This window comes from uncultured Massilia sp. (assembly GCF_913773735.1).
In the GTDB taxonomy this organism is placed as follows: Bacteria; Pseudomonadota; Gammaproteobacteria; order Burkholderiales; family Burkholderiaceae_D; genus Telluria.
This window is the reverse complement of record NZ_CAJYEB010000010.1, coordinates 1-57,671: the sequence shown is the minus strand read 5'-3', so window position 1 is coordinate 57,671 and position 57,671 is coordinate 1. Positions and strand designations below refer to the sequence as shown.

At 65.4% G+C, this 57,671-nt stretch carries 47 protein-coding genes, 1 other RNA gene and 1 pseudogene (1 of these 49 running past the window's edge); 21 read left to right on the top strand and 28 right to left on the bottom strand.

Translation table 11 applies throughout. The features are described 5' to 3' along the window. On the bottom strand, positions 1-98 hold the start of the coding sequence (locus tag QZ749_RS03720; RefSeq protein ID WP_296943389.1) for a hypothetical protein. Its footprint begins 775 nt before the window's first position; only the first 98 of its 873 coding nucleotides appear in the window; its start codon is at positions 96-98; its stop codon lies beyond the left edge, outside the window. 145 nt (positions 99-243) lie between these two features. After that, positions 244-1,176, bottom strand: coding sequence for a histone deacetylase family protein (locus tag QZ749_RS03715; RefSeq protein ID WP_296943387.1), 933 nt, complete (start codon positions 1,174-1,176; stop codon positions 244-246). A gap of 173 nt (positions 1,177-1,349) precedes the next feature. Here QZ749_RS03715 and QZ749_RS03710 point away from each other — a divergent pair, with 173 nt between their 5' ends. From QZ749_RS03710 to QZ749_RS03690, 5 genes are all read left to right on the top strand, one after another. Continuing rightward, positions 1,350-2,267, top strand: coding sequence for a MoxR family ATPase (locus QZ749_RS03710; protein WP_296943384.1), 918 nt, complete (start codon positions 1,350-1,352; stop codon positions 2,265-2,267). A 2-nt stretch (positions 2,268-2,269) separates the two neighbouring features. Continuing rightward, positions 2,270-3,307: a DUF58 domain-containing protein gene (locus QZ749_RS03705; RefSeq protein ID WP_296943383.1), complete on the top strand. Its 1,038-nt coding sequence runs from the start codon at positions 2,270-2,272 to the stop codon at positions 3,305-3,307. Further along, positions 3,304-5,370, top strand: a complete 2,067-nt coding sequence (locus QZ749_RS03700) for a DUF3488 and transglutaminase-like domain-containing protein (RefSeq protein ID WP_296943381.1) — start codon at positions 3,304-3,306, stop codon at positions 5,368-5,370. Before QZ749_RS03705 ends, QZ749_RS03700 begins: the two co-directional genes overlap by 4 nt. Next, on the top strand, positions 5,367-6,581 hold the full coding sequence (gene mltB / locus QZ749_RS03695; protein WP_296943379.1) for a lytic murein transglycosylase B: 1,215 nt from the start codon (positions 5,367-5,369) through the stop codon (positions 6,579-6,581). The genes QZ749_RS03700 and mltB overlap by 4 nt, the downstream gene beginning before the upstream one ends. 439 nt (positions 6,582-7,020) lie before the next feature. Further along, complete coding sequence (locus QZ749_RS03690; RefSeq protein ID WP_296943377.1) at positions 7,021-7,365, top strand: hypothetical protein; 345 nt, start codon at positions 7,021-7,023, stop codon at positions 7,363-7,365. Between the two features lie 168 nt (positions 7,366-7,533). On the opposite strand, the gene cysM is transcribed toward QZ749_RS03690, so the two are convergent. The 17 genes from cysM to gyrA all read right to left on the bottom strand — a co-directional run bounded on the left by cysM (position 7,534) and on the right by gyrA (position 27,069). Then, positions 7,534-8,436, bottom strand: coding sequence for a cysteine synthase CysM (gene cysM, locus QZ749_RS03685; RefSeq protein WP_296943374.1), 903 nt, complete (start codon positions 8,434-8,436; stop codon positions 7,534-7,536). A 229-nt stretch (positions 8,437-8,665) separates the two neighbouring features. Further along, complete coding sequence (locus QZ749_RS03680) at positions 8,666-10,057, bottom strand: M28 family metallopeptidase (RefSeq protein WP_296943372.1); 1,392 nt, start codon at positions 10,055-10,057, stop codon at positions 8,666-8,668. A 137-nt stretch (positions 10,058-10,194) separates the two neighbouring features. Continuing rightward, entirely contained in the window at positions 10,195-10,554 is a 360-nt protein-coding gene (locus QZ749_RS03675; RefSeq protein ID WP_296943369.1) for a helix-hairpin-helix domain-containing protein, read from the bottom strand. Between the two features lie 80 nt (positions 10,555-10,634). Continuing rightward, on the bottom strand, positions 10,635-11,648 hold the full coding sequence (gene rfaE1 / locus QZ749_RS03670; RefSeq protein ID WP_296943366.1) for a D-glycero-beta-D-manno-heptose-7-phosphate kinase: 1,014 nt from the start codon (positions 11,646-11,648) through the stop codon (positions 10,635-10,637). Positions 11,649-11,655: 7 nt separating this feature from the next. Next, the gene (locus QZ749_RS03665; protein ID WP_296943365.1) at positions 11,656-13,029 is read right to left on the bottom strand and encodes a UDP-glucose/GDP-mannose dehydrogenase family protein; all 1,374 of its coding nucleotides are present in this window, start codon (positions 13,027-13,029) and stop codon (positions 11,656-11,658) included. Between the two features lie 13 nt (positions 13,030-13,042). Beyond that, positions 13,043-14,218, bottom strand: coding sequence for a lipopolysaccharide assembly protein LapB (gene lapB / locus QZ749_RS03660; protein WP_296943362.1), 1,176 nt, complete (start codon positions 14,216-14,218; stop codon positions 13,043-13,045). A 33-nt stretch (positions 14,219-14,251) separates the two neighbouring features. Further along, entirely contained in the window at positions 14,252-14,557 is a 306-nt protein-coding gene (locus tag QZ749_RS03655; RefSeq protein ID WP_296943360.1) for a lipopolysaccharide assembly LapA domain-containing protein, read from the bottom strand. Between the two features lie 298 nt (positions 14,558-14,855). After that, on the bottom strand, positions 14,856-15,161 hold the full coding sequence (locus QZ749_RS03650) for an integration host factor subunit beta (protein ID WP_161036683.1): 306 nt from the start codon (positions 15,159-15,161) through the stop codon (positions 14,856-14,858). 31 nt (positions 15,162-15,192) lie between these two features. Continuing rightward, positions 15,193-16,899, bottom strand: coding sequence for a 30S ribosomal protein S1 (gene rpsA, locus QZ749_RS03645; protein WP_296943356.1), 1,707 nt, complete (start codon positions 16,897-16,899; stop codon positions 15,193-15,195). 195 nt (positions 16,900-17,094) lie between these two features. Next, positions 17,095-17,763: a (d)CMP kinase gene (gene cmk / locus QZ749_RS03640; protein WP_296943354.1), complete on the bottom strand. Its 669-nt coding sequence runs from the start codon at positions 17,761-17,763 to the stop codon at positions 17,095-17,097. A gap of 151 nt (positions 17,764-17,914) precedes the next feature. Continuing rightward, positions 17,915-19,246, bottom strand: coding sequence for a 3-phosphoshikimate 1-carboxyvinyltransferase (gene aroA, locus QZ749_RS03635; RefSeq protein ID WP_296943352.1), 1,332 nt, complete (start codon positions 19,244-19,246; stop codon positions 17,915-17,917). Between the two features lies 1 nt (position 19,247). Then, positions 19,248-20,156, bottom strand: a complete 909-nt coding sequence (locus QZ749_RS03630) for a prephenate dehydrogenase/arogenate dehydrogenase family protein (RefSeq protein ID WP_296943350.1) — start codon at positions 20,154-20,156, stop codon at positions 19,248-19,250. Continuing rightward, on the bottom strand, positions 20,156-21,259 hold the full coding sequence (gene hisC, locus QZ749_RS03625) for a histidinol-phosphate transaminase (RefSeq protein ID WP_296943347.1): 1,104 nt from the start codon (positions 21,257-21,259) through the stop codon (positions 20,156-20,158). Before hisC ends, QZ749_RS03630 begins: the two co-directional genes overlap by 1 nt. Positions 21,260-21,415: 156 nt before the next feature. Then, complete coding sequence (pheA, locus tag QZ749_RS03620) at positions 21,416-22,486, bottom strand: prephenate dehydratase (protein WP_296943344.1); 1,071 nt, start codon at positions 22,484-22,486, stop codon at positions 21,416-21,418. Between the two features lie 112 nt (positions 22,487-22,598). Continuing rightward, positions 22,599-23,687, bottom strand: a complete 1,089-nt coding sequence (gene serC / locus QZ749_RS03615; RefSeq protein WP_296943341.1) for a 3-phosphoserine/phosphohydroxythreonine transaminase — start codon at positions 23,685-23,687, stop codon at positions 22,599-22,601. Further along, on the bottom strand, positions 23,684-24,244 hold the full coding sequence (locus tag QZ749_RS03610) for a DUF2059 domain-containing protein (RefSeq protein ID WP_296943337.1): 561 nt from the start codon (positions 24,242-24,244) through the stop codon (positions 23,684-23,686). The genes serC and QZ749_RS03610 overlap by 4 nt, the downstream gene beginning before the upstream one ends. 209 nt (positions 24,245-24,453) lie before the next feature. Beyond that, on the bottom strand, positions 24,454-27,069 hold the full coding sequence (gene gyrA, locus QZ749_RS03605) for a DNA gyrase subunit A (RefSeq protein WP_296943334.1): 2,616 nt from the start codon (positions 27,067-27,069) through the stop codon (positions 24,454-24,456). Between the two features lie 427 nt (positions 27,070-27,496). Between gyrA and ompA the strand changes: the two genes are divergently transcribed. The 4 genes from ompA to QZ749_RS03585 all read left to right on the top strand — a co-directional run bounded on the left by ompA (position 27,497) and on the right by QZ749_RS03585 (position 30,606). Beyond that, entirely contained in the window at positions 27,497-28,201 is a 705-nt protein-coding gene (ompA, locus tag QZ749_RS03600; RefSeq protein ID WP_296943331.1) for an outer membrane protein OmpA, read from the top strand. A 104-nt stretch (positions 28,202-28,305) separates the two neighbouring features. Next, entirely contained in the window at positions 28,306-29,013 is a 708-nt protein-coding gene (gene ubiG, locus QZ749_RS03595; RefSeq protein ID WP_296943328.1) for a bifunctional 2-polyprenyl-6-hydroxyphenol methylase/3-demethylubiquinol 3-O-methyltransferase UbiG, read from the top strand. An 11-nt stretch (positions 29,014-29,024) separates the two neighbouring features. Further along, complete coding sequence (locus QZ749_RS03590; protein ID WP_296943325.1) at positions 29,025-29,732, top strand: HAD family hydrolase; 708 nt, start codon at positions 29,025-29,027, stop codon at positions 29,730-29,732. 247 nt (positions 29,733-29,979) lie between these two features. Next, a complete protein-coding gene (locus QZ749_RS03585; RefSeq protein ID WP_296943322.1) occupies positions 29,980-30,606 on the top strand; it encodes a glycine zipper 2TM domain-containing protein in 627 nt (208 codons plus the stop codon). 36 nt (positions 30,607-30,642) lie between these two features. On the opposite strand, the gene QZ749_RS03580 is transcribed toward QZ749_RS03585, so the two are convergent. Continuing rightward, positions 30,643-31,518: a class I SAM-dependent methyltransferase gene (locus tag QZ749_RS03580; RefSeq protein ID WP_296943319.1), complete on the bottom strand. Its 876-nt coding sequence runs from the start codon at positions 31,516-31,518 to the stop codon at positions 30,643-30,645. A gap of 164 nt (positions 31,519-31,682) precedes the next feature. On the opposite strand from QZ749_RS03580, the gene ssrA reads away from it, so the two are divergent. Together ssrA and QZ749_RS03570 are read left to right on the top strand one after the other, a co-directional pair. Further along, positions 31,683-32,041: a transfer-messenger RNA gene (gene ssrA, locus QZ749_RS03575) on the top strand. 169 nt (positions 32,042-32,210) lie between these two features. After that, positions 32,211-33,440, top strand: coding sequence for an integrase arm-type DNA-binding domain-containing protein (locus QZ749_RS03570; RefSeq protein WP_296943316.1), 1,230 nt, complete (start codon positions 32,211-32,213; stop codon positions 33,438-33,440). Between the two features lie 340 nt (positions 33,441-33,780). Here the strand turns inward: QZ749_RS03570 and QZ749_RS03565 are convergent. Then, positions 33,781-34,758 (bottom strand): annotated as a pseudogene (locus tag QZ749_RS03565) (IS481 family transposase). 257 nt (positions 34,759-35,015) lie between these two features. Between QZ749_RS03565 and QZ749_RS03560 the strand changes: the two are divergent. The 3 genes from QZ749_RS03560 to QZ749_RS25630 all read left to right on the top strand — a co-directional run bounded on the left by QZ749_RS03560 (position 35,016) and on the right by QZ749_RS25630 (position 36,128). Further along, positions 35,016-35,519 carry a hypothetical protein gene (locus tag QZ749_RS03560; RefSeq protein WP_296943314.1) on the top strand — a complete coding sequence of 168 codons (504 nt, stop codon included), beginning with the start codon at positions 35,016-35,018 and terminating at the stop codon, positions 35,517-35,519. 208 nt (positions 35,520-35,727) lie between these two features. Continuing rightward, positions 35,728-35,934: a hypothetical protein gene (locus QZ749_RS03555; protein ID WP_296943313.1), complete on the top strand. Its 207-nt coding sequence runs from the start codon at positions 35,728-35,730 to the stop codon at positions 35,932-35,934. Continuing rightward, on the top strand, positions 35,931-36,128 hold the full coding sequence (locus QZ749_RS25630) for a helix-turn-helix transcriptional regulator (protein WP_373896778.1): 198 nt from the start codon (positions 35,931-35,933) through the stop codon (positions 36,126-36,128). The genes QZ749_RS03555 and QZ749_RS25630 overlap by 4 nt, the downstream gene beginning before the upstream one ends. Positions 36,129-36,185: 57 nt before the next feature. Here the strand turns inward: QZ749_RS25630 and QZ749_RS03550 are convergent, their stop codons facing one another. Next, entirely contained in the window at positions 36,186-38,576 is a 2,391-nt protein-coding gene (locus QZ749_RS03550; protein ID WP_296943311.1) for an AAA family ATPase, read from the bottom strand. A gap of 777 nt (positions 38,577-39,353) precedes the next feature. Between QZ749_RS03550 and QZ749_RS03545 the strand changes: the two genes are divergently transcribed. From QZ749_RS03545 to QZ749_RS03515, 7 genes are all read left to right on the top strand, one after another. After that, a complete protein-coding gene (locus QZ749_RS03545; protein WP_296943308.1) occupies positions 39,354-40,433 on the top strand; it encodes a hypothetical protein in 1,080 nt (359 codons plus the stop codon). 999 nt (positions 40,434-41,432) lie between these two features. Further along, complete coding sequence (locus QZ749_RS03540) at positions 41,433-41,618, top strand: hypothetical protein (protein WP_296943305.1); 186 nt, start codon at positions 41,433-41,435, stop codon at positions 41,616-41,618. Positions 41,619-42,626: 1,008 nt separating this feature from the next. Continuing rightward, entirely contained in the window at positions 42,627-46,001 is a 3,375-nt protein-coding gene (locus tag QZ749_RS03535; RefSeq protein ID WP_296943302.1) for a winged helix-turn-helix domain-containing protein, read from the top strand. After that, positions 45,998-46,363, top strand: coding sequence for a hypothetical protein (locus QZ749_RS03530; RefSeq protein WP_296943300.1), 366 nt, complete (start codon positions 45,998-46,000; stop codon positions 46,361-46,363). The genes QZ749_RS03535 and QZ749_RS03530 overlap by 4 nt, the downstream gene beginning before the upstream one ends. Before the next feature lie 274 nt (positions 46,364-46,637). Next, on the top strand, positions 46,638-47,021 hold the full coding sequence (locus QZ749_RS03525; RefSeq protein ID WP_296943298.1) for a DUF1842 domain-containing protein: 384 nt from the start codon (positions 46,638-46,640) through the stop codon (positions 47,019-47,021). A gap of 97 nt (positions 47,022-47,118) precedes the next feature. Beyond that, positions 47,119-48,438 (top strand): TULIP family P47-like protein, encoded by a 1,320-nt coding sequence (locus QZ749_RS03520; RefSeq protein WP_296943295.1) that lies wholly within the window; start codon positions 47,119-47,121, stop codon positions 48,436-48,438. A 66-nt stretch (positions 48,439-48,504) separates the two neighbouring features. After that, complete coding sequence (locus tag QZ749_RS03515; RefSeq protein WP_296943294.1) at positions 48,505-50,181, top strand: TULIP family P47-like protein; 1,677 nt, start codon at positions 48,505-48,507, stop codon at positions 50,179-50,181. Between the two features lie 160 nt (positions 50,182-50,341). Here QZ749_RS03515 and QZ749_RS03510 read toward each other — a convergent pair whose 3' ends face one another. From QZ749_RS03510 to QZ749_RS03485, 6 genes are all read right to left on the bottom strand, one after another. Then, the gene (locus QZ749_RS03510; protein ID WP_296943292.1) at positions 50,342-50,929 is read right to left on the bottom strand and encodes a type 1 glutamine amidotransferase domain-containing protein; all 588 of its coding nucleotides are present in this window, start codon (positions 50,927-50,929) and stop codon (positions 50,342-50,344) included. Between the two features lie 83 nt (positions 50,930-51,012). Beyond that, positions 51,013-51,582 carry a type 1 glutamine amidotransferase domain-containing protein gene (locus tag QZ749_RS03505; RefSeq protein WP_296943289.1) on the bottom strand — a complete coding sequence of 190 codons (570 nt, stop codon included), beginning with the start codon at positions 51,580-51,582 and terminating at the stop codon, positions 51,013-51,015. A 90-nt stretch (positions 51,583-51,672) separates the two neighbouring features. Then, complete coding sequence (locus tag QZ749_RS03500; RefSeq protein WP_296943286.1) at positions 51,673-53,025, bottom strand: Nramp family divalent metal transporter; 1,353 nt, start codon at positions 53,023-53,025, stop codon at positions 51,673-51,675. A gap of 192 nt (positions 53,026-53,217) precedes the next feature. Further along, positions 53,218-53,538, bottom strand: a complete 321-nt coding sequence (locus tag QZ749_RS03495; RefSeq protein WP_296943283.1) for a chaperone modulator CbpM — start codon at positions 53,536-53,538, stop codon at positions 53,218-53,220. Between the two features lie 3 nt (positions 53,539-53,541). After that, on the bottom strand, positions 53,542-54,483 hold the full coding sequence (locus tag QZ749_RS03490) for a DnaJ C-terminal domain-containing protein (RefSeq protein WP_296943279.1): 942 nt from the start codon (positions 54,481-54,483) through the stop codon (positions 53,542-53,544). 170 nt (positions 54,484-54,653) lie between these two features. Next, on the bottom strand, positions 54,654-57,671 hold a 3,018-nt coding region (locus tag QZ749_RS03485; RefSeq protein ID WP_296943276.1), incomplete at its 5' end, for an Ig-like domain-containing protein.

Genomic DNA, 57,671 nt, shown 5'->3' with positions numbered 1-57,671 from the left:
CCGGTGCGGCCATTGACCCACAGCGTGTAATTGGTGGCCGATGCCGGTAGCGCCAGCGCGACCAGCCACGTCGCGACGAGCGTGCGCAGTGCGTTCATGTCCCCTCCGCCTGGTTGTCCTTGCTGCCGTGGGTTGGACAACGGCGCAACGCGGCGGTTCGGGCGGCATGCCGTACCAGGTGCCGATCGGGTGCGCGCCGGAACGGGCGGCGCGGCCGCCCACCCTGCGCGCCGCGGCGCGACCCTAGTCGAGTTCGGCCAGGGCCTTCACGTGCGCCACGACGCTGCGCCCGAGCGCCGACAGCGCGTAGCCGCCCTCCAGCACGCTGACGATGCGGCCCCCGGCATACTGCCTGGCGATCTCGATGGCCTTGTGCGTCATCCACACGTAGTCGGCCTCGACCAGCGCCATGCCGCCCATGTCGTCTTCCTTGTGGGCGTCGAAGCCGGCCGAGATGAACACCATCTGCGGGCGGAAGGCGTGCAGCGCCGGCATCCACTGGTCCTCGACCAGGCGGCGCACGACGTCGCCGCCGCTGTAGGCCGGCACCGGGATGTTGATGCTGGTGGCGGTGACGGGTTCGGGCGCGCTGTACGGATAGAACGGATGGCGGAAGAAGCTGGCCATCAGCACGCGCGGGTCGTCGTGGAAGGATTCCGCCGTGCCGTTGCCGTGGTGGACGTCGAAATCGATGATGGCGACGCGCTCCAGGCCGTGCACCTCGAGCGCGTGGCGCGCGGCGATGGCGACGTTGTTGAACAGGCAAAAGCCCATCGGCTCGGTCGGCCGCGCGTGGTGGCCGGGCGGGCGCACGGCGCAGAAGGCATTGTCGATGGTGCCGGCGATGACGGCGTCGGTGGCGGCCACGGCGGCGCCGGCGGCGCGCAGCGCGGCGCGGTAGCTGTCCTTGCACAGCAGGGTGTCGCCGTCGAGCGGGTAGTGTTCGCCGGCGGCGGCGGGCAGGTTGTCGCGCACCAGGTCGAGCGCGCCCTGCGTGTGGTTGCGCAGGATCGCGGACTCGTCGGCCAGCGGGGCGCTGACGTGGTCGACCAGGCCGTCGAGGCGCGCGGAAATCAACTGGTCCTCGATGGCGCGCAGGCGCGCCGGGGACTCGGGGTGCCAGTCGCCCATCTCGTGCAGGGAACAGTCCGGGTGGCTGTAGATTGCTGTGCTCATGCTTGCTGGTGGTGTCCTGCGCTCATCCGTATCGCCCCGCGCATGCCGATCTCGCATAAAATCGCCGGAGCAGCATGTGTTGATGCTGGAGTAAAAAGATTGCCGATGGCGCTAATCTACCATGTGCACCACCCTTGTGCACATCGCATCACGAACCCCGACAGGAAGCCATCATGTTCAACCAATTGCATGCCGCCGCGCGCCAGGTCAGCCAGGTCGTGGTCGGCAAGGACCAGCAGGTGCGGCTGGCGCTGACCTGCCTGCTGGCCGGCGGCCACCTCCTCATCGACGACGTGCCCGGCGTCGGCAAGACCACGCTGGCCCATGCGCTGGCGCTCACGCTGGGCCTGCGCTTCAACCGCGTGCAGTTCACCAGCGACCTGCTGCCGGCCGACGTGGCCGGCATCTCCGTCTACGAGCGCGAGAAGAACGGCTTCGTGTTCCACCCCGGCCCCATCTTCACCCAGGTGCTGCTGGCCGACGAGATCAACCGCGCCACGCCCAAGACCCAGTCCGGCCTGCTGGAAGCGATGGAGGAACGCCAGGTCACGGCCGACGGCACCACCCGCGCGCTGCCCGAACCGTTCTTCGTGATCGCCACCCAGAACCCGTCGCACCAGGTCGGCACCTTCCCGCTGCCGGAATCCCAGCTCGACCGCTTCCTGATGTGCCTGTCGCTAGGCTATCCGGACGCCGCCGCCGAGCGCGCCCTGCTGATGGGAGAGGACCGGCGCGCCATGCTCAGGACGCTGGAACCCGTGATGGGGCCGGAACAACTGCTCGACGCCCAGCGCGCGCTGCGCGGCATCCACGCTTCCGGCGCGCTGGTCGACTACCTGCAGGCGCTGGCCCAGTCCTCGCGCTCGGGCCAGCTGTTCGCCGAAGGCCTGTCGCCGCGCGCCACGCTGGCGCTGCTGCAGGCGGCGCGCGCCTGGGCCGCGCTGGAGGGACGCGACCACGTGATCCCCGAGGACATCCAGGCCCTGCTGGTGCCCGTCTGCGCGCACCGCCTGCGCCCGCTGAAGTCGGTGCACGGCGGCGGCGCCAGCCGCGACCTCGTGCTGCAGCTGCAGAAATCGGTGCCGGTCTAGCGATGAAGGACACGGCGGCAACGGCGGCGGACGGGCTGCGCGGACCGGACGGCTGGCTGGCGCGCCGGCGCCGCCGCCTGCGCGACGCCTGGCGCACGCGCGCCACCGCGCACGACCGCGGCGACGTCGTGCTCGGCCAGCGCCGCGTGTACATCGTGCCCACGCGCGCCGGCCTGGGCTTCGGCCTGCTGGTGCTGGTGCTCCTGGTGGGCTCGATCAACTACAGCCTCGGCCTGGGCTTCGGCCTGACCTTCCTGGCCGGCGCCTGCGCGATCGTCGACATGGTCGCCACCTGGCGCAACCTGGCCGGGCTGACGCTGCGTCCCGGCCGCGCGCCGGACGCCTTCGCCGGCGCCGAGGCCCAGTTCGCACTGCACGTCGCCAACACCAGCGCGCTGGAACGCTACGCCATCCAGATCGACGTCGACGGCGCCGGCGCGGCGCGCCATGCGCTCGACGTCGCCGCGGGCGACGGCGCCACCGTCGTGCTGGCCGTGCCGGCGCGCGCGCGCGGCTGGCTGGCGGCGCCGCGCGTGCGCGTGGCCACCCGCTTCCCGCTCGGCCTGTTCCGCGCCTGGAGCTGGTGGCAGCCGGACAGCCGGGCGCTGGTCTACCCGGCGCCCGAGATCGACGCGCCGCCGCTGCCATCCAGCGGCCGCCCCGGTCCCGACGGCGGCGGCCAGGCCGGCAGCGACGATTTCGCCGGCGTGCGCAGCTACCAGGCCGGCGATCCGCTGCGCCGCCTGGCCTGGCGCCAGATCGCGCGCCTCGACCCGGCACTGGGCGGCCAGCTCGTCACCAAGCAGTTCGAGGGCGGCTCCGTCGACGAACTGCTGCTCGACTTCGACGCCCTGCCGCCGCGCCTGGACCTGGAACTGCGCCTGTCGCGCATGGCGCGCTGGGTGCTGGAAGCCGAGCTGCGCGCCCTGCCCTACGCGCTGCGGCTCGGCCCCCTGGAGTACGACGCCGCCCTGGGCGCGGCGCACCAGGCGGCCTGCCTGCGCGCCCTGGCGCTGTACGGCCACCCGGAGGCGCCATGAGCGGCCCGTCCTCGCCGTCGGTCCGGACCCGGCTGCAGGCGCTGTCGCGCGACAAGCGCGACACGCTGCTGCTGATCGCCGCCGCGGTGCTGGTGCTGGCGCCGCACGCGGCCCACCTGCCCCTGTGGGTGAGCCTGCTGTGCGGCGCCACGCTGGCCTGGCGCGCCGGCCTCACGCTGCTGGGCCGGCGCCTGCCGCGCAACCTGGTGCTGGTGCCGATCGCGGCCGCCGCGATGGCGGGCGTGCTGCAGAGCTACGACACGCTGCTGGGCCGCGACGCCGGCGTCGCCATGCTGGTCATGCTGGTGGCCTTCAAGATGCTGGAAATGCATGCGCGGCGCGACCTGTTCGTCGTCGTGTTCCTGTGCTTCTTCCTGGTGCTGACCAATTTCTTTTATTCGCAGAGCATCGGCACCGCCGTGCTGATGCTGGTCTCCCTGGTGTTCCTGCTGGCGGCCCAGCTGTCGTTCCAGCTCACCGGCCGCGTCCCGCCGCTGCGCACGCGGCTCCTGATGAGCGCGCGCATGCTGGCCCTGGCGCTGCCGCTGGCCGCCGCCGTCTTCGTGCTGTTCCCGCGCATCGAGGGGCCGCTGTGGGGCATGCCGGACGCGTCGCGCAGCGCCAGGACGGGCCTGTCGGACACCATGTCGCCCGGCCAGCTGTCCGACCTGGCCCAGTCCGAGGAAGTCGCGTTCCGCGTGCGCTTCGCGGACGCGCCGCCGCCCCAGCCGCTGCTGTACTGGCGCGGCCCGGTGCTGGGCAGCTTCGACGGCAAGACCTGGACGCGCGTGCTGCCGCTGCCGCGGGGGACGAATCCGCCCATGCAGCCGCTGTCGATCGCCGTGGGCGGCGCGCCGCTGCGCTACCAGGTCACGCAGGAAGCGTCGAACGCGCGCTGGCTGTTCGCGCTCGAGGTGCCGCAGGCGTTGCCGCGCTTGCCGGACCGGCCCGTCAGCGTGAGCGGCGAACTGGAACTCCAGGCCGGCGCCCCCATCACGGAGCGCCTGCGCTACGACCTCGTGTCCTATGTGCGCTACGAATTGCAGGCCGGCCCCAGCCTGGCCGACGGCGCGCGCTGGCTGCTGCTGCCCTGGAACAGCAATCCGCGCACGCTGGCCGCCGGGCGCCGGCTCGCGCTGGAGCCGGACCCGGCCGTGCGCGTCAGGACGGCGCTGGAAGGGTTCGCCAAGGGCGGCTACGTCTATACGCTGCAGCCTCCGTTGCTGCAAGGCAGGAACACGGTCGACGCTTTCCTGTACGACACGCGCGCCGGCTTTTGCGAGCACTACGCCGGCGCCTTCGTGTTCCTGATGCGCGCGGCGGGCGTGCCGGCACGCGTCGTGACGGGCTACCAGGGCGGCGAGATGAATCCGCTCGACGGCTACCTGACGGTGCGCCAGTCCGATGCCCATGCCTGGGCCGAGGTCTGGCTGGCCGGGCGCGGCTGGGTGCGCGTCGATCCCACCGCGATGGTGGCGCCCGAGCGCGTGCAGCGCAGCCTGGCGCGCGCGCTGCCGCCGGCGCCGTTCGGCATCGAGGGGCTGGGCCGGCTGATGCAGCCCGACCCGGATTCGCTGCTGGGCAAGCTCCGCTACGCCCTCGGCGCCGCCAACAACGGCTGGAACCAGTGGGTGCTGAACTACACGCCGCAGCGCCAGCACGACCTCGTGCGGCGCCTGCAAAACGGAATGTTCAATTGGCAAGCCATTGGGGCCCTTGCCATGCTCTGCCTGCTGTTGTTTATAGCAGGAAAATTCTGGCGGCGGCGCAAAGTCGATCCGGTCGATGCGCTATACTCGGCCTTGTGCCGGCGCCTCGGCCAGCGCGGCCTGCCGCGCGCGCCCAGCGAAGGGCCGACGGCGTACGCGGCGCGCATCGCCGCCATGGCGCCCGCCGGGTCCGGTGCGTCCGGTGCGTCCGGTGGTGTCGAGCTCGACGCCGGCGCACGCGCCGCGGCCGGCGAGTTCCTGCGCCGCTACAGCGCCTTCCGCTACGGCCCGCATGCCGGCGGCGCATCCACCCTGGTTCCGATCCTGAAAGCGTTGTTGTCCCGAGTTCGATGAAATCCTTCTTCCCGCTGCTGCTTGCCCTCGCCGTCGGCGCGGCGCCGACGGTCGATGCCGTCGCCGCCCCCGCGCTGCTCCACGCCACTTCCGCCCACGCCGCCAAGGCCAGGTCGACCGCCAGGACGGCCAAGGCCGGCAAGAAGGCAACGTCCGCCAAAGGCAAGTCCGCCAAGGGCAAGGTGGCCGCCAAGGTCGCAGGTGCGGCAGGTGCGGCCGCCGTGGCCGCGCGCCCGCGCATCGACTACGACGGCGAGCAGGTCAATTTCGGCGAATGGCAGGCCGTGCGCGACTTCGAGGACGACATGGTCGCGCGCAACGGCTTCGACCGCGCGGCATTGCAGGAACTGGTCGGCAAGGTGCGCTTCATCGATTCCGCGGTCCAGCTGGTCAAGCCGGCGCCGCCGGGCAAGCCGAAGAACTGGCAAGCCTACAGCAGCCGCTTCATCGAGCCGATCCGCATCAACGCCGGCGTGCGCTTCTGGAACGAGAACGCCGACGCCCTGGCGCGCGCCGAGGCCAGGTACGGCGTGCCGGCGGAAATCATCGTCGGCATCATCGGCGTGGAAACGATCTACGGCCGCGACACCGGGCGCTTCCGCATCGTCGACGTCCTGACCACCCTCGCTTTTGCCTACCCGGAAGCGCCCAACCGCGCCGAGCGCATGGCCTTCTTCCGCGACGAGCTGGAACATACTCTGCTGCTGGCGCGCAAGGAAGGCATCGACCCGTTTTCGCTGCTGGGTTCGTTCGCCGGCGCCGTCGGCATGCCGCAGTTCATGCCGGGCAATATCCTGAAATATGGCGTGGACTTCGACGGCGACGGCATCGTCGACCTGCGCGCCTCGGCCCAGGACGCGATCGGCAGCGTGGCCAACTTCCTGGTCGAGCACGGCTGGGACCGCAACGATGGCGGGCCCCCGGCGTTCCCGGCCGAGGTGGCGCCGAGCCTGGCCTGGCAGCCGCTGCTGGGCGGCCTGAGCCCGCGCTACCGTCCGGCCGAGCTGGCGGGCGCCGGCGTGGCGACGGCGGCCGCGCTGTCGCCGGAACGCCTGTACGGCCTGGTCGACCTGCAGAACGGCGCCGAGCCCACCGAGTACTGGGTCGCCAATACTAACTTCTTTGCTATCACTAAATACAATCGAAGTTATTTCTATGCCATGTCGGTCGTGGAACTCGGCCGGGCGGTGAAGCAGGCGCGCGGGATTTGAGCTTGCTCCGGCAGAAACTTTGTATCAGTTTGTAACGTGTTTTCCGGCAATACTGCTGAGTTCATGCAGTGGTGACAACGTTATACTCCCGGGGTGTATAGGTTTTTCCGTAGAACAGTTCTCCTAGGAAATACACTTAGCATCCCGATACCCCCTCTCAAGTTGTCATTCCATCATACAATTCTTTAGCGTGCGGCGACGCATCGAAAATTGCTCTAGACTTAAGTTTAAATAAAAAACAATTATTTTTTCGGTGAGTTTGTGAGAGAATTGCATTGAGGCTATTGTTGCAGTGAGACAACGTCTTGCAACAAGCGCCTTGTACCTTCTTGCTCTTAAGTACTAAATAGCATTTAGTTGTATAATTTAGTAGAATTTTTCGAAACCTTTAGGTGTCGAAAAGCTTAAGCCTGGACAACCAAACGAGGAATAGTGAATCATGACGAACCAAGTCGGCATTGACATGAACAGCGATTCGGAAAACGACGAGCTGTTGCAGTACAACCCGAACCGCCTGCTCGACACTCTGATCGAGAACCTGCGCCTGAAGAACGATGCCGCCCTGTCGCGCGCGCTGGAAGTGGCCCCGCCGGTCATCTCGAAGATCCGCCACCACCGCCTGCCGGTCGGCGCTTCGCTGCTGATCCGCATGCACGAAGTCTCGGACCTGTCGATCCGCGACCTGCGCTACCTGATGGGCGACCGCCGCGCCAAGTTCCGCATCAGCGACAAGCAGTTCAAGCCGAAGGACAAGGACAACAACGCCAACGGCGCCGAGCAGTAATCGTGGCCTCCTGGCCGGTCGGCGGCGTCCGGGCGATGCCGCCGCGCCGTACCGCACGGTACTTTACCAGCCTGTCCTGCCTTCGTCCCGTACCAGGGACACCGCCTCGGGCGCCATGCCCATGACGAGGCCGCCCAGCGCCCAAGCGTCGCGCCGGGAACCCTCCCATCAGGCGGGAAACACGCCCGTCGACAGATAACGATCGCCGCGGTCGCAGACGATGAACACGATCGTCGCGTTCTCCACGGTCTGCGAGATGCGCAAGGCGATCTCGCATGCGCCGGCCGCGGAAATACCGCAGAAAATCCCCTCTTCCGCCGCCAGCCTGCGCGCCATCTGCTCGGCCGCCGCCTGGGTCACGCTTTCGACCTGGTCGACGCGCGCCTTGTCGAAGATCTTCGGCAGGTAGGCCTCGGGCCACTTGCGAATGCCCGGGATCGACGAGCCGTCTTCCGGCTGGGCGCCGACGATGCGGATCGCCTCGTTGCGTTCCTTCAGGTAGTGCGAGACGCCCATGATGGTGCCGGTGGTGCCCATCGCGCTGACGAAGTGGGTGACGCGGCCCTTCGTGTCGCGCCAGATCTCGGGACCGGTGGTCTCGTAGTGGGCGCGCGGATTGTCCTCGTTGGCGAACTGGTCGAGGATGATGCCCTGGCCGTCCTTCTGCATCTGCTCGGCCAGGTCGCGCGCGTATTCCATGCCGCCGGTCTTGGGCGTCAGGACGATCCGGGCGCCGTAGGCGGCCATGCTCTGGCGCCGCTCGATCGACAGGTTGTCGGGCATCACCAGCACCATCTTGTAGCCGCGGATCGCCGCCGCCATCGCCAGCGCGATGCCGGTATTGCCGCTGGTGGCTTCGATCAGCGTGTCGCCCGGCTTGATCTGCCCGCGCGCCTCGGCGCCGCGCAGCATCGACATGGCGGCGCGGTCCTTCACCGAACCGGCCGGATTGTTTCCTTCGAGCTTGCCGAGGATGATGTTGTTGCGGGCCGCGGCATCCGCTCCCGGGATGCGCACCAGCTGCACCAGCGGGGTATTGCCGATCGTGTCTTCGATGGTCTTGTATGCCATTGCTTGCTCTTTTGCGTATGCGAAAGCGCCATTCTAATCCGAGATCGCGCATGCCGTATCCGGTAGGGAGGACGGCTCTGCCGTCCACGCGGCGATACGTGGCCCGGATGGTGCCGTGCGCGCGATCGCGAACGGCCGGACCGGCTTCGATTGCGCGCTCGACGACGACAACGGCGCGTATCACCGCGTGGGCGGCGCTGCCGCCCACCCTACGCGTCGCGGCGACCCGTTACCGTTGCGGTAGCGGGTAGCTCGCGACGCTGACGTTGCCGTCCTTGTCCACCGCCTGCACGCCGAAGAACACATTGTCCTTCGACAGCTTGACGGTCGCCTCGGTGACGTTGCCGACCCATTGCGCGCCCTGCCACTGCGCGGCCGTGGTGTCGCGCCACACGATGCGGTACCCGGCGACGTCCGGTTCCGGGTTCGGCGCCCAGCGCATCGTCGAATCGTTTTCCAGCTTCGCCGTGAGCATCCTGACCTCCTTCGGCGCGGACGGGCCCAGCGCCAGCGTGGCCAGCGACGCCGCGTTCACGCGCGCCACCTTGGCGACGTAGGCGAAGTCGACGAACTCCGGCAGGTCGCCGATCTGCTTGCCGCCTTCCTTGCGCACGACCTGGTGCTGGTGGTCGAAGTCCTCGGCCGGCTCGGTGAAGCGCAGCGCCGCGTAGCCGCGCTCCAGGAACGGCATGTGGTCGCCGCCGCGCAGGTAGCGGTCGGCGCGCTGGATCACGCTGACCTTGAAGCCCGGCACGTAGCGCTCGCCCTGCTCCTTCACGTGGCGCGCCAGCTGGCGCGAGAGCGAATCGTTCTCGCCGCCGGTGCGCACCAGCGTGCGGTTGGCCTCGCTCATCTCCCTGGCGGCCGGGATGCCCTCGGCGAACAGGCGCACCTGGGTGTCGTCGACGTGGCCGGTCTCGCTGCGCGAGCTGCCGATGATGTCGTTGGTGAACATGCCGGCGATGTCCAGGTGCTTCTGCTTCGCCTGCTCGGCGAAGTGGCCGGCGCCCAGCAGGCCCTGCTCTTCCGCCGCCACGGTCATGAACACCAGCGTGGCGTCGAAGTCGTGCCTGGCCATCACGCAGGCCATCTCCATCACCGCCGCCGTGCCCGAGGCGTCGTCGTTGGCGCCGGGCTGGAACGTGGTGGTATCCATCACGTCGTTGACGCGGGTGTCGTAGTGGCCGCTGACCACGTACATGCGGTCCTTCGACGCCGCCTGCCGGCCCGGCAGCGTGGCGACCACGTTGACGATCTCGGTCGGGCGCGAGATGCGCGCCGACACCGGCGCCACGTGGCTGTCGAACGCCACCTGCAGGCGCGTGCCGGCGCCGCAGCGCTCCAGCTCGGACTTGATCCAGCGGCGCGCGGCGCCGATGCCGGTGGTGTCGGACGTGGTATCGGACATCGTGTGGCGGGTCTGGAAGCTCACCAGCTTGCGGATATAGCCTTCGATGCGCTGGGGCGAGATCTCGGCGACGATCCTGTCGACGGCCGGCTGGTGGCGGGCCGGGTCCGGTTGCGCGGACGGCGCCTGGGCCTGGGCCAGCGGGGCAGCGAAGGCCCAGGCGAGCAGGATGGCGCGGCGGGAGCGGAGGGACGGGAAGGATGGGTGCGTCATGGCGTTCCTGGATAGCGTTGTTGTCGTGGCGCTCGCGTGGAGCGCAACCATCTTCTCACGCATGATGGACGACATGCAGTACTTACAAGCAAAAACCCCGCACGCGGCGGGGTCGTCGAGACACGGGGAAACGCGGATCAGGTCGCGGACTTGGCCGTCTCCGGCTTGGCGGCCGTCTTCGGCTTGGCGGCCTTGTCCTCGGGCTTGGCGGCGGCGCCTTCCTTCGCCTGGCCGTTCACCTGCAGGCCGGCCTCGGAGAGCTTGGCGGCGCGCTTGTCGCCCACGCCCTTGACGCGCTTCTGGAAGTCGGCCCAGTCCTTGAACGGCCCCGCCTTGGTCCGTTCGTCGAGGATCGTCTTCGACATGCTCGGGCCGATGCCCTTGACGCCGTTGAGGGCGGCAACGTCGGCCTTGTTGACGTCCACCTGGGCGAACGCGAACCCCGTCGATGCCGACAGGACCGCGGCGGCGACGGCAAGCATCAGTTTCTTGATCATCTGGTCTTCTCCGTTAAGGTTGAGGCGGCAAATGCCGCCTGCAACGATAACGCAAGGAGCGCGCCGGACGTTGACGCCGTTCAGGTGCCGCCGTCGTCGCTGCGGCGGCGCTGCGCGAACAGCTCGTCGCGCGTGACGGTCGCCGTGCCCAGCTTGCCGACGACGATGCCGCCGGCGCGGTTGGCGGTGGCCAGCGCTTCCGGCAGCGGCGCGCCAGCACCCAGCATGGCGGCCATCGTGGCGATCACGGTGTCGCCCGCGCCCGAGACGTCGAACACCTCGCGCGCATCGGCGTGCACGTGCAGCACCTCGTCCGCGGTGTACAGGCTCATGCCCTCCTCGGAACGGGTCAGCAGCAGCGCCTGCAGGCCCAGTTCCTCGCGCAGGCCCTGGGCCCTGGCGGTGAGCTCTTCCTCGGTCTTCCAGTTGCCGACGATGCGCTTGAGCTCCGATTTGTTCGGGGTCAGCATGGTGGCGCCGGCATACGGCGTGAAGTCGTCGCCCTTGGGGTCGACCATCACGATCTTGCCGGCGGCGCGCGCGGCCTGGATCATCTCGGCCACGTTGACCAGGCTGCCCTTGTTGTAGTCGGACAGGATGATCACGTCGTAGTCCGGCAGCAGCGCCTTGAACTGGGTGAGCTTGTCGCGCAGCACGGTCTCGGTGGGCGCGTCCTCGAAGTCGATGCGCACCATCTGCTGCTGGCGGCCGATGACGCGCAGCTTGATGATGGTGGAAATCGCCTCGTCGCGCTTGAGGTAGCTGTGGATGCTCGATTCCTGCAGGATCTGCTCGACCTGGTCGCCGGCCTCGTCGTTGCCGACCACGCCCAGCAGGCCGCAATGGGTGCCCAGCGCGGCGGCGTTGCGCGCCACGTTGGCGGCGCCGCCCAGGCGCTCTTCGCGGCGCTCGATGCGCACGACCGGCACCGGCGCTTCCGGCGAGATGCGCGCGACGTCGCCGAACCAGTAGCGGTCCAGCATCACGTCGCCCACGACCAGCAGGCGCACGCCTTCCAGGTGCGGGGCCTCGGCCTGGCGGTAGCTGTCGGTCGGCAGCAGGCGGCTCGGGATGGTAGTTGCGGGGATACTCATGGACGCCTCACTTGCCGCTCAGGACCGAACGGCCGATGCCGTGGTATTCGATGCCCATGCCCGTCATCAGCTGCGGCTCGTACAGGTTGCGGCCGTCGATGATGACCGGGTGCTTCAGGCGCGCCTTGATCTGATCGAAATCGGGGCTGCGGAACGCCTTCCATTCGGTGACGATGACCAGCGCCTCGGCGCCGTCCAGCGCCTCCATCGGCGTGGCCGCGAAGACGATGCGCTGCAGCGCGTCCGCGCCCAGGTCGAGCGCCAGCACGCGGCGCGCCTCGTCCATCGCGACCGGGTCGTGCACCGCCACCGTGGCGCCGCGCGCCACGAGGTCCTTGAGCAGCACGCGCGCCGGCGCCTCGCGCATGTCGTCGGTGTTCGGCTTGAACGCCAGGCCCCAGACGGCGAAGCGCATGCCGGCGAGGTCGTCGCCGAAGCGCTGCACCACCTTGCGGCCCAGGACCTGCTTCTGGCGGTCGTTGACGGCTTCGACCGCGCGCAGGATCAACAGTTCCTGGCTGTACTGGCGCGCCGTGCGTTCGAGCGCCTGCACGTCCTTCGGGAAGCAGGAACCGCCGTAGCCGGCGCCGGCGTACAGGAAGCTGGTGCCGATGCGCGGGTCGGAACCGATGCCGTGGCGCACGGCCTCGATGTCGGCGCCGACCTGGTCCGCCAGGTTCGCCAGTTCGTTCATGAACGAGATGCGCGTGGCCAGCATGGCGTTCGCCGCGTACTTGGTGAACTCGGCCGAGCGCACGTCCATCCAGTAGACGCGCTCGTGGTTGCGGTTGAACGGCGCGTACAGCAGCTTCATCAGGTCGCGCGCGCGTTGGCCGGCCGGGCTGTCCTCGGTGCCGATCACGATGCGGTCCGGACGCATGAAGTCGTCCACTGCCGCGCCTTCCTTGAGGAATTCCGGATTCGAGACGACGGCGAACTCGACGCCGGCGGCGTCGCCGCGGGCGCGCAATTCTTCGCGCAGGGCGGCGGCGACGCGGTCGGCGGTCCCCACCGGCACGGTGGACTTGTCGACGATGACCTTGTAGCCGTCCATGTGGCGGCCGATGTTGCGCGCGGCGGCCAGCACGTACTGCAGGTCGGCCGAGCCGTCCTCGTCCGGCGGCGTGCCGACGGCGATGAACTGCAGCTGGCCGTGGGCGACGGAGGCCGCCACGTCGGTCGAGAACCGGATGCGGCCGGCCGCGCGGTTGCGCGCGACGAGCTCTTCCAGGCCCGGCTCGTGGATCGGGATGCCGCCGCCGTTGAGCAGGTCGATCTTGGCCTGGTCGACGTCGAGGCAGAACACGTCGTTGCCGAGTTCCGCCAGGCAGGCGCCGGTGACGAGGCCGACGTAGCCCGTGCCGATAATCGTGATCTTCATGGTGGTGCTGTCCTCAATTCATGACATTCAATTCTTCGGTGCGGCGCGGCGGATAGGTTTCCCACTTGTTGCACCCCGGGCAGTGCCAGTAGTACTGGCGCGCCTTGAAACCGCAGTGGCTGCACTGGTAGCGCGCCAGCTTCTGGGTGTAGCCGTGCACCAGGTTCTTCACCATCGACAGTTCTTCCCAGACGTTCGCCGGGGCATCCATCAGGCGCGCCTCGAGCAGCTTGTCCAGGCCCAGCAGCGTGGGGTTGCGGCGCAGTTCCTCGACCACCAGGTGCTTGGCCGCCTCCACGCCGTCCAGTTCGATGACCGCCTTGAACACCACCTCGATCAGGTCGATCGACGACGCTTCCTCCAGGTAGGAGCGCAGCAGGTTGACGCCTTCCTGCGGCCGCCCGACCTTGCGGTAGCCGTCCATCAGGCGCGTCGCCACCAGCGCCACGTGCGGCACGCTCTGCTGCTCGACGCGGCGCCAGGTCTTGAGGGCGCCCTCGATATCGTCCTGGGCCACCTGGGCGTCGCCGTACAGCATGGTCGCGCGCACGCTCTTGCGGTCGGCCTGCAGCGCCTTGTCGAGCAGGGCCTTGGCTTCGTCCGGCTGCAGCTGCACCAGCGCGTCCTGGGCCAGCTCGCAATAGAACTGGGCGATTTCCTTGTGCTGGGCGCCCGCGCCCGAGGCCTGCAGGCCTTCGGCGGCGGCGATCGCGCGGCGCCATTCCTTTTCGCGCTGGAAGATCTCCAGCAGCGCGCGCCGCGCCTGCACGCCGTACTGCGTGTCCACCAGCAGGTTGAAGGTTTCCTCGGCGCGGTCCAGCAGGCCGGCCTTCAGGTAGTCCATGCCCAGCTCGTACTGGGCGTGCGCCTTCTGCTCGGCCGGCAGGTCCGGACGCGACAGCAGGTTCTGGTGCACGCGGATGGCGCGCTCGGTCTCGCCGCGGCGGCGGAACAGGTTACCCAGGGCAAAGTGCATGTCGGCCGTTTCCGGATCGAGCTTGACGATCTCGATGAAGGCGTCGATCGCCTTGTCCGGCTGCTCGTTGAGCAGGAAGTTCAGGCCCTTGAAATAGCCGCGCGGCAGGCTGCGCGATTCGGAGACGAGTTGCTTGATGTCGACGCGGGCGGCGATCCAGCCCAGCGCGAAGAAGACGGGGATGCCGAGCAGCCACCAGATTTCAAATTCCATGTGCTTGTTATTCTGTGATTGATCGATCTTGCCTCAGCCGCGCGGCGCGACGCCGTCCGGCTGCGGGGCGCCGGCCGCGGTGCCGGCGGCGCTTTGCAGCGCCTGGATCGTGTCGCGGTGCTGCGAGCTTTCGCGGCGGTGGCGGAACACGGTCGGCGTGACGGCCAGGATGCCGAGGAAGGCGCCGGCGATGAAGAACGCCAGCAGCATCAGCACCAGCGGGCCGCGCAACTCGTAGCCGAGGAAGAAGTGCAGGTCGACCTGGTGCGTGTTCTTCAGGGCGAAGCCGAAGAACAGGATGAACAGGATGCATCCGGCGATGGTGGAGACGAGTTTCATCAACGAGACCTGTCAGGTAAGACGACAAAGATGCAGTGTCGCATATTCGACACGATTATTCAAAACGACGGCTGCACCGTCACCCCGGCGAAGGCCGGGGCCCAATGTCAACCGTGCGTGATTATACGTGCAGTGTCGGTCTGCATGGGAATTGGACCCCGGCCTTCGCCGGGGCGACGAGGAAAACGCCGGGGTGACGAGGAAAACGCCGAGGCGCCGTCCGGAGAACGTCGGCCGCGGACGAAAAAAAACGGCATCCCCGAAAGGACGCCGTTTTTGTCCGCGCGAAGCAGACGATTCAGTCTTCGATGATCGGCTGCCCGACCATCGCATCCACCCGCTCGCGCAACTGCTTGCCCGGCTTGAAGTGGGGCACCCGTTTTTCGGGCACCATCACCTTGTCGCCGGACTTCGGGTTGCGGCCGATGCGGGGCGGCCGGCTGTTCAGCGCGAAGCTGCCGAAGCCCCGGATCTCGATGCGCTGGCCGCTCGCCAGGGCGTTGGTCATCGCATCGAGGATGGTCTTGACGGCGTACTCCGCATCCTTCGCCACCAGCTGGGAATAACGTTCAGCCAGGCGGTTGATCAGCTCGGACTTGGTCATCTGCTCGCTCTCAGGTAGTCAAACCCGCGGATTAGTTCTTGTTGTCGAACTTGGCCTTCAGCAGTGCGCCCAGCGAGGTGGTGCCGGTGGCAGCGCTGTTGTCCGAAGCCAGCTTCTGCATGGCTTCCTGGGTGTCGGCATTGTCCTTGGCCTTGATCGACAGCTGGATGCTGCGCGCTTTACGATCGATGTTGATGACCAGGGCTTCGACCTTGTCGCCCACTTTCAGGTGGGTGCCGGCATCTTCCACGCGGTCGCGCGAGATTTCCGAAGCGCGCAGGTAGCCTTCGACTTCGTCGTTCAGCGCGATCACGGCGCCTTTCGGCTCGACCGACTTCACGGTGCCGGTGACCAGGGTGCCCTTGTCGTTCAGCGAAGCGAAGTTGTTGAACGGGTCGCCTTCCAGCTGCTTGACGCCCAGCGAGACGCGCTCGCGCTCGACGTCGATCGCCAGCACGACGGCTTCCAGCTCATCGCCCTTCTTGAACTTGCGCACGGCTTCTTCGCCGGCTTCGGTCCACGACAGGTCCGACAGGTGCACCAGGCCGTCGATGTTGCCCGGCAGGCCGATGAACACGCCGAAGTCGGTGATCGACTTGATCAGGCCCTTGACCTTGTCGCCCTTCTTGTGGGTCATGCCGAAGTCGTCCCACGGATTCGCCTTGCACTGCTTCATGCCCAGCGAGATACGACGACGCTCTTCGTCGATTTCCAGGACCATGACTTCGACTTCGTCGCCCAGCTGGACAACCTTGTTCGGCGCCACGTTCTTGTTGGTCCAGTCCATTTCCGAGACGTGCACCAGGCCTTCGATGCCCTGCTCGACTTCCACGAACGCACCGTAGTCGGTCAGGTTGGTGACCTTGCCGAACAGGCGGGTGCCTTGCGGGTAGCGACGCGACAGGCCGGTCCACGGATCGTCGCCCAGTTGCTTGACGCCCAGCGAGACGCGGTTCTTTTCCTGGTCGTACTTCAGGACCTTGGCGGTGATTTCCTGGCCGACGGTCAGCACTTCCGACGGGTGACGCACGCGACGCCATGCCAGGTCGGTGATGTGCAGCAGGCCGTCGATGCCGCCCAGGTCGACGAACGCACCGTAGTCGGTGATGTTCTTGACGACGCCGGTGACCACGGTGCCTTCCTTCAGCGTTTCCATCAGCTTCGCGCGCTCTTCGCCCATCGAGGCTTCGATGACGGCGCGACGCGACAGCACGACGTTGTTACGCTTGCGGTCCAGCTTGATGACCTTGAATTCCAGGGTCTTGCCCTCGAACGGGGTGGTGTCCTTGACCGGACGGGTGTCGACCAGCGAACCCGGCAGGAATGCGCGGATGCCGTTGGTCAGGACGGTCAGGCCGCCCTTGACCTTGCCATTGACGGTACCGGTGACGATCTCGCCCGATTCCATGGCTTTTTCCAGGGCCAGCCACGACGCCAGGCGCTTGGCCTTGTCGCGCGACAGGATGGTATCGCCGAAACCGTTTTCCAGCGATTCGATGGCCACGGAGACGAAGTCGCCCACTTGGACTTCCAGATCGCCCTGGTCATTCTTGAATTCGTCGATGGGGATGAAAGCTTCCGATTTCAGGCCGGCGTTGACGATCACGAAGTTGTGATCCAGACGCACGACTTCGGCCGAAATGACTTCGCCCGAACGCATGTCTTGACGCGACAGCGACTCTTCGAAGAGTGCTGCGAAGCTTTCCATGCCGGTATCTTGATTTGCTGCAGTAGCCATGAGTTTTTGAAAGGTTAGCCAGCAGGTCGACGAAATGCGGCCTGAACTGGGTCAAGTTGAAACACACCCGCGGCCACATGCCGCGGGCACCAGCTGCGCGCCGCCATCGAAGCGGCGCCGCAAACATCCCCCTCGGACTCCAGGGAACGCGCGCGCCGCCAGCGCGGTGCGCGAGAATGCTTTATTGTTTTGACATCAGTGCCCGAGGGCGCGGTACCAGGACAGGACCTGTTCGACGGCAGCGTCGGCCGTCATGGCCGAGGTGTCGAGGATGTGCGCGCCCTCCGCGGGGACCAGCGGCGCCACGGCGCGCTGGGTATCGCGCGCGTCGCGGGACTGCAAATCCTTCAGCAGACCGTCCATATTAGCAGAAAACCCTTTGTCAATCAATTGCTTATATCGGCGTTGCGCGCGCGCCTCGACGCTTGCCGTCAGAAACACTTTCAGCCTGGCGCCGGGAAAGATCACCGTGCCCATGTCGCGCCCGTCGGCCACCAGGCCGGGCGTCCGGCGGAACGACAGCTGCAGCCCGTACAGGGCCTGGCGCACGCCCGGCAGCGCGGCGATGCGCGAGGCGGTATTGCCGACTTCCTCGGCGCGGATGGCATTGCCGACTTCTTCCGTGCCCAGGTAGATGTGGCCGCCGTGGAAGCGCACCTGCAGGTGCTCGGCCACCTTCGACAGCGCGTGCTCGTCGTGCATGTCGGTGCCGCGGCGGATGGCGGACAGGGCGGTCAGGCGGTACAGGGCGCCGGAATCCAGCAGGTGGAAGCCCAGGCGGTCGGCGACCTTGTGGGCCACCGTGCCCTTGCCCGAGGCGGTCGGGCCGTCGATGGTAATGACGGGAATGTTCGAGTTAGGCATGTGCTTTTCAATAAATTGGCGTGGACGCGGCAGCGCGTCGGATGCGTGAACGCGTGGACGGCAGAGCCGTCCACCCTACGTAGGGTGGACGGGTTCCCCCGTCCACGCGTTCAACCACCGTCGAATGAGTCGCGCATTTCGCGCAATCCCGTCAGAATAATTCGTCCCTGGCGATACCGGCAAACGTTTCGAAATAATCCGGGAAGGTCTTGGCCACGCACTTCGGGTCGTTGATGCGCATCGCGTTGCCGCGCCGCGCCTTGCCGTCCAGCGACGCCAGCGAGAAGCACATCGCCATCCGGTGGTCGTCGTAGGTGTCGATGGTGGCCGGCTGCAGCACCTCGGGCGGCGTCACGCGCAGGTAGTCCGGGCCCTCCTCCACGGTGGCGCCGACCTTGCGCAGCTCCGTGGCCATCGCCGCCAGGCGGTCGGTCTCCTTCACGCGCCAGCTGGCGATGTTGCGCAGCGTGCTGGTGCCCTCGGCGTACAGCGCGGCCACGGCGATGGTCATGGCGGCGTCCGGGATGTGGTTGAAGTCGGCGTCGATCGGGACCAGCGGGCCGTTGGACGTCGCCTCGATCCAGTTGTCGCCGCGCGTGATGGTCGCGCCCATGCGCTCGAGCGCGTCGGCGAAGCGCACGTCGCCCTGGATGCTGTCCCGGCCCACGCCTTCCACGCGCACCGGGCCGCCGGCGATCGCGCCGGCCGCCAGGAAGTACGAGGCCGACGAGGCGTCGCCCTCGACGTGGATGCTGCCCGGGCTGCGGTATTGCTGGCAGGGCTGCACGGTGAACGCCGACCAGCCGTTCTGCTCCACGGTCACGCCGAAGCGGCGCATCAGGTTCAGCGTGATCTCGATGTACGGCTTGGAGATCAGCTCCCCCACCACGTCGATGGTGACGGCGCGGTCCTTCGCCATCAGCGGCGCCGCCATCAGGAGCGCGGTAAGGAACTGGCTCGACACGTTCCCGCGCACCGCCATGCGGTCGGCGTGAATGTGGCCGCGGCGGATGCGCAGCGGCGGATAGCCCGGATTGCCCGTGTACGCGATCTGCGCGCCGACGGCGTTGAGCGCGTCGACCAGGTCGCCGATCGGGCGCTCGTGCATGCGCTCGACGCCGTGCAGCGTGTAGTCGCCGCCGATCACGGCCAGCGCCGCCGTCAGCGGGCGGATCGCCGTGCCGGCATTGCCCATGAACAGGTCGGCCGCGTGCACCGGCAGCACGCCGCCGGCGCCGTGCACGACGTGGGTGCGCTCGTCCAGCTGTTCCCACTTGATGCCGAGCGCATGCAGCGCCTGCAGCATCACCAGGGTGTCGTCCGAGGCCAGCAGGTCGTGGATCGTGGTCGTGCCCGCGCACAGGGCGGCCAGCAGCAGCGTGCGGTTCGAGATGCTCTTCGAGCCCGGCAGGCGCACCGTGCCGGCCACGCGCATGACCGGCTCGAGGTCGATGTGTTGAGGGTAGTGTTTTTGCTGCGTCATCTCATTTTCCTGATTCTTGGTCCGGGGCCGGCGGCTGTTCCGCGGCCTCGATCGCTTCGATCCACGCGCACCTGGCGCGCTGGGCGTTGGCGTACACCGCCTCCAGGGCGGGCCCGTCGGCGGCCGCCAGGCGCGCGCGCAAATCGCTTAGTTGCGCCATGTAGGCATCCAGTTCCCCGAGCAGCGCGGCGCGGTTCGCCAGGCTGATGTCGCGCCACATCTCGGGCGAGGAGCCGGCGATGCGGGTGAAATCGCGGAAACCGCTGGCGGCGTACTGGAACAGCAGGTCGGCGTGCGGCTTGCGGGCGATGTCGTCGACCAGCGCATAGGCCAGCAGGTGCGGCAGGTGGCTGACGGCGGCGAACACGCGGTCGTGCTCCGCGGGCGCGAGCATGTGGATCACGGCCCCGCAGCGGCGCCAGGCGTCCGCCACGCGCGCGACGACGGCGCCGTCGTTTTCCGGCAGCGGCGCCAGCACGACCTTCTTGCCGCGGTACAGGTCGGCGATCGCCGCGTCCGGGCCGTTCGACTCGCGGCCGGCGATCGGGTGGCCCGGCACGAACTGGCCGACGCGGTCCCCGAGCGCCGCGCGCGCCGCCGCCACCACGTCCGACTTGGTGCTGCCGGCATCGGTGACGATGGTGTGCGGCTCCAGCCACGGCAGCAGCGCGGCGAGGATGGCGCCGGTCTGCGCCACCGGCGCCGCCAGCAGCACCAGGTCGGCGCCGGCCAGCGCCGCGCGCGGCTCGCTCGCCACCGCGTCGACGATGCCGAGCCGGTGCGCGCGTTCGAGCGCCGCGGGCGAGCGCTCCAGGCCGACGATGGTCGTGGCCGCACGCGCCGCCTTCAGTCCCAGCGCGAACGAGCCGCCGATCAGGCCCGTGCCGACGATGACGACCTTGTCGAACATCAGGCCAGGGCCTTCTTGAGCGCGTCGATGAAGGCCGCGTTCTCTTCCGGCAGGCCGATCGAGATGCGCAGCCACTGCGGCAGGCCGTAGGCGCCGACCGGGCGCACGATCACGCCCTGCTTGAGCAGCGCCAGGTTCACGCGCGCGCCCGCGCCGTCGTCCGCGCCCACCCTCACCAGCACGAAGTTGCCGTGGGACGGCACGTACTCGAGGCCGAGTTCCTCGAAGGCGGCGGTGAGCTGCCGGTAGCCGGCGCGGTTGTTCTCGGCGCCCTTCGCCAGGAAGGCCTTGTCGTCCAGCGCGGCGATCGCGGCCGCCTGGGCCAGCGAGTTGACGTTGAACGGCTGGCGCACGCGGTTCATCAGGTCGGTCGCGCCCGGCTGGGCGATGGCGAAGCCCACGCGCAGGCCGGCCAGGCCGTAGGCCTTCGAGAAGGTGCGCGAGACGATCAGGTTCGGGTACCTGCGCACCCACTGGGTCGACTCGAACTGGTCCTGCGCGTCCAGGTATTCGTTGTAGGCCTCGTCCAGCACCACGACGACGTGGGCCGGCACCTTGTCCAGGAAGGCCTCGATCCCGGCGGCCGGGATGAAGGTGCCGGTCGGGTTGTTCGGGTTGGCGATGTAGACCAGGCGGGTATCCGCCTCGATCGCGGCCAGCATGGCGTCCAGGTCGTGGCCGTAGGCGCGCGCCGGGGCGGCGATGCCGCGCGCGCCCACGCCCTGGGCGGCCAGGGCGTAGATCGCGAACGCGTACTGCGAGAACACCACCGATTCGCCCGCCTTCACGAAGGCGTGGGCGGCGATCTCGAGGATGTCGTTGGAACCGTTGCCGAGGGTGATCCAGTCGGCCGGCACGTCGTAGCGGCTGGCCAGCGCGGCCTTCAGCGCGAAACCGTTGGCGTCCGGATAGCGGCCCAGTTCCGCGGCGGCGGCGGCCATCGCGGCCCGCGCCGACTCGGGGATGCCGAACGGATTCTCGTTGGACGCCAGCTTGACGATGCTGGCTTCCTCCAGCCCGAACTCGCGGGCGGTTTCGGAAATGGGCTTGCCGGCCTGGTAGGGGGCGATGGCGCGGATGTAATCGGGACCGAATTGCGACATAGTTTCTCTCTGCTTGATACTGCAATTAATTAGCTTAACAGGACCTCGAAAAACCGTGGCGAGCGGCAGTTTCGGTCGGGAAGCGCAGCCGTACTTGCCGTACGGCGAGCATCGCAGACCGGAAATGCCACGCGCAGCAGGTTTTTCGAGGTTCCACTACAGGCCGAGCGGGTAGGAACCCAGCACCTTGAAGAAGGCGGCGTTGGCCTTCAGCTCGTCGAGCGCGCGCGCGACCGGCGCATCCTCGACGTGGCCTTCGACGTCGACGTAGAAATAGTATTCCCAGGTGCCGATGCGGGCCGGGCGCGATTCGAAGCGCGTCATCGACACGCCGTGCGTGGCCAGCGGCGCCAGCAGCCTGTAGACGGCGCCGGCGCGGTTCGGCACGGCCAGCACGATCGAGGTGCGGTCCTGGCCCGAGCGGCCGGTGGCCTGGCGCCCGATCACGACGAAGCGGGTGCGGTTGTGCGGGTCGTCCTGGATGTGCGCCTGCACGACGCCCAGCTGGTACTGCTCGCCCGCCATCTCGCTGGCGATCGCGGCGACGGTCGGATCCTGGCTGGCAAGCACCGCCGCCTCGGCATTGGAGGCGACGGCGCGCCGCTCGATGCCCGGGTGATGCTGGTTGAGCCAGACCTGGCACTGGGCCAGCGCCTGCGAATGCGCGCACACGACGGTGACGCCGTCCATGCTGCCGGTGCGGGTCATCAGGCTGTGGTGCACGGGGATCGAGACTTCGCCGCTGATGATGGTCGTGGTGGCCAGCAGCAGGTCGAGCGTGCGGTTGATCGCGCCCTCGGACGAGTTCTCGACCGGGACCACGCCGAAATCGGCCGTGCCGGCCTCGGTGGCGCGGAACACTTCGTCGATCGACACGCAGGGCAGGCCTTCGACGGCGCTGCCGAACTGCTGGAACACGGCCTGTTCGCTGAAGGTGCCGGTGGGGCCGAGGTAGGCGACCGTCACGCGCTTTTCGAGCGCGCGGCAGGACGACATGATCTCGCGGAAGATGGTCTGCACGTCCTGGTCCTTGAGCGGACCGGGATTGCGCTCGGCCACGCCGCGCAGCACCTGGGCCTCGCGTTCGGGGCGGAACACCGGGGCCTTCGTCTCGGCCTTGACGTGGCCGACTTCCTGCGCGACCTTGCCGCGCTGGGACAGGAGGTCCAGGATTTGCGCGTCGATCGCATCGATCCTGTCGCGCAGGGGTTTGAGTTTGTCTGTCATTGTCTGCTCATGTGATGCGGTTCGCGGCACGCAATGGTGGGCACGGGGTGCCCACCCTACGGGTTCGACGATGTCGTAGGGTGCGCACCCCGTGCGCACCGGAGCGACGGCGTTACCGGCCCGCGAATTCGTTCAAATAATCGACCAGGGCGTGCACGCCCTCGATCGGCATCGCGTTGTAGATCGATGCCCGCATGCCGCCGACGGACTTGTGGCCCTTCAGTTGCAGCAGCCCGCGCGCCTTGGCGCCGGCCAGGAATTGGTCGTTCAGGGATTCGTCGCGCAGGTAGAACGGTACGTTCATGCGCGAACGGTAGGCGGGCGCGACGCGATTCCGGTAGAAATCGTCGGCGTCCAGCGCGGCGTACAGCAGGCGCGCCTTCTCGATGTTGCGGCGCTCCATCTCGGCCACGCCGCCCAGTTTTTTCAGGTGCGCGAACACCAGGCCGGCGATATAGATCGCGTAGGTCGGCGGCGTGTTCAGCATGGAGTCGGCGTCGGCCACGGCGCGCCAGTTGAACACGCCGGGGCAGATCGGCAGCGCGCTGTCGAGCAGGTCGTCGCGCACCAGGGCCAGCGTGAGGCCGGCCGGGCCGATGTTCTTCTGCGCGCCGGCGAAGATCACGCCGTACTGCGCCACGTCGATCCGGCGCGACAGGATGTGCGAGGACATGTCGGCGACCAGGGGCACGTCACCCTGCACCGTCGGCGCGAAGTCGAACTCGACGCCGTCGATGGTCTCGTTGGTGCACACGTGCAGGTAGGCCGCGTCCGGCGTGAGCTTCCACGTGTCCTGCGGCGGCACGCCGGTGAAGCCACCCGCCTCGCCCGACGCCGCCACGTTCACATTGGCGTAGCGCCGCGCTTCCTTGATCGACTTGCCCGACCAGGAGCCGGTGTGGACGAAGTCGATGGTCGCCGGCCGGGGTTTCCGGCCCAGCAGGTTCAGCGGGACGATGGCGTTCTGCCCGAGGCCGCCGCCCTGCATGAACAGGACCTTGTAGTTAGCCGGCACGTCCAGCAGTTCGCGCAGGTCGGCTTCTGCCTGCCTGTGGATGGCGATGAACTCGGGACCGCGGTGGCTCATTTCCATGACGGACATGCCGCTGCCGTGCCAGTCGAGCATTTCATCCGCGGCCTGCTGCAGGACTTCGCGGGGCAGGACAGCGGGACCAGCGGAGAAATTGAAGATGCGGCTCATGGCTGCCCCGCCACGCCCTGCGCGTCCGCCATGATCTTCTGGATCCGCGGCATCATGACGCGGTTGCTGATCTCCATGGTCTGCTGCATCAGCTTGGGCATGTTCGCCAGCATCTTCTGGCCCAGCGGCGACGCGTAGAACGTCGACAGCTGGCGCACCTCGCCCAACGTATAGGTGCCGGCATACAGCGGCACCATCTCGGCCATCATGTCGTCGGCCAGCGTCGGATCGGAAAACAGCGTGCGCATCTCTTCGACGAGGCGCGGCAGCGACTCCTTGACGCGCGCGCGCGCCTCGGCCTTTTCCTCGGCGCTCATGCGGGTGTCGCCGTCGATGGCGCCCAGCAGCGAGGCCTGCATCTGGAACGGCATCTGCTGCTCGGCCTGGCGCAGCGAGGCCGCCATCACCTTGCGCATCTTCATCGCCGCCAGCATCTCCCTGGTCGCCGCCACGACGGCGGGATCGAGGGCCGGCGCGGCGGCCGGCGCGGCAAACGCGGCAGGCGGCGCGAACGAGACGAGGATGGCGGAGGCGATGGCGACGAGATGTTTCTTCACGAAATTCCTTGAGGAGGCAGTGCGGGGGAACCCGATTTTCGCACGAAACTTGCAAAAAATCCTCATTGGCCTGCATGTTGCGGCATCCGGCGGCCATGCATACCGAATATTCGCCCGGCGGCAGGCATGAAAAAAGCCGCGGGCGCTGGCGCGCTCCGCGGCTTGTCGTAGGGTGCGTACGGGGTGCGCCCCCTACGGAGCCAACCGTTTTATTCCGGCGCCGGCTCCAGCTCGGTGTCTTCCAGGTCGGTCTCGACCACGCGCTGCAGGCCGGACAGGCTGGTGCCGTCCTCCACCGCGATCAGCGTCACGCCCTGGGTGGCGCGGCCCATCTCGCGGATCTCGGCCACCCGCGTGCGGATCAAGACGCCGCCGGTCGTGATCAGCATGATCTCGTCCTGTTCCTCGACGAGGGTGGCGGCGACCACCTTGCCGTTGCGCTCGGTGGTCTGGATCGCGATCATGCCCTTGGTGCCGCGGCCGTGGCGGGTGTATTCCGCGATCGGCGTGCGCTTGCCGAAGCCGTTCTCGGTCGCGGTCAGCACCGACTGCTTCTCGTTCTCGGCCACCAGCAGCGCGATCACGTTCTGGCCTTCGTCCAGGTTCATGCCGCGCACGCCGCGCGCCGTGCGGCCCATCGGACGCACGTCGTTCTCGTCGAAGCGCACGGCCTTGCCGGCGTCGGAGAACAGCATCACGTCGTGCTGGCCGTCGGTCAGCGCCGCGCCGATCAGGAAGTCGCCGTCGTCCAGGTCGACGGCGATGATGCCGGCCTTGCGCGGGTTGCTGAAGTCCTTCAGCGGGGTCTTCTTGACCGTGCCGAGGCTGGTCGCCATGAACACGTAGTGGTCTTCCGGGAAGCTCGAGTTCTCGCCCGACAGCGGCAGGATCACGGTGATCTTCTCGCCGTCCTGCAGCGGGAACATGTTGACGATCGGCTTGCCGCGCGAGTTGCGCGAGCCCTGCGGCACTTCCCACACCTTGAGCCAGTACATGCGGCCGCGGTTGCTGAAGCACAGCATGTAGTCGTGCGTGTTGGCGATGAACAGCTGGTCGATCCAGTCCTCGTCCTTGGTCGCCATGGCCTGCTTGCCGCGCCCGCCGCGCTTCTGGGCGCGGTATTCGGAGATCGGCTGCGACTTCATGTAGCCGGTGTGCGACAGCGTGACCACCATGTCCTGCGGGGTGATCAGGTCTTCGGTTTCCAGGTCGCTGGCGTTGTGCTCGATCGCCGAGCGGCGGGCATCCTTGCCGTTCTCGGTGTAGTCGGACTTGATCTGCAGCATTTCGTCGCTGATGATCTGCGTGACGCGCTCCGGCTTGGCCAGGATATCCAGCAGGTCGGCGATGTGCGCCATCACTTCCTTGTACTCGTTGACGATCTTGTCCTGCTCCAGGCCGGTCAGGCGCTGCAGGCGCATCTGCAGGATTTCCTGGGCCTGCTCGTCGGACAGCTTGTACAGGCCGTCCGGCTGCATGCCGTAGTGCTTCGGCAGGTGTTCCGGACGGAAGGCCTCGATGCCGCCGGCCGCGCCGGTCTCGGTGCGGTTGAGCATCTCGCGCACCAGCGAGGAATCCCAGGCGCGCTGCATCAGCTCGGTCTTGGCGACCGGCGGGGTCGGCGCGGCCTTGATGATCGCGATGAAGTCGTCGATGTTCGCCAGCGCGACGGCCAGGCCTTCCAGCATGTGGCCGCGCTCGCGCGCCTTGCGCAGCTCGAACACGGTGCGGCGGGTGACCACTTCGCGGCGGTGCGACAGGAAGCACTCCAGCATCTGCTTGAGGTTCAGCAGCTTCGGCTGGCCGTTGACGAGGGCCACCATGTTCATGCCGAACGTGTCCTGCAGCTGGGTCTGCTTGTACAGGTTGTTCAGCACGACTTCCGGCACTTCGCCGCGCTTGAGTTCGATGACCACGCGCATGCCCGACTTGTCGGACTCGTCGCGGATGTCGGAAATGCCTTCCAGCTTCTTGTCGCGCACGTTCTCGGCGATGCGCTCGAGCAGCGACTTCTTGTTGACCTGGTAGGGCAGCTCGTCGACGATGATCGCGATGCGGCCGCCGTCCTTGCCGTATTCCTCGAAGTGGGTCTTGGCGCGCATCACCACGCGGCCGCGGCCGGTGCGATAGCCGTCGCGCACGCCCGAGACGCCGTAGATGATGCCGGCGGTCGGGAAGTCGGGCGCCGGGATCAGCTCGATCAGCTCGTCGATCGTGCAATCCGGGTTCTTGAGCACGTGCATCGCGCCGTTGATCACTTCCGACAGGTTGTGCGGCGGGATGTTGGTCGCCATGCCGACCGCGATGCCGGACGAACCGTTGATCAGCAGGTTCGGGATGCGGGTCGGCAGGACCGTCGGCTCTTTTTCCTTGCCATCATAGTTCGGCTGGAAGTCGACGGTGTCCTTGTCGATGTCGGCCAGCAGTTCTTGCGAAATCTTGTCGAGGCGGCACTCGGTGTAACGCATCGCGGCGGCGGAGTCGCCGTCGATCGAACCGAAGTTGCCCTGGCCGTCGACCAGCGTGTAGCGCAGCGAAAAGTCCTGGGCCATGCGCACCAGGGTGTCGTAGATCGACGCGTCGCCGTGCGGGTGGTATTTACCCATGGTGTCGCCGACCACGCGCGCGCACTTCAGGTATGGACGGTTCCACACGTTGTTCATCTCGTGCATCGCATAGAGCACGCGGCGGTGCACCGGCTTGAGGCCGTCGCGCACGTCCGGCAGAGCGCGGCCCACGATCACGCTCATCGCGTAATCGAGGTAGCTCTTGCGCATCTCTTCTTCCAGGGAAATTGGAACTGTTTCTTTTGCGAATTGATCCATTGGCGGGTCGACTGCTTTCAGGCTGTGATTGTGAATTCCAAGCCTGTGATTTTACCACGCGCGCTATAGCAGCAGCACATTTACGCCGCAAGCCGCCGCGATGATAAAAGCGCACAATTAACCGATTGACACATGCCTGTCATAAACCTTCGTCAAGCTTGCACGCTGCTAACAACACGTTGTTGCGCAGAAACAACGTAGCAAAACCCATGCACCGCAATTGCGCAGCCATCGGTCGTGTGAACGTGGCGCATGTGGCAAAATGGCCGAGAAGTTAATTGCTTGTTTCACAATGCGAAACGGACGGGCCCGCGCGGATGTTAGTATTCTGCTCACAGAATATGCCCTCGTGAAAACGCTGTCGTTATCAAACTCATACCGATAAACGGTTCGCATCGCGAAGATTTTACCGAAAGGAAGAAAAAATATGAAAAAAATGGCAACCCTCGTGCTGGCAGCCACGGCAGTGATGGCCGGCAGCGCGTTCGCGCAAAGCGCGCCGCCGTACGCGCCGCTGACGACCGACATCCAGGCCAAGACCCCGTACAGCGCCTACGTCCAGGATGCCCGCGGCGTGATCGCCCGCAATCCTTTCGGTCTGTGCTGGCGCACCGGCTACTGGACCCCGGCCGACGCGGTCCCGGGCTGCGACGCGCCGCTGTGCGTCGAACCGGAACGCCTGGAAAACGGCAAGTGCGTCGCACCGCCGCCGCCGGCCGCTCCGGCACCGGCTCCGGCACCGGCCCCCGCTCCGGCACCGGCACCGGTCCCGACCTCGGAAAAGGTGAGCTACTCGGCCGACGCCTTCTTCGACTTCGACAAGGCAGTCCTGAAGCCGGCCGGCATGGCCTCGTTGGATGACCTGGTCTCGAAGCTGAAGGACATCAACCTGGAAGTCATCATCGCCGTCGGCCACACCGACTCGGTCGGCACCGATGCCTACAACCAGAAGCTGTCGGTGCGCCGCGCCGAAGCCGTCAAGTCCTACCTGCAGGGCAAGGGCGTGGAATCGAGCCGCATCTACACCGAAGGCAAGGGCGAAAGCCAGCCGGTCGCCGACAACAAGACCGCCGAAGGCCGCGCCAAGAACCGTCGCGTGGAAATCGAAGTCGTCGGTACCCGCAACAAGTAATCCCAGCCGAGCTGACCGAGAACCCCGCTGCGGCGGGGTTTTTTTATGCGCGATTTTCGTCGCCCGGGCCTGCGTACCGCAGCAATTCCGCTATTATTTGACCTATGACTACGACTACCAACGCCGATCCTGTAGAGATCCAGAAATTCAGCGAACTGGCCCACCGCTGGTGGGACCCGACTTCGGAGTTCCGTCCGCTGCACGAGATTAATCCGCTGCGCCTCGAGTGGATCAATGCGCGCGTGCCGCTGGCCGGCAAGAACGTAATCGACATCGGTTGCGGCGGCGGCATCCTGGCCGAATCGATGGCGCGCAAGGGCGCCACCGTGACGGGCATCGATTTGTCGAAGAAGGCGCTGAAGGTCGCCGACCTGCACAGCCTGGAGTCGGGCGTCGAGGTCCGCTATAAGCTGATCGCCGCCGAAGAGATGGCCGAGCAGGAACCGGGCCAGTACGACGTCGTGACCTGCATGGAAATGCTGGAACACGTGCCGGATCCGGCCGCGATCGTGCGCGCCGCCGCCACCCTGGTCAAGCCGGGCGGCCACGTGTTCTTCTCGACCATCAACCGCAATGCCAAGGCCTACCTGTTCGCCGTCGTCGGCGCCGAATACGTGCTGCGCATGCTGCCGCGCGGCACCCACGACTACGCCAAGTTCATCACGCCGGCCGAACTGTCGACCTTCGCGCGCAGCGCCGGCCTGCACGTCGACGGCCTGAAGGGCCTGACCTACAATCCGCTGACCAAGATCTATTCGCTCAACCAGGATACCGATGTGAACTACATGGTCGCCTGCCGCATGCCGCTCTGAGACCCCGCTTCATGACCTTTCCTTCCCGCCTGCCCGCCCCGCGCGCCATCCTGTTCGACCTCGACGGCACGCTGGCCGATACGGCGCCCGACCTGGCCGCCGCCGTCAACTGGCTGCGCACCGAGCGCGGCCTGGCGCCGACGCCCTACGAGATCCTGCGTCCGACCGCCTCGGCCGGCGCGCGCGGCATGATCGGCGCCGCCTTCGGCCTGGCGCCCGGCGACGACGGCTACGAGGAATTGCGCCTGCAATGGTTCGACCGCTACCAGTCGGCGATGGCCGAGCACAGCACGCTGTTCGACGGCATCGACGAACTGCTGGCGGGCATCGGCGCGGCCGGCATGGCCTGGGGCATCGTCACCAACAAGCCGGAACGCTTCACCAATCCGCTGGTGCCGCAGATCGGCCTGGCGCACGCCGGCTGCGTCGTCTCGGGCGACACCACCGGCTTCGCCAAGCCCCACCCCGCCCCGCTGCTGGAAGGCGCGCGCCGCCTGGGCATCGACCCGCAGCACTGCTGGTACGTCGGCGACGACCTGCGCGACATCGAGGCGGGCCGCGCGGCCGGCATGGTGACGGTGGCCTGCAACTGGGGGTATTGCGGCGCCGTCGATCCCGCGACCTGGGGCGCCGACTACCTGCTCGACACGCCGCGCCACCTGCTGGGTACGCTCAACGACCTGGTCGAGGCGGCCCGCGCGGCGGAAACCGCGGCCTGACCTCCTGCCCGAAGCGCCACCAGCAGCGTGGCGCGATCGGCGGCGGCGGCCCCGCTCCTGGGGGCCGCCTTTTTCTTGCCTGCGCATTCGTCGGTTAGTTGCAGAAAACATCGCGATCCCTTTCCTCTGGTATTCCCGAGTCCGCTTACACATCTTTACGATTGATACAGCGGACCGTCTAGCTCTGCCGGGCCGCTTTCACTACGCTAGCGGCATAGGACAACACATCGTTTCAGGAGCGCAGACCATGGAAGCAATCAAGAGCACCCGTATCCACCCGCTGATGGCGGCAGCCGCCGTGTCGGTCATCGTCGTCAGCCTGGCCGGCACGGCCGCCATCACCGGCCTGCTGCCGAGCTCGCGCGGCGCTTCCGAGGTGCCGGCCAGCGCGATGCAGCCCGTGGCCTACGCCGGCGCGCCCGCCGGCGCCCTGCCGCTGGCGGGCGCGCCGGGTGCCCCGGCCGCCGCCCCGGCGCCGCAAGCCATGGCCGCCGTCCCGGCAGGCTACGCCCAGCCCGCGACCGCCTATGCGCAACCGGCGGCCTACGCCCAGCCGATGGTCGCGGCCGCCCAGCCGGCGCCCGTCGTGATCAAGGAAACGGTGATCAAGGAAGTCCCGGTCAAGCAGGCCGCCCCGAAGCCGCGCCCGGTCCGGCACCAGGCCAGCTACGCTTACGACAATGCGCCGGTCTACCGCGAACCGGCGCCGCGTCCGGCACCGCAACCCAACTACGTGGCGATCGGCACCGGCGCCGTGGTCGGCGGCCTGCTGGGCAACCAGGTCGGCAGCGGCAATGGCCGCAAGCTGGCCACCATCGCCGGCGTCATCGGCGGCGGCATGCTGGGCAACCAGATCGCCAACCAGAATCGCTGAGCGCCGCCCCGCGACCGGCACCGAAGGGCCGCCATGCTAGTGCATGGCGGCCCTTGTTGTTTCGCCTTTGCGGAACACGCTGACGATGATGTCGCTGGGGAATACCTTCAGCAGCGGGATCGTGCACAGCACGGCCGCGTACTGCAGGTGCAGCGCCGCTCCCGACAGATCGCCCGTGCACGCCATCCGCTCCCGCAATCCCCGGGCGCGCACCGACGGCAGTTCCTGCGTATGGACGAGATCGAAGCCGTGCCCGGCCACCAGGCGCGCGAGGTTGTGCGGCCGGAAGTAATGCACGTGGGGCGACGGCAGTCCCTTCTGCCACAGCCGGTCGAACGGTCCGCGCCACCCGGCGCGCGCGAACGCCTTGGCCAGGCGGTAGAAGAAGCCGGCGCTGTTGGGCAGGTTGAGGATCAGGAGGCCGCCGTCGGCCAGGCGCGCATGGCAGGCGTCGAGCGCCGCGCCGATGTCCGGGATGTGCTCGATGACGTCGTTGAACACGATGACGTCGAAACGCTCCTCCGCCTCCAGCGCGTCGGGAAAGAAGCCCCGGCGCACCGGCAGGCCGCGCGCCAGCGTGCGGCCGCCGACGACGGCGTCGGGCTCCACGCCCAGCACCTCGAAATGGTCGCGCGCCGTTTCCAGGAACCAGCCGTGGGCGCATCCGACGTCGAGCAGGCGCCGTGCCCCGGGCCGCGCGTGGCGGCGGGCCAGCGCGACGATGTCGCGAAAATTGTCCTGCCGCAGCGCCTTGAGGCCGGCCTCGCGCTTGCCCTCGTCGAGCGGCACCTCCGTGCTCGCCGCATTGATGGCGCCCTCCAGCGCCGCGCTCTCGTAGCCGCAACGGCGACAGGAGGCATGCCAGCTGGCCAGCCCGGCGCGCTGCGCATGGCCACACACGATACACGTCATGGTCTCTCCCATTTTATTATCGTCGGTGCATCTTCTGGAGCGTCAAATGATAGTACACATTCAACGTGGACAGTTCGCCCGTGGGCATACTTTTGCTTACATCTTTCCCTGCCCGCAGCGCTGCACGCGCGCGCGGTTTGGAGTACAATGACCTCTCCTCAGCTGGGGGCGACCAGGTTTCGACGTGGGTTGCAAAGCAGCGCAGGGCATACCGAGGACTGGTTACCTCGTAAATACATCCAGAAATCAATAACTGCAAACGATAACTCGTACGCACTCGCAGCTTAATTGCTGCTAGCTCTACACCACCTCGCCCCTGGGGTGTGCCGCAAGGCTCGTAGAGTCATTTACAGGGGCTAGGACTCGACTGGGTTACCGGGTTGTTTCCGAAATTTAAGGTAACTCGCTTGTACACAGGGTGCACATCCCCGTTGTACCGGTTAAATCAAAAGATAGTGCTAAGTATGTAGAACTGTCTGTAGAGTGCTTGCGGACGAGGGTTCGATTCCCTCCGCCTCCACCAATTACCTGTTTCAAGAAGTCTCAAGAAGTCCCGAAACCCGCATCTCTCCTATGAGGAATGCGGGTTTTTTGTTTTTTATTGTCTCTGAAAGTCTCTGGACATCTCAGATTTTTGACGGTACTTTTGACGGCATCTCAACAGTACCTGATGGCGGATACCGTCAAAGCCCATGCCTAAGCTCGTCGCTCCCCTTACTGATCTACAGCCGCGTAATGCAAAGCCTAAGGACAAGCCCTACAAACTCGCTGACGGTGGCGGCCTTTATCTCCTGGTAACCCCTGACGGCGCGAAGTATTGGCGACTGGACTACCGTTTTGATACGGCCCGCAAGACTCTGGCTTTCGGCAAGTATCCCGAGGTAACGCTAGCGGGTGCGCGCATCAAGCGTGCAGACGCTCGCAAGTTGCTCGACGCCGGCATTGATCCTGGTGAACAGCGGAAGGCAATGAGAGCCTCCCGGTCCGACCGGGCGGCTAATAGTTTTGAAGTGGTAGCCCGGGAGTGGTTCGAGAAGCAGCGAGGGGGCTGGGTGGCCAGCCACGCGGACAAGATCATCGCTCGCCTTGAAAACGATGTGTTCCCCTGGATCGGCGCTCGACCGATTGCCGAGGTAACGGCGCCCGAGCTGCTGGGGGTCATCCGCCGAATTGAGGGCCGTGGCGTTCTTGAAACCGCACATCGCGCCTTGGCCAACTGCGGCCAGGTGTTCCGGTATGCGGTGGTGACTGGCAGGGCCGACCGTGATCCCTCAGGCGATCTACGCGGTGCGCTTCCTGCGATTGCAAGCCGCCGCACTCATTTCGCGGCCGTGACCGAACCGAAGCACGTTGCCGCCCTGCTCCGCGCCCTGGACGGCTACAAGGGGACCTTCACCGTATGCAGCGCTCTCAAGCTGGCTCCGCTGTTCTTCGTTCGCCCTGGTGAGTTACGCCATGCGCAATGGGCTGATTTTGATCTTGAAAACGCCGAGTGGCGGTATATCGCCAGCAAAACCAAGACAGCTCATGTTGTGCCCCTGGCGACACAGTCCCTTGCCATCCTGCGCGATCTCCACAGCTTGACGGGTGAAGGTCGCTTCCTGTTCCCAAGCCCTAGGACAAAGGACAGGCCCATGAGCGACAATGCGATACTGTCGGCTATGCGGCGCATGGGGATCGACAAGGATGAGATGACGGGCCACGGTTTCCGTGCCATGGCCCGTACGATCCTTGATGAGGTACTCAAGTTCCCGGTCGACCATATCGAACACCAGCTGGCCCACGCTGTACGGGACCCAAACGGCCGCGCATACAATCGCACGACTCACCTGCCGCAACGGAAAAAGATGATGCAGGCATGGGCTGACTATCTGGACGAGCTCAAGGCCGGTGCGCCTGTTGTGCCATTGCGCGCTGCCTAGCCTTCACATCGTTCACACCCTTCATTCACACCTTTCATACCCTTCACAAACCGTGTCCAGGCACGGTTTTTTTTCGCGAAATCGACCTAGACGAGCGAAGCCAGACAGAAAAAGTCCTGGTGGCACGGTGGCAAAGAAAAGTACCTGTATAAGTATATGATTCTATTAATTATTTTTGCCACCAAAGTACCTACTATTTTCGGTGGCAAGTTGGTGGCAAGCTGGTGGCAGAGTAAAGCGCCCCTCTTTTCTGGGACTAAGCGCGAAGGGTTTTCCCGCAGCCGCCTACTGCTGCCCGCGCTCCTACACTGCAAAAGTCGCATTGAGACAACATGAGATGTTAAGTGTCGAGTCCCGCCCGATCATACACGCGTTTAACGAATAACTCCGGCCGCTTCTGCTGCCATTCCTTTAGTGCGAGAATGGGTGTTTTGCTGCCGATGGCGCGTTGTGGAATGTGGTGGTTGTACAGCTTCAGATAGTTCAGCAAAGTGGCCTGTAGATCAGCCCGGCTATCGAAACGGGTTTGCTGAAGCAATTCATTGATGCGCCCGTTGAAGCGCTCGACCATGCCGTTGGTTTGCGGATGGCGTGGCGGCGCCAAACGATGCTCGGCAGGCAGGGCTGCACAAGCGATGTCGAAGGCATGCTTCCCACTGGGCTTCTTGTCTTTGGTAGCGAAACGGTCGGTAAATTGCGAGCCGTTGTCGGTAAGGATCTTGCTGATTTTGATGGGCGAAGCCAGCTTGAGCCGACGCAGGAAATCGACACTGCTCGTATCAAGCATGTCGCCGTAGATGTGCATGAAAACCCAGCGCGTTGCACGGTCGATGGCGACGAACAGATAGCGGCGCGAGGTCTCGTCCGGCATCTGCGGCAGGTACTTGATGTCGATGTGGATGAAGCCCGGCTAGTAGTCCTTGAAGGTCTTCTTAGGCAGGATCTTCTCGCCCTCGGCCGTCGCAATCAAGTCCGTCAGGCGCGACATGCCTTCGCGCTTGAGCAGGCGCGCAATGCCCGCTCGCGAGACGGCCGGGTTGATGTACTGTTTTGTGATGAACAGCAGGTCGTCGAGCGGCAGGTAGAGCGACTGGCGCAGAGCCAGGACAATGGCTTCCTGGGCCTGGCTCAAGGTCGTATGCAGCGTGTGAGCGCGGTGCGAGCGATCCTGCACATCGTCGCGCCCGAGCCACTTCTGTGCAGTGGCTCGCGTGATGTTGAAAACCTTGGCGGCTTCTCTAGAAGACAGGCCAGAATCCTTGATCTCCTGACGGATCTTCGGTGTGGTACGGGCTTGCGGGTGAATGCGTGAACTCATGCTGTCAATTGCTCCTGGTGCGATTGAATGCCGGGACTGCTGAACCCAGCAATCAAGTCGCCGAGCATAGCCTTTGCACGAAACAAAGGCCAGCTACGGCGAGGAATATGATCGCACGAAACTAAACACCTAGCACCCAGCAGGTCAAAGCGGCGCGCTTCAAGCTTGAGGATTGCATTGCAAGCCGCGCGCTGAATGAGGCAACGGCCGAAGACGAGGTTCAGGCCCGCAGAGAGCTGGAAAGCGCGGAAAAAACCTTGAATGCAGAGCAAACTGCGTTTGACGCTGCGCGTCTTCAAGTAGCTGGTCTGAACCGGCGTCTGGAAGTCGCACGGCAAGCCGAAGCCGCGGCAAAACAGGCGCTCGCGGATATAGAAGTGGAGTGGCTTCGCGAAGAAATGCGTATTACCGACGAGGCATACACCAAACAGGCCCACGAGATTTACCAAAGTTACCTGCGCATCGCGGCCTGTGTAAATGCGCTCAAAAGCCATGGCGTTGCAGCATCTCACTTTTCGACCTCCGAAGAGCTAGCAATTCCTGCAATCGGGCCTGTTTCGTGCGATGCGGCATGGCACAAGCGGGGCGGCCAGTCCGGCCATGGCAAGCTACTGATCGATGCCCATCGCCTGAACTTCAATCAGACCGCCAACGACGACGTAAAGCGTGACCTAGAGCAGGCGAAGTCTGTCAGCAAAACATCGAAACCCAGCCGTTTCGCTAAGGTTGTCGCAGGCCTCATTCCTGGCACGCAGGAATGATCAGGAAGCGCTACAGCAGGCGAGATAAGTTTCAGTCTGCTCCGGCGGCGCTTACTCCAAAACTCGCCTGGACGCATGCAGTCTAGCCCTGGTTCAAAAACGACCGACCTCCTAATATCGCTGCTCATGGTGGCGTTGCTCAAAACAGCCCCTGCTGTTGCGATTAAAACGGTCAAAAAATCTTCTTCACACTTAGATAGCAAAAAAGATGCTCATGAATAAAGATCAAATTGAAGCCGCTTTCCCCGAGGCTGCGGCGCAGCTGCGCGCGGAAGGCGCGGCACGTGCGATTGAACACGGCCGGCTACAGGCCACTCGAAATCGTGAGCGCCTAGATGCATTGGCAAAGCAGTACATGGCCGCAAATCCAGGCGTCGACTATATTGCAGCCTACAAAGCGGTTGGCGGCGTATGAGCGAGCAACAAGCAGCAGGGCAGCTTTGGCGCCGCCCTATGGTCGAGATTCAAACCGGACTTTCACGAGCTGAGATCTATCGTCGCATGCAGCTAGGAACGTTTCCAAAGCCTGTGAAGATTGGTGTACGGATCGTGGCATGGGAGTCCTTATCAGTCCAAGCTTGGATGAAGTCGCTCCCATCGCAAGGCTGAGTGCATAGCCATGTACAACGACAAGCGCAAGCGCTGAGCTCTGATGCCGCAGATTGATCATCTGCGAGTACGCAGATCCAAGGCATCAATCCGTTCCAGACGAGATACTACAAGCTCAACCTCAACTCGATCGAACTCGTCCCGATCCTGCTCCTCGTGCGTGCCTCCATTCAAGTATCTCCAAGTCAAGTTCGAGGCGCTCAGGATTTCCTCCAACGCCTCGCGCAGAGGAGCGCTGCTAGGATGGTTGAATGTGGTGTTGTCGCGAAGCTTGAGGCGGATTGCGTCACAAAGGTCTCGTATGTTCAACGGCGAAGTAGGGCCATGCATCGTTAGTCTAAGGTCTCCTAATTCGTAAGATCCTAGCCACTTCCAGACCTTGTTCGACAGCATCTCCAATGCGCGTCTGGAATTCGCCAACGCGTCTCGCAATTGAAATCTGCCCAGATCGTTGCGAGCCTTGTCGATGTAGGCGCTGCTAGGTACATCTCGATGTACACGCGGGTGGTAGTCTCCCTCGTGGTGCGTCAGCGCGTATTCTTGACAGTCGTTGCGCCGTTCGCGCGGAATGGCGTTCCTGATGTCCTTGATAAATTCAGGGCTATGGCACGTGACGAGGATCTGCGTTGACAGAAAGCGGTCGCCGGCGAAGATAGTCTCCCTGATGCCGTGACGATGGTCGTGATCGATTGCGTTCACGGCATCGTCGAAAACCAATAGCGGCGAGTTGATGCTTGTGGCCTTAGCTAAAAGGATCGCTAGACCAAGGCATCGGATATGGCCTTCACTCAGCACTTGCAGAGCGTCAACTCGCCGGTTAGGGGTACTGTGAAATGCTATCTGGATGCGCTGCTCGCCAGTGAGCGGTAAGTAGAGGTGGGCTAGCGTGTCCTCGTGGCGGTCACCTCGATTAAATTCGTTATAGAGATCGCGAGCCAGGTCCGCTAAACCCGCGATCAGCATGCCAGGCAACTCGTTTCTAAATCGGCGCAAATAAGGGAGAAATGCATCATAAGCGGCACGAATGGGCGCGTCGCGCTGGATGTCGAGCCGCTCCTGTTCAACGTCGGCAATCAGGCGTGCATTGGCCTTATCGAAGTCGGCGATATTCGAGCGCGCAGCGGCAGCATCGTCAATGATCCTTTGGCGAGTCTGCTTCCTCTGATCCACATAGCGCTGGCGCTCGAGTAAATCGTCTCGCTCAACCGCTAGTTCGACTCTGCGCTCGAGCTGCGCCTTAGTGGCCCGATCAGCGGCGGAGATGCGTTCGGCCACGGCAAGAAGCTGCTCGCGAGACACCGGCCCGTCTCCCTGCCCAGCCTCTAGTAGATACCCCCCCTTCCACCAGTCATCGCCCTCCGGCCGCGCCGTAAGGGCCTCAAGGTGCCGCCCCACGACCGTGGCCACCTCACCTTGCGCCACAAGGAAGCTTAAAAGCTTCGCCAAGACAGCGCGCAGCTCTCCCGAAGCCGTAGTGAGTTCGTCTCGCTGCCGATCCTGGCGCTCTTGGATCTCCGCGAGTTCCCTGAGATCGTCAAGCTCTCCCCGTGCCTTCTCGAACGGATTGCAAGCTACTCGGTCCAGTGGGGTCTCGCAGGCCGGGCAATGGTCGGTGGTTTGCGCCTCTAATGCCAAAATAGCACCGTAAAGCGCGTGGAACGAAACTTGGCTTGCGCGACGCTTCAGCTCGCACTCGGTGCCGGATAAAGCCGCCGCTGCGGCGTCGGCGCGATCGAAAGCCGCAGCCAGGCTGACGCAGTCTACTCCGATCATCGCCCCAGGTACTGCATTGAGCATGCCGTCCAGTTCTGCAAGTCGGCTGGGCGCGTCGGCCGAACCGATAATTTCCTGCAGGCGCGCGAATGTCGTCTCAGCCCTGAACTTTAAGGCGTAGGTCTCGTTTTCCGCGTCATGCAGCGCGAGCTTTTCGGCTTCGCCGTTTGCTATCGCGCGATCACGTGCGAGCGCTTCCCGCTTGAGTTGTAATTCGCCTCGCTTGCTGGCGTCGATGACCAATACCGGATCGATTTGTTCATTGAAGCGGTTGCAGAAGTCGTTGAACTTTTCCATGCCAAAAAGTGTAGCGATTAACTCCACCCTTTGTCCTGGTGGACGCTGTGCGATCCGGGAGAAGGCATCGATTCGGTTCTTCTCGATGAAACAAAAGCGATAAACGTCAGCATTAACGCGCACAGGTATTTCGAGGCGATCCGCTCCCGTCGCCATGAGACGAGGCTCTACAAAGCGGCCAGCATGGATGTTACGCAGATATGCAGCTTCGTCGAGGCGCTTTAATCCGGCCTCTTCGACCGACGCGAGCATGGCGCGCTCGATAGCCTCGCAAATGCTGGACTTGCCTGCACCATTCGGCCCGTAGAAGAGGACCACCCGCCGATGCAGGTCAAAGACCTCTTCACGAACAAATCCCCGAAATGGCCCGACTGCCAAGCTACGAAGCCGCGTCCAAGGCCATACCGTCCCCTAATCTTCCTCCTGGCCTGCTGGCATGCCTAAGGCAGTCGTGGCCAAGGCGCGGCGACCAAGGGTTGCCAAATGCGTGGCTCGCGCATGACGCTGGGAAGCCGTTTCAGCGATGGCCTCGAAGTCTCCGTAGACCATATTCGCGAACTGCCTTACTTGCTCAGGGGCAGCCGGTTGCAATGCGTGCAACCATCGCAAGTAGCGAACGTAGTCCTGCTTGGCTGTTGCCATGTGCTTCTCCCCGGTCCTTATCAATCTAAGTTTTAAGTTCCACCGCGACCAAATCGATATGCTATACATGAAGAGTTTGCCGTTGCGACTACGGCAAAGGCTTGGCGCATGTCGGCACTTACCTCCTACTTAGCAGACATTGCGGTCGATTTCTGGCCAAAGTGGGCTGCAAGATCTAGCATAACAGGTTGCCAAGCCGAAAAAATCACCAACGGTCACGAAATATTCGATCCGAACAGTACCTTTGCCGGCATTCGTTATCCTCTCTATCCTTTCCCACAAATCTAGACGAGTTCGCCGTAAGATGTTTGTATAGACCGGTATTCGATAGTATTTCTATGTCATCCACTTACTTCGATTGGAAGGCATAATTAGTATTCAAACAGTGACTTTGATTTGCAAAATCTTGCAATCTTTTAACATACTATGAAAGATTGCCAAAAACTCTATGGATGTAAACTTCTGCGGTAATTTTGTAAAATTCTACAAAGAATAATCTTTAGCGAGTGAATTATGGTTGCGAGATATAAAACGAGTTTAGAACAATTCACGGCGATGCTTTATCTCATTAAAACACAAAAGAACTTGCCGATAGGGGCTATCGTAGATTTTCAATTATTACTTTTAAAGAAAATCACAGAAGCAGAGAAGGCCATTTTCCGAACCAAAAGCATAATCAAAGCTTTACGTCTTGAGAAAGCTAACGAACGACCAACTCGCGAGAGATCGAAAGAGATTAGTAGTCTTATTGAAAAATTTGATAATAAAATCGAATATTATAACTATATAATTTATATTTGGAAAATGTATGGCGAAAGTATAGCATTCCATTTCTGTGACAAATACGCAATCAAGCATTTCCTTTACGATCATAACTATCGTGTAAAAGAGACTGCTGGCTTCATTTCTGGCAAAAAGGGAATTCGGGCGGAAATAAAGCTTCTCAAGTTGGCTTGCCAAAACAATGTGCCTGCAATTCTTTGCGACCTTACGAATACGCTAAGACATGGCGATGTATTTCTCCTCGGCCACAATGATCCTTATCCGATTGAAGTGAAAACATCAAACAATTTTGATAAACGAGGCGAGAAACAACTTAGAAATATAAATGAATTAAATAAATTTTTTTTCGAAGATAAGGCTGAAGACTTCCGGGGCATAGGGCCAGTGTTCAGAAGCGAATACTTTGGAAAAGAACGCTGCCACTTGGAGGCTATTAATTATTGCATAAGTAAATCGTATGAAGAAGGCACTAGTCATATATCGCCGGAAAGTGGAATTCACTACATAGCCGCCACAAAATTTAAGAGAGAAGTTTTTGACCAGTTTAAGGCGAAGCATGTACATATTATCAATTTAAATGAGCATAAGAGAGCAATGAATTGGCACCCGTACACGCCTTTTCAGCTTTCACTAAACCCTGAACATCTCTTTAATTTTATCGCAGGACATTTTACCATTTTCATTTTGCTTGATTTGCAAATAATAAAGAGGAGATTTAAAAAAAACGGTCTCCACATCATCTTTTTACAAGACAATAATTGGTATGCTCAAATCACAGCCTCAGGGAATATTTTAGAGGGGGGGCTTTAGAGTTTCAGTGCAATCATTCCTACGAATTGCATTTGAATTCCAGAGCTTAACATGGGCAATAAAGCAGCACAAAAGGCACTTAAAATCTTTTATGGATGGTAATGATGAGGGCGGAAAAAAAATGGAAATCCCTCCTGATTGGATAACGGCTGTCGATCCTATTCCGATGTAAGGGGCAACAAATCTGTCCTTCTCTCACCTTTGTATTCTTTCCATATCTAATGATTTTTAGAGACCGAAGCCATGCAACATGCGGGCGCGCGGCTATGGACGAGATTGCCCAAGTTGCCCCAAGGTAGCAGGCGACACCGTGTATATGCTGGCCAACGAGACCGGCAAAGTCCGGAACGGGCAGACCGCGATAGCACGGCATACCCATACCTTGCGCGTCCTGTTCTTGTCCGATGCTGAGGTCAGCCTGACTAACCACATGGCGGAGGGCGGCAGAGAAAACACGCGATGGCCATGATGTCCCCATGGCCCACATCATGGCCGATGCCGGCTGAGGCCTTGGCGTTTGTGACACCTTGCACAGCACCCCTGCTGGTGCAGCGTCGTTGAATCACCTGATGACCAAGGCTCACCGGTTTTACGGCGTGGCAGGTATCTCCTTTATCGAATGGGCTGTCGATAACGTGGCCGAGTTAGGCGAGATGCTACGCAGCCTCGTTAGCGAGATCGTCTTGGAAATGTCCCCCGATAGCGCGTATGGCCAAGTGCCACGGGTCGCCTAGCGGCTCTCCCTAGTCGGCGTGGCCGGCGAGCTGGCCACCGTCGCCGGCATCACGGGATGGGAGACGAGCGAAGTGTTGCGGGCTGCTCGCGTGTGCTTTGGCGCATGGCTTGAAGGGCGCGGTGGTGCCGGTAACACCGAGCACACCATCATCCTTCTGCAGGTCAGCGGCTTCTTCAGATGCACGGCGATTCGCGTTTCGTGTGCTGGCGCCGGTCCATGGATGATCGCCGCCCGAACACATCAACCGCGCGAGCTTCAAGCGCATGCTCATCAAGGACAGCGAGCCGATCAAGTCCAACAGCGACCATCACCGCGAGTATGGCGACGTAATGCACCTAGAGGAGGCCGACGACACCAACCTAGGATACTTTGTCCTGCCTGAGGTCTTCCTCACCGAGATTTGCAAGAGCTTCGCCCCTAATGCCGTGGCAGAGCTGCTGCTGAAATGAGGGCTGCTCATTCCTGGCCAAGAGAAAGCAATTGTGCAGCCGGATCGAAGCGGGCGCTTGCCCGGGATCGGCAACAAGCGTGGTTATCGATTCAGTCCCAAAATTGTATCGTTGGACGTTTGAGGCGGGGGCGCGGAGGGCGGCGCGGAGAGAGCCCAAAGCGCGCGCAAAATCAGCTATTCGATTGCAAATTTACCAAGAAAATAACCGAAAAAGATGTTTGCCACCGGTGCCACCAAGTTTTGGAGACAATCGGTGGCAAATTGTGGTGGCGGATTTCCCTCTTTTAATCAAATACTTACGAGAAAATTTTAATTTGCCACCGGTGCCACCATAAAAAAAGGGACGTCCCTCCCTCCCCGGATTAGGTACTTCCCGCGACTTATCCAGTCAAGGGTAGTTCGGACCCGGCAAATTCTCTAGTCACGGCCTCCGTCTAAGGGGGTTGTTAGTTAATTTATTATTGGAATTAAAGCAATAATTGGAGAGGAATCAGTCATTCGAGAATCGAGGAAAAGCAAGTGTCGGAGTTGCGCATCGACAACATTTCATCCCTCGAGCGAATCGACCGTATGAGAATATGGCACTGCTGACTTGAGGGAGCAGTAGCTCTTCAGATCGATAGATCCGATCAAACGGCTCACATTTTTGGCGGTACTTATGACGGTATATGCGGACCGAAAAATTCTAAGAGCCGCATGAACAGCGCCTTTCCGCCCATTGTTCAATAGCCTCCGCCTCCACCAAGATTCTCCGGGCCGGACACACGGCCCCAAAAAACCCGCCATCGCGCGGGTTTTTTCATTTCCGGCCCCGCCACCGCACGCGGTGAACATTGGATAGGATTTTGCCAATTTCCAAGGGGTATCATTCCTGTACGACGGCACGCATGCGCCGCGGAAGCCGAAAACTGGCGCAACTCAATATTTTTTCCACAATTGTTTATATGCAATATATCATATAAAGACGTTATCCTTCTGACATCCAACCACCGCGAGCCCGCTCCGCATGAAGACAGGACGATTCCGTTTCGGCGCCTGGCAGGTCGATCCGCCGACGAACAGCGTGGAGCGGGCGGGCGAGCGCCGCCAGATGGAGCCGCGGGCGATGGATGTGCTGGTCGTGCTGTGCCAGGCGGCCGGGAACATCGTCAGCGCGGAAGAATTGCTGAGCAAGTGCTGGCGCACCCACGTCTATGGCGACAACCCGCTGCACAAGACGCTGACCCAGCTGCGCCGCATCCTCGGCGACACGCCGACGGCCCCGGTCTACATCGAGACGGTGCGCAAGCGCGGCTACCGCACGCTGGCCGCCGTCGACTTCGATCGCGACGCGGCGCCCGCCCTGCCCTCGTGGGGTGACGGTTCGCCGTTTCGCGGCCTGCATGCCTTCGACGAGGAACATGCCCGGGTGTTCTTCGGCCGCGACGAGGCGCGCCGGCGCCTGGTCGCCGCGGTCGAGGCCCAGGTGCGGGCCGGGTTCGCGCTGGCGCTCGTGCTCGGCCCCAGCGGATCGGGCAAGAGCTCGCTGGTGCGCGCCGGCCTGCTCCCGGCCCTGGGCGCCCATGCCGGCGCGGGCCTGGCGCTGCTGTCGGCGACGACCTTCGACATCGCCGAACACGGCGAGCAGGGCGTGTTCACCGCGCTCGCCAGCGCCCTGCTCGACCTCGAACACGACGATGCCTGCGTCTTCCCCGGCGCCAGCGCGGTCGCCCTCGGGGAATGGCTGGAGCACCGGCCGCACGAGGTCGTACGCCAGCTCGAAGCCTGCCTGCCCGCGCCGCCGCGGGATGGCGCGCCGCCGGACGCGGCCCCGCGGCGCTTCGGGCTGTTCATCGACCACTTCGAGGCCGTGTTCGCCGCCGGACGGATGTCGGCCGCGGAGCGCGATGCGCTGCTGGTGCTGGTCGAGCACCTCGCCGCCAGCCGGGCGATGCTGGTCGTCATCGGTTGCCGCAACGACTTCTACCCGCACATCGCCCGGCATCCCGTACTGATGCGCGGCAAACCCGCCGGGGCGCATTTCGACCTTGGGCCGCCCGGCTTCGCCGACATCGCCCGGATCATACGCCTGCCGGCCGCCGCCGCCGGGCTGCGCTTCGGCACCGATCCGCACACGCATGCGCGCCTGGACGACGTCCTGTGCGACAGCGCCGCCGCGCGTCCCGACGTGCTGCCGCTGCTGCAGTACTGCCTGCAGGAGCTGTACCGGATGCGCAGCGCGGACGGCGAACTCGGCTTTGACGCCTACGTCCAGCTCGGCGGGGTCGAGGGCGCCATCGCCCAGCGCGCCGAGCAGACCGTGGCGCAGTTCGGCGCGGCCGAGAAGGCGGCGCTGGCCCGCGTGATGTCGCTGGTGGTCGTGCTGGCCCCCAACGAGGAGACCGCGACCGGCCGGCGCGCGCCCTGGTCCTCGCTGCGCGACGAGGCCGAGCGCCGGGTGGTCGAAGCGCTGGTCGCGGCGCGGCTGTTCGTCAGCGACCTGGTGGGCGGCGTGGCCGGCTTCGGCATCGCCCACGAGGCGCTGCTGCGGCGCTGGCCGCGCATGCGCGCCTGGATCGACGAGCACAAGGGCGCCCTGCTCGAGCGCGCCCGCCTGGCCCAGCTCGCGCAGCGCTGGGCAGGCGAAGGGCGCTCCCCCGACCTGCTGCTGCCCAGCGGCAGGCAGCTCGAGGCCGCCCGGGCGCTGCGCGACGACGTTGCCTTCACGCTGTCCGACGACGAGGCGCAGTTCATCGACCTGTCGGCGCGCCGCGCGCGCCGGCGCGAGCGCCTGCGCATGCTGGCCATGGCGGCCATCGTGCTGCTGGCGCTGCTGGCGGCCGCGCTGGGCATCAGCGCCAACGACGCGCGCCGGCTGGCCGAACGACGGCGCGTCGAAGCGGAGGGCCTGGTGGGATATATGCTGGGCGATTTCGCCGACCGGCTGCGGCCGCTGGGCCGGCTCGACCTGCTGGACGGCGTCAGCGCCAGGGCCCTGGACTACCTGGGCTCGCCCGGTGCCGGCGAGGCCGGCGGCGCCGGGCCGACCCAGCGCGCGCGCGCCCTGCTGGTCATCGGCGAGGTGCGGCGCGCGCGCGGCGACTCGCGCGCCGCGGCCGAGGCCTTCGGCGCCGCCCACGCGATCCTGGCGCGCCGGTACGCCGCCGCGCCGCGGGACGCCGACGTGCTGAAACCGCTGGGCGCCGCCGTCTACTGGCTGGGACAGCTGGGCAAGGACCAGAACGACCTCGCCCGGGCCGAAGCGTGGTGGCGCCAGTACAAGCAGTACAGCGACGCCCTGCAGCGGCTGCGGCCGGACGACGTCGAGTGCTGGATCGAGCAATCCTATGCGCGCAACAACCTGGGTTCGCTGGCGGCGACGCGCGGCGATCCCGCCCGCGCCGCCGCCGAGTTCGCGGAATCGATCGCCCTCAAGCGCCGCGCGCTGGCCCGGCAGCCGGACTCGCGCATGCTGGCGGCGGAGCTGGCCGACAGCTATTCCTGGCTGGGCTCGGCCAAGGAAGCCCTGGGCGAACTGGGCGCCGCCGCCGGCCATTATGCCCAGGAGATGGCGATCGTACGGCGCCTGCGCGCGGCCGCGCCGGGCGATGCGCTGTGGGTCAACCGCGAGGTCCGGGCGCTGCAGCATCGCGGCGCCATCCGCCTGGCCCAGGGCGAGGACGGGCAGGCGCTGGACGACTACCGGCAGGCGCGGCGGCTGGCGGCGACGCTGGTCGAGCAGGACAGGCTCAACCTCGCATGGCAGGGTGAACTCGCGTCCATCGAGATGGAAGAGCAGTCGGTGCTGGCCCGCGCCGGCGGCCCGGATAACGAAACGAGCGGCGCACCGGTGGGCGGGACGGCCGGTCCCGCCGCGCGCCTGGCCGGCATCCACGCGCGCCTGGCCGCCCTGGTGCAGGCGGATCCGCACAATGCCACCTGGGCGCGGCGCGCTGGCCTGGCCGGCCTGCGCCTGGCGGCGGCGCTGCTGCGCGACGGCCGGGTCGACGACGCGCGGCGCCGGGCGGACGCGGCGCTGCAAGCGCTGGACGCCCTGTACCGGCGCGATCCGGACAACCGCACGCTGCGCCTGGCCACGGCCGAGGCCCTGCTGGTCGCGGCGCAGGCCGGCGCGGCGGCCCACGATGCCGCCGCGCAGCGCAGCGCCTGCGCCCGTGCCGCCGGCCTGCTCGAAGACATCGCGGCGGCTTCGCACGATTTCCACATCCTGGCGCCCTGGGTACGCATCCACCGTTGCCTGGGAACCGACGCGGCCGCCGGCACCGCGATCGCACGCCTGCAGCACGCCGGCTACCGGGACTCGGCGTTCATGCAGTCCCTGTCACCCACCACCATTACGAAGGGAACATCATGGAATATGCAATTGCACAACGTACCGTGACGATTTCGCTCTCCGGCCGCCACGAGAACGATGCGCAGGTCGCCTACAGCTACTGGTCGCCGAACGACGGCCTGACCCGCAGCGCCAGCGCCACGTGCGACCTGTACCAGAAAGAAGACACCAATACGCTGTTCCTCCTCGATTACGCGGCGACCCGCAACGGCTGGACGATCGTCGGCACCGAGCCGAACCCGGCCGGCGCGCCGGCGCTGGACACGATCGCCGGCCCGGACGACCTGTCGATCATGACGCTGTTCCGCACGCCGGTGACGCCGGAGCGCTTCAACTTCTACATCGTCTACAAGAACATGATCACGGGCGCGACGGTCCGCTTCGATCCGCAGGAAGGCAATATCCCCTGAACTCCAAGCACGGCGCCCCGGCGCCCGCTTTGACAGGCCGCAAACTTGCGGCCTTTTTTGTCGTCCACGACCTTCCCGCAACCTTCCCGTCCGGAAGACTTTCCCCATAAAAACATCGACTTGGCGTCCGAAAGGAAAGCGGAAGGCTTTCGGCCGGCCGTTCCCCTACAGTGGCTTCCGCCGGTTGCCGGTCGGCATCCATCGACGGCAAGCCCGGGGCGGTCACCCGAAAAGCCATACGAGTAGGGATCATTCATCCACACTGGGGAACACCATGTCCAACCAAAATGCGATTGCAAGTGCCTATCTGGTGAAATGCGTGCTCGGCAACGTCGGCCTGCCCGGCGCGCCGGTGGCCAGCCTCGCGCTGGTCGTCACGCCGGCCAGCCGCAAGATCACCGGCTACGTCGAGATCACCCAGGCCACGCAGGGCGGCAACTACAGCGGTCCGGTGCAGGGCACCATGTTTTCGACCGGCCTGGGCGAGGTCACGCAGGTGGCCGCGCTGACCGGCATGATCCATGCGGACGGCCCGATGCCCATCGAGATCCCGTTCGAGGCCCACCTCGCCATCACCAAGGACTGGACCGGCACCGGCGGCTTCAGCTATGCCAACGTCCACGTCGACCACGTGCCGCTCAAGATGATCAGCCAGTAAGGCGGTGGCGCGATGCGGGCGCGCCGCCGGCACGTCCGCATCCGCACGCCGGCATCGACGGCAGCGAGGTCCCAACCCACACATCGAAGGGCGCGACATGGACAATTATGGCTGGGACGTGGTCTACGCCAGTTCCGGGAACTACATCAACAAGCGACTGGTGCAGGAAGCTGACAAGCTCATCACCTCATTCGACTACGAGGATGCCGTCGTCAGGCTGACGGGCACCTTCGGTCCCTGGCAGATCGTGCCGGGCGGTGGCGGCGCCCTGCTCCAGTTCGTGACGCCGATCGTGCACGGCACGGCGCTGTTCAAGACCATCGACAACGCGACCATCCCGCTCGACGGCGCGGTGCCGCTGGTGCAGATGCAGTTGGCCCTGCCGAAAGGCAAGAGCCAGGCGATCATGCGCTCGCTGGTCTTCAACTGCACGACTGCAGGCAAGCAGAAAGGCGACACGACGCCGGGCGCCGTGACGGTCGTCAGCCCCGACATCTCGGGAACGCTGAACAAGCTGCCCGAAGCGCAACGGGAAGAAGCCGCCCTGGGCGCCGCGCTGCTGGCGACCGGCCTGGGCCGGGTATTCGTCGCGAATGCGGCGCAGCTCGGCTTCGTGTTCGCCGACGTGCTGCCGGTGCCTACCGGCCAGAACGCCGACTGGCTGACGCCCGTCTCGTGCGCCTATGCGTACCAGGAACACGACGACGACACGCTGGGCGGCATCGCCATCCTGGGCGTGCTCGACAATAGCCCGACGGACGCGCTGCCGCGCGACTTCGACACGCGCCTGCTGCAAGGCAAGGATTTCGGCTTCGTGCTGTCGGCCAGGTCCTTCATGCGCAACGTGATCCTGCCGTCCTTGCCGGCGGCGTTCCGGGGCAATTGCCAGCCAGTCGACCTGCGCCTGAACCAGGACAATACGATCGGCCTGGCGGAAGGCTTCAGCCTGGATGCGGTACGGGTCGGCCTGATCGACTACACGCCGCAAGTCACCGACCTGCGCTACGAGATCGACGACGCGTCCATGCGCTGCTATGTGGCGACCACCACCGACATCACCGGCCTGAGCCAGGCCTACGTCACGAACTCCGTCACGTCGAACAATCCCGCGGTCTTCGATCCGGGCACCCGCACGCTGACGTTCCAGAACGATCCGCACATGGCGACCACGCAGGACTCGCACATCCCATGCTGGGAAAAAGTGATCGGCGGTTTAACGCTGGGCATCATGAACGTGGTGATCGAGGCGGTCAGCCTGGCCATCGAAAACTCGGCCGGCAACGTGACCGACGCCAAGACCGCGCGTGCGCTCGGCATGGTGGCGCCCGGCCTGGTCAGCTGGAACGGCCAGGGCGGCATCACCGTGGACGCCGGCGGGCTCGCCGACAACGTGTACATGCAGGGCAGCCTCGCCTGAGCGCGGCCGCACCGCATCCGCACACATCATCCAACTACGTCATCCGCATACCGACAGGAGAACAAGATGGGGAATTATTCCGAAACGAGCACGCTCGACACCGCGGACACGTCCGTCAGCACGTTCGGCTGGGACACCGCGTACATCGCTTCGTTCCCGGTGGTGAACAAGGCCATCCTGGCCCAGAAGAGCTACCCGGACAGCTTCGAATTCAAGGACGTCACCGGCATCACCATCCAGGGCAAATGGAAGTCCTGGCAGCTGTGCCCGGGCGGCTCGGGACCGGACGTGCAGATGCAGTGCATCGTCGAGACCGGCACGGCGAGCGGCGACGGCCAGAGCGGCGTCCTGGACACCGCCTCGGTCGTCATCCAGGTCAACCTGCAGACGGTAGCCGCCAAGGATCCCGTCAACGACCCGACCGCGAAGTCGTCCGGCACGGCCCAGTCGCTGGTGGTGGCCACCAGCGGCAAGGGCCTGGATCCGGCCGTGTCGATCATCTCGTCGCACTACCCGGACGTGATCAGCCAGCTCCTGCAGGACGTGCTGGACACCGTCTTCAAGAACTATTTCAACGCCAGCATCGGCCAGTTCAACCACGTGTTCGCGGTGATGAACCTGAACGAAGTCGCCGACAAGGACGGGTTCCAGTGGATCAAGCCGACGGCGTTCCAGTACGCCGTCGCCTCGCCCGAGGACGGCAGCATCGAGAACAGCGCCTTCGGGCTGATCGCGATGGTGCAGAACAACCCGATCCAGCCGACCATGCAGCAGGCGGTCGACGTGCGCGCCCTGCTCAACCTGCCGGGCAACGCCAACTCCGCCTTCGTCATCAGCGAATCGATGGTGGCGCAGAACATGCTGCTGGGCGGCGCCGTCGCCACCATCCAGGGTTCCAGGGCGAGCGACTTCGGCTTCAGCACGGACGGCCTGTCGGTCACCAACGTCAACGACCTGGTCTGGGGCAATTTCCAGACCGAGCATGGCGTGATCAGCCCGCGGATCGCCAAGAACAACTTCACGCTGCGCGCCGACGACACCTACATCTACCTGGAAATCACCAACGCCAACTACGAGACGTCGCCCGGCGTCACCGTGCACATGAACCTGACGCAGAAATTCACCTACAGCACGGTGCAGGCCAAGAACGGCAATTACGTCTTCATCCCGGACATCAAGGGCTTCGGCAATCCGACCGTGACGTCCAACGTCAGCCTCTCGGAAGGACTGCAGATCGCCGAGATCGTGATGGGCGCCGTGGCGGCCGTCGCCGGCGTGCTGTGCGCCGCCAGCGCGATCGGTTCGGCCTTGTCGGCGGCGGCCGACGTGGCGGTGGACGCGGGCGAAAACACCGCGAACATCGTGCTGGACGCCGAGGAAGTCGAAACGGCCGCGGCCGAGAACCCGGAAGCGCTGGCGGAAGAGAACGACGCCGGCGCCGACAATGCCGACGAAGGCGCCGAAGACCCGGAAGACGCGGCCCAGGTGCAGAAGTCCGGCATCTTCACCTCGTCCAAGTTCCGCCTGGCCGTCGGCCTGACGGGCGCGATCGCGGGCGCCGGCTCGGGCGCTATCGGCATCGCGAAGGCGATCACGGCCATGGACTACGACAAGATCCCGGCGTTCGACACGTTCGCCGCGAACTGCATCGGCGCGTCGGTCTGGCCGGGGCTGGCCGACTACAAACTGGTCAATGCCAGCTTCAGGAGCAGCCTGGTGATCGGCCTGGCGATGGATGCCTGAGCGGTAGCGGCGTCGCTCCGGCCGTTGCGCCGGAGCCCGGGAGGCTTCCAGGCCATGCGCCGTGGCGAAGCATGGGCAACGATCCTGCCTGAACGGGCGTACGAGCCGGCAGGGATATCTCGGCAGCCAGCCTGCAGCCAGCGGGGCTGGACCGTATCGTTCAGGACGTCGGCCCCGGATCCGTCCCCGCCGCCACCATCAGCTCCTTGAAGATCGCATCGTTAAACGCCGGCAAGTCGTCCGGCTTGCGGCTGGTGACGAGCCGGGCGTCGATCACCACCGCCTCGTCGGTCCATTCGGCGCCCGCGTTGAGGAGGTCGCGCTTCAGGCTGGGCCAGCTGGTCAGGTGCTTGGCCTGGGCGATGCCGGCGTCGATCAGCGTCCAGGGGCCGTGGCAGATGGCCGCCACCATCTTGTCCTCGACGTCGAAGTCGCGGATGAAATCGATGGCGGCGCGGCTCATGCGCAACTGGTCCGGGTTGGCGACGCCGCCCGGCAGCACCAGGGCGTCGAAATCCATGGGCCGGGCATCGGCCACGTCCAGCTCGACGCGGAACGTATCGGCCGGCTGCAGGTGGTGGAAGCCCTGGACGGTGGCGCCCGCCGGCTTGGGCGCCAGCAGCACGACGGTGGCGCCGCGCTCCTCGAGATAGGCGCGCGGGCTCGTGTACTCGATCTGTTCGACGCCATCCGTCATCAGCATGGCGACGCGCTTGCCCTCCAGGGGCTTGCTGGACAGTTGTTCCATCACACCTCCTCGACCGCGGACGGTCATCCATGACCATCCATTCTAGGCACGACGCGGCGATGGCGGCGCACGGCGCGCCGGGGTCAATGCTTCGTCTGGCCCTTCAGCTCGTCGAGGATGGCCTGGTTGAAGGCCGGGATGTCGTCCGGCTTGCGGCTGGTGACGAGCTTGCCGTCGACGACCACCTGCTCGTCCGACCACTCGGCGCCGGCGTTCTGCAGGTCGAGCTGCAGCGTCGGCCAGCTGGTGACCTTCTTGCCGTTGACGAGGTCGGCGTCGATCAGCGTCCACGGACCATGGCAGATCGCGGCGATCGGCTTGTTCTCGCGCCCGAACTCGCGGATGAAGGTGATCGCTTCCATCGACAGGCGCAGCTGGTCCGGGTTGGCGACGCCACCCGGCAGCACCAGCGCGTCGAAATCGGCCGGACGGGCATCGCGCACGTCGAGCTCGACCTTGAACTTCTTGTCCGGGGTGAGGTGGTCGAAGCCCTGGATCTCGTCGCCGGTGGACTTGGGCGAGACCAGCGTGACCTGGGCGCCCTGCTGCTCGAGGAAGCTGCGCGGTTCGGTGTATTCGACCTGTTCGACGCCGTCGGTCATCAGGATCGCGACGCGTTTGCCCTGCAGGGCCTGTGCTTGTGCTTGTGCCATGTGAACTCCTTGTTAGCGTTGGTGAATGGGCTAGCGGGAGATCCGATTGTAGATGCGTGCGCCTGGCGGCGGCGCGCGCATGCGTGGCGCTCAGCCGCCGACGGCCTGCCACACCATCCACATGTTCGCGCAGGAAATCACGACGAACAGGCACCAGGACAGCGCCGCCGTCCACCAGGCATTCGCGAACCCGCCCATCAGGTCGCGCCGTCCGGTCAGCCGGATCAGCGGATACATCGCGAACGGCAATTGCAGGCTCAGCACGACCTGGCTGCCGACCAGCATCGTGCCGACCGCATGGTCGCCCAGCGTCAGCACGCCGACCATGGCCGGGGCCAGCGCCAGGCCGCGCGTGATCAGGCGTCGTTGCCAGCAGGGAATCCTGAGCTGCAGGAAGCCTTCCATGATGACCTGGCCGGCGATGGTGCCGGTGAAGGTCGAGCTCTGGCCGGACGCCAGCAGCGCCAGGCCGAACAGGACCGCCGCCAGCGCGGTGCCGGCCACCGGCGCCAGCAGGTAGTAGGCCTGGTCGATCTCCATCACGTTGCCGCCGCCCGGCTTGTGGAACGCGGCCGCGGCCAGCACCAGGATGGCGCCGTTGATGAACAGCGCCAGGCCCAGCGAGACGATGGTGTCGATGCGCGACATGCCGATCGCTTCCTGCAGGCGCGCCGTTGCGCCGGGAGCGGCGCCGGGACCGGAACCGGCGCCGCGGCGCACGACGCGCGTCTGCACCACCGAGGAGTGCAGGTAGAGGTTGTGCGGCATCACGGTGGCGCCGAGGATGCCGATGGCGAGGTACAGGGCGTCGCGGTCGGCGATCTTCTGCAGCGAGGGCACGACGCCCGCCAGCACCGCGTGCAGGTCGGGCTTGACCAGCGCCAGCTCGGCGAACAGGCAGATGCCGATGGTGGCGATCAGGCCCAGCACGATCGCTTCCAGCTGGCGGAAGCCCTTGCCCTTCAGGCCGAGCACGATCAGCGTGTCGAGCGCGGTCAGCGCCACGCCCGCGGGCAGCGAGACGCCCAGCAGCAGGTGGAAGGCGAGCGCGCAGCCGAGCACCTCGGCCAGGTCGCAGGCGACGATCGACAGTTCGGCGAACACCCACAATCCCTTGGCCGCGTGCGGGTGGTATTGCTCGCGGCAATGCACGGCCAGGTCCTTGCCGGTGACCAGGCCCAGGCGCGCGCTCAGGCATTGCAGCACGATGGCGGCCAGGCTGGACAGGACCACGACGAACAGCAGGTCGTAGCCGAACTGGGAGCCGCCCTGGATGGCGGTGGCCCAGTTGCCGGGATCCATGTAGCCGACCGAGACGAGCAGGCCGGGGCCGGCGTAGCGCAGGACTTTCTTCCAGAACGGGATGCCGTCCGGGACGGCGACGGTACCGGAGACTTCGGACGGGCAGAACGGGGCGGTGGCGGTGGTGGGGAGCTTGAACATGGGCGCTTGCGATAGTTGGGTCGATTCTATCGCAAGGCCGGGGTTGGCTGGACTGGCCGTGTGGACGGTCCGTTCCGGTGATCGCGTAGCGCCTGCGTGGATGGTGGGCACGGGGTGCCCACCCTACGGTCCGCCGAGATGCCGTAGGGTGGACTCCCCGAGCCCACCATCACCGTCCGCACTACCGGCGGCTCACTCGATCCCGAGCACCCGCAGGCGCGCCCGCAGGCGCCGGATCTCGTCCGTCATGTCGACCACCAGCGCCGCCAGGTCTTCGTTGGCGTCGAAATCGCGCTCGACCCGCAGCAGGCGGCGCGCGCGCGCCAGGTCGTTGCTGCGAAAGCGCCAGCTCGTCACCTGCACGGTGGCGACCACCGGCTCGCCGCCCAGCACGCCGGCGTGCACGTGGCGCACCACCCAGTCGGGTTCGACGTCGCAGGCGCGCGCCAGTTCTTCCAGGGTCAGCGCGGCGTCCTCCAGCAGGACGCCGCTCAGGCTCGTCGTCTGTTCCATCGCTTATGCTCCTACTCGTTCACGGGGATTGAAGGCCAGGTCGCGCGCCATCTGCTCGTACAGCGCGCGCGCACGCTCGCTGCTGGCCGGCGGCAGCACGACCTCCAGGATCAGGTACAGGTCGCCCGGCTGCGCCGCCGGGATGCCGCGTCCCTTCAGGCGCAGCTTGCGCCCGCCCTGCGAGCCGGGCGGCACCGTCACCTCGACCGTGCCGGACGGCGTCTGCACCGGGATCGACGCGCCCAGCGCCGCCTCCCAGGGCGTCACCGGCACGTTCTGGTAGACGTGCGTCCCCTCGACGCGGTAGCGCGCATCGGGTGCGAACTGGATCTCCAGGTACAAGTCGCCGCTGGCGCCGCCGCCGGCGCCGGGATGGCCCTGGCCGGACAGGCGCAGCTGCTGGCCCGGCGTTACCCCTTTCGGGATGTTCACGCTGAGCGTCTTCTCCTGCATGGTCGTGCGGCCCTGCTCGTCGTGCCGTGGCACGCGCAGGGCGATCGTGCGCGTGGCCCCCTGGTAGGCGTCGCGCAGGTCGATGGTGATCGTCGCGTGGACGTCCTCGCCGGGCATGCGGAATCCTCCACCGGCGCCGGCGCCCGCCCCGCCGGCGCGCGTGCGGCGGCCAACGTGGGCGAACAGGTCGTTGAAGAAGTCGTCGCTGCCGGCGCCGGCAAAGTCGAACTGGGTGCCCCAGTCCGGCGGCGGCTGGAAACCGCCCTGTCCGCCACGCGGCGCCTTGCCGAGCTCGTCGTAGGCGGCGCGCTTTTCCGCGTCGCCCAGCACGTCGTAGGCTTCGTTGAGTTCCTTGGTCTTGGCGTCGGCATCCTTGTGCTTGCTGACGTCCGGGTGGTATTGCCGCACCAGTTTGCGGTAGGCCTTCTTGATGTCGGCTTGCGATGCGGCCTTGTCGACGCCAAGTGTCTGGTAATAATCCTTGTATTCCACGAGCTTGCTCCTGGATGGTGGTTGGATGGTATGGATGCACGCCAGATGATGGCTGAGTGCTTGCTTTTCAACCATGGCCGGATGCGCGGCGGCGCCCGACCATGAAAAAAACCCCGGTCTTCTAGGAGGACCGGGGTTTGCAAGCGATCCCGAAGCGGATCAGCGCGGCATCAGAAGAACAGGTTCCAGTTCGTCGCGTCCAGCGTATGCGCCGCCGTCTCGGCCGAGGCCAGCATGCCGTCCGCCACCTGGGCCAGCGTGGCGCCATGCGCCATGGCGTCGGTCCAGAACGCGGCGCCGGCCGCGTCGGCCGCGCGGCCGAACAGGGCCTGGTACAACAGGCCGACGTCATGTCCCGCATTGCCATCCAGCACATTTCCACGTGCCACGCTTTCGGCCGAACCCAGGATGCCGACCGCGATCTCGCCCAGGCTGGCGGCGTGCCCGCCCTGGTTGGCGCCCCAGAACTCGAAGCCCGCCACGTCGGCCTGGCGGCCCAGCACGTGCTGGTACAGCGCCGCCAACGTGCCGAGTTCGGCGCGGCTGTCCAGCTGCAGGGTCGCATCGGCGAAGTGGATCGCTTCGACGTTCACGAGCGTGGCGACCACGCCGCTGACCTTGTCCGTCACCACCACGTGGCCGTCGCTGCGCGCCACCGTGTAGTCGGCCTGGTTGCGGCCCAGCTGGACGGTGTCGGCGCCGGTGCCGCCGTCGAGCAGCAGGGCGCGCGGCGACGCGGTGTCGGCCCGCCCGCCCGGGATCGCCGTGCCGGTCGACGCCGCCGCGGCGGTCAGTTCCAGCACGTCGTCGCCGCCGCCGCTGTGCACGGTGGACGTGGTGACGCCGCCGACCACGAAATGCTGGGCCGCCGCGTCGCCGGACAGCACCTGGCCGTCGGTCGCGCCGCTCAGGGTGCCCTTGCCCACCAGGGCCGCGAACGACACGTTTTCCAGCGTGACCTGGCCGTTGGCGGCGCCGGTGGTATCGATCACCAGCGCGGTCTGCTGCGTGCCGCCGGCGCCGGACAGGACCAGCGGCGCGGCGCCGCCGCCTTCCACCACCACGGTATTCACCAGCAACTGCTGGCTGGCCGGCAACTGCGCCAGGAAACCCTTGCCGTTGCCGGTCAGGTGGGCCTGGTCTTGCGCCGTGTTGTCCGCCGTGCGCGCCAGGATGGCGCCGACCAGCACGTCCTGCGCCGTGCCGGCCTGCTGGCCGGCACCGCCGCTGGACTGCAGGCCCACACCGACCGGCACGTGCGCCACCAGGGCGGCACCGGTGCCGGCACCCACCAGCGGAATGTCGGCGTTCGAAGAGGCGGCGTCGGTGTCCGTGCGGTCGGCCCCGATCACCGGCACCACCACCGCCGTGCCGGTGCCGCCGCCCGGCAGCGCGACCGGCGTGACCTGGACCTGCACGCCATCCACCGTGGAGACTTGCGTCGACGTGGGTTCGACCACGACCACGCTCAGCACTTGCTGGTAGCTGTTGCCGGCGGCATCCGTCACCTGCACCCGCACGCTGTAGCTGCCGGCCGGGGTCTGCGCCGGATTGCTCAGGCGCAGGTTGCCGCCGTCGATGTTGAAGGAGGCATTCCCGGTATCGCCGCTGCCGGCCACCAGCGCGTAGCCGAGCGTGACCGCATCGGTCGCACTGAGGCTGCCGACGAGCGCGTTGGCGGCGCCGGTGTTGAATACCGAGCCGTTGGACAGCTTGAGGTTGGCGGGCGCGGTGGCGTCTACCGTCACGCTGTAGGCGCTGCTCGCCAGGGAGACCGTGCCGGCCGCATTGGTCTGCGTGGCGCTGATCGCGTGCATGCCCTCGGCCAGCGCGCTGCTGGTGACGCGCCAGTTGCCGTCGCCGTCGACCGTGCCGCTGCCCAGCACGGTGACGCCGTCGGTATCGTACACGGTGACCAGGTTGCCGGACACGCCGGTACCGGTGAAGACCGGCTTGGTGGCGTTGGTGATGCCGTCGCCGGCGGCGCCGCTGTCGCTGGCAGGCGCCAGGACCGGCGCGGACAGGGTGGCCGGCACGCTGGTATCGATGGTGACGGCAAGGCCCGTGCTGGCGGCCGAACTGGTGCCGGCCGCGTTCGACTGCTTGACGGTCAAGGTGTGCGGGCCGTCCGCCAGCGCCGTGCTGGTGATGCTCCACTTGCCGCCGCCGTCCACCACGGCGCTGCCGAGCACGGTCGTGCCGTCGGTGTCGTACAGTTTGACGGTGTCGCCGCTGGTGCCGGTACCGGTGAATTGCGGCGTCGAGACATTGGTGCGGTCGTCGCCCGCGGCGCCGCTGTCACTGGCGGCCGCCAGCACGGGCGCGCCCGGCGCCGCCGGCGTCGACGTGTCGATCTCGAGCGTCAGTCCCGTGCTGGCCTTGGAGACATTGCCCGCCAAGTCCGTCTGCTTGACCGTCAGGGTGTGGCTGCCGCTGCTCAGCGTGGAACTCGTGATGCTCCACTTGCCGGTGCCGTCGGCCGTGGTGGTGCCCAGCAGCGTGGTGCCATCGGTGTCGTACAGCCTGACCTTGGCATTGCCCTCGGCCATGCCGGTGACGACCGGCGTGGCGACGTTGGTGAGCAGGTCGCCGGCGACGCCGCTGTCGCTGCCCGCGCTCAGTGCCGGCGCATCCGGTGCGTCCGGCGCCGTGGTGTCGATTTCCACGAACAGCGCGCCGCCGGCGGCCGACGCGTTACCGGCGGCATCGACCTGCTTGGCCGTCACCTGGTGCATGCCCTGCGACAGCGTGCTGCTGGTAATGCTCCACTTGCCGCTGCCGTCGACGGTGGCATTGCCCAACACCGTGCTGCCATTGGTGTCGTACAGCGTGACCGTGGCGCCGATTTCGCCGGTGCCGGTGAACACCGGCGTCGTATTGCTGGTGACGCCATCCGAACTGGAAAGACCCGTGTCCGTCCCGGCCGTCATCGCCGGCGTGGACGGCGCAGCCGGCACGCTGGTGTCGATGGTGAAGGTCACGGCAGTGCTGGCGGCCGAACTCGTACCGGCCACGTTGGCCTGCTTGACGGTCAAGGTATGCGCGCCGTCGTCCAGCGTGCTGCTGGTGATGCTCCACTTGCCGCCGTTCACCACGGCGCTGCCGAGCACGGTCGTGCCGTCGGTGTCGTACAGCGTGACGGTGTCGCCGCTGGTGCCGGTGCCGGTGAATTGCGGCGTAGTGCTATT

Coding starts and splice junctions, on each gene's coding strand:
- QZ749_RS03715 (WP_296943387.1), bottom strand. CDS start 1,176: ATGAGCACAGCAATCTACAGCCACCCGGACTGTTCCCTGCACGAGATG.
- QZ749_RS03710 (WP_296943384.1), top strand. CDS start 1,350: ATGTTCAACCAATTGCATGCCGCCGCGCGCCAGGTCAGCCAGGTCGTG.
- QZ749_RS03705 (WP_296943383.1), top strand. CDS start 2,270: ATGAAGGACACGGCGGCAACGGCGGCGGACGGGCTGCGCGGACCGGAC.
- QZ749_RS03700 (WP_296943381.1), top strand. CDS start 3,304: ATGAGCGGCCCGTCCTCGCCGTCGGTCCGGACCCGGCTGCAGGCGCTG.
- mltB (WP_296943379.1), top strand. CDS start 5,367: ATGAAATCCTTCTTCCCGCTGCTGCTTGCCCTCGCCGTCGGCGCGGCG.
- QZ749_RS03690 (WP_296943377.1), top strand. CDS start 7,021: ATGACGAACCAAGTCGGCATTGACATGAACAGCGATTCGGAAAACGAC.
- cysM (WP_296943374.1), bottom strand. CDS start 8,436: ATGGCATACAAGACCATCGAAGACACGATCGGCAATACCCCGCTGGTG.
- QZ749_RS03680 (WP_296943372.1), bottom strand. CDS start 10,057: ATGACGCACCCATCCTTCCCGTCCCTCCGCTCCCGCCGCGCCATCCTG.
- QZ749_RS03675 (WP_296943369.1), bottom strand. CDS start 10,554: ATGATCAAGAAACTGATGCTTGCCGTCGCCGCCGCGGTCCTGTCGGCA.
- rfaE1 (WP_296943366.1), bottom strand. CDS start 11,648: ATGAGTATCCCCGCAACTACCATCCCGAGCCGCCTGCTGCCGACCGAC.
- QZ749_RS03665 (WP_296943365.1), bottom strand. CDS start 13,029: ATGAAGATCACGATTATCGGCACGGGCTACGTCGGCCTCGTCACCGGC.
- lapB (WP_296943362.1), bottom strand. CDS start 14,218: ATGGAATTTGAAATCTGGTGGCTGCTCGGCATCCCCGTCTTCTTCGCG.
- QZ749_RS03655 (WP_296943360.1), bottom strand. CDS start 14,557: ATGAAACTCGTCTCCACCATCGCCGGATGCATCCTGTTCATCCTGTTC.
- QZ749_RS03650 (WP_161036683.1), bottom strand. CDS start 15,161: ATGACCAAGTCCGAGCTGATCAACCGCCTGGCTGAACGTTATTCCCAG.
- rpsA (WP_296943356.1), bottom strand. CDS start 16,899: ATGGCTACTGCAGCAAATCAAGATACCGGCATGGAAAGCTTCGCAGCA.
- cmk (WP_296943354.1), bottom strand. CDS start 17,763: ATGCCTAACTCGAACATTCCCGTCATTACCATCGACGGCCCGACCGCC.
- aroA (WP_296943352.1), bottom strand. CDS start 19,246: ATGACGCAGCAAAAACACTACCCTCAACACATCGACCTCGAGCCGGTC.
- QZ749_RS03630 (WP_296943350.1), bottom strand. CDS start 20,156: ATGTTCGACAAGGTCGTCATCGTCGGCACGGGCCTGATCGGCGGCTCG.
- hisC (WP_296943347.1), bottom strand. CDS start 21,259: ATGTCGCAATTCGGTCCCGATTACATCCGCGCCATCGCCCCCTACCAG.
- pheA (WP_296943344.1), bottom strand. CDS start 22,486: ATGACAGACAAACTCAAACCCCTGCGCGACAGGATCGATGCGATCGAC.
- serC (WP_296943341.1), bottom strand. CDS start 23,687: ATGAGCCGCATCTTCAATTTCTCCGCTGGTCCCGCTGTCCTGCCCCGC.
- gyrA (WP_296943334.1), bottom strand. CDS start 27,069: ATGGATCAATTCGCAAAAGAAACAGTTCCAATTTCCCTGGAAGAAGAG.
- ompA (WP_296943331.1), top strand. CDS start 27,497: ATGAAAAAAATGGCAACCCTCGTGCTGGCAGCCACGGCAGTGATGGCC.
- ubiG (WP_296943328.1), top strand. CDS start 28,306: ATGACTACGACTACCAACGCCGATCCTGTAGAGATCCAGAAATTCAGC.
- QZ749_RS03590 (WP_296943325.1), top strand. CDS start 29,025: ATGACCTTTCCTTCCCGCCTGCCCGCCCCGCGCGCCATCCTGTTCGAC.
- QZ749_RS03585 (WP_296943322.1), top strand. CDS start 29,980: ATGGAAGCAATCAAGAGCACCCGTATCCACCCGCTGATGGCGGCAGCC.
- QZ749_RS03580 (WP_296943319.1), bottom strand. CDS start 31,518: ATGACGTGTATCGTGTGTGGCCATGCGCAGCGCGCCGGGCTGGCCAGC.
- QZ749_RS03570 (WP_296943316.1), top strand. CDS start 32,211: ATGCCTAAGCTCGTCGCTCCCCTTACTGATCTACAGCCGCGTAATGCA.
- QZ749_RS03555 (WP_296943313.1), top strand. CDS start 35,728: ATGCTCATGAATAAAGATCAAATTGAAGCCGCTTTCCCCGAGGCTGCG.
- QZ749_RS25630 (WP_373896778.1), top strand. CDS start 35,931: ATGAGCGAGCAACAAGCAGCAGGGCAGCTTTGGCGCCGCCCTATGGTC.
- QZ749_RS03545 (WP_296943308.1), top strand. CDS start 39,354: ATGGTTGCGAGATATAAAACGAGTTTAGAACAATTCACGGCGATGCTT.
- QZ749_RS03540 (WP_296943305.1), top strand. CDS start 41,433: ATGCTCATCAAGGACAGCGAGCCGATCAAGTCCAACAGCGACCATCAC.
- QZ749_RS03535 (WP_296943302.1), top strand. CDS start 42,627: ATGAAGACAGGACGATTCCGTTTCGGCGCCTGGCAGGTCGATCCGCCG.
- QZ749_RS03525 (WP_296943298.1), top strand. CDS start 46,638: ATGTCCAACCAAAATGCGATTGCAAGTGCCTATCTGGTGAAATGCGTG.
- QZ749_RS03520 (WP_296943295.1), top strand. CDS start 47,119: ATGGACAATTATGGCTGGGACGTGGTCTACGCCAGTTCCGGGAACTAC.
- QZ749_RS03515 (WP_296943294.1), top strand. CDS start 48,505: ATGGGGAATTATTCCGAAACGAGCACGCTCGACACCGCGGACACGTCC.
- QZ749_RS03510 (WP_296943292.1), bottom strand. CDS start 50,929: ATGGAACAACTGTCCAGCAAGCCCCTGGAGGGCAAGCGCGTCGCCATG.
- QZ749_RS03505 (WP_296943289.1), bottom strand. CDS start 51,582: ATGGCACAAGCACAAGCACAGGCCCTGCAGGGCAAACGCGTCGCGATC.
- QZ749_RS03500 (WP_296943286.1), bottom strand. CDS start 53,025: ATGTTCAAGCTCCCCACCACCGCCACCGCCCCGTTCTGCCCGTCCGAA.
- QZ749_RS03495 (WP_296943283.1), bottom strand. CDS start 53,538: ATGGAACAGACGACGAGCCTGAGCGGCGTCCTGCTGGAGGACGCCGCG.